We start from the raw sequence: 57,671 nt of genomic DNA on the forward strand, positions 1-57,671 counted from the left end.
CCCCCCCCCGGGGCGCCCCCCCCCCCCCGCCGGGGGCCCCCCCCCCCCCGCCCCCCCCGGGGGGGGGGGGCCGCCCGGCCCCCCCCCCCCCGCCGCTCATGCGTACGCACCCGTCGTGGGACGAAGGGGAAGACCATGGCAAGCACCACTCCGCTGCACCAGCTCCGCGACGCCGGCGTGGCCGTCTGGCTCGACGACCTCTCGCGCGAGCTGACCCGCTCGGGCGACCTCCAGAGGCTGGTCGAGCGCGGCGTCGTCGGCGTGACCACCAACCCGACCATCTTCGCGAGCGCGCTGGCGAAGGGGAACGCCTACGACGAGCAGCTCGCCGAGCTCGCCGGCGCGGGCGCCTCCGTCGAGGAGGCCGTCGCGCGCATCACCACGGACGACGTGCGCGAGGCGTGCGACGTCCTGCGCCCCGTGTACGACGCGACCGACGGCGTCGACGGGCGCGTGTCGATCGAGGTCGACCCGCGCCTCGCGCGGGACACCGAGGGCACCCTCGCGTCCGCCCGGACCCTGTGGTCGACGGTCGACCGTCCCAACCTCTTCATCAAGATCCCCGCGACGGTCGAGGGCCTGCCCGCCATCGCGGCAGCGATCGCCGAGGGCATCAGCGTCAACGTCACGCTGATCTTCTCGCTCCAGCGCTACCGGGCGGTGCTCGACGCGTTCGTCGACGGCCTCGAGCGCGCGCACGCGGCCGGCATCGACCTCGCGCCGATCGGCTCGGTCGCGTCGTTCTTCGTGTCCCGCGTGGACGCGGCGATCGACCCCCGGCTCGACGAGATCGGCACCGCGGAGGCCGACGAGCTGCGCGGCAAGGCGGCCATCGCCAACGCCCGCCTCGCGTTCGGGGTCTACGAGGAGGTCGTCGCGGGCGAGCGCTGGCAGGCCCTCGCCGCCGCCGGCGCGAAGCCGCAGCGGCCGCTGTGGGCGTCGACCGGCGTGAAGGACCCGCGCTACCCGGACACGCTGTACGTCGAGGACCTCGTCGTGGCGGGGACGGTCAACACGATGCCCGGCAAGACGCTCGACGCCGTCGAGGACCACGGCGTGCTCCGCGGCGACACGGTGACGGGCCTGCAGGACGCGTCGGCAGGGCTGCTCGACCGCCTCGAGGCGCTCGGCATCTCGGTCGACGAGGTCACCGAGCAGCTCGAGGCCGAGGGCCTGCAGAAGTTCGAGGCGTCCTGGGGCGAGCTGCTCGAGACCGTCGAGAACGGCCTGCGCGACGCGCCCACCGCGGGTGCGCAGCGGTGAGGCCCGCCCCCGTGGCGGAGGGCCGGAACCCGCTGCGCGACCCGCGCGACCGCCGGCTGCCCCGCATCGCCGGGCCCAGCGGTCTCGTCATCTTCGGCGTCACCGGTGACCTGGCGCGCAAGAAGCTCATGCCCGCCGTCTACGACCTCACCAACCGCGGCCTGCTCCCGCCCGGCTTCGCGCTCACCGGCTTCGCCCGGCGCGACTGGGCGACGCAGGACTTCGAGGAGGTCGTGCACGACGCCGTGAAGCAGCACGCCCGCACGCCGTTCCGCGAGGCCACGTGGCGCCAGCTCGCGGAGGGCATCCGCTTCGTGCAGGGCACGTTCGACGACGACGACGCGTTCGACCGGCTCCGCGAGACCGTCGAGGACCTCGACGTCTCGCGCGGCACGGGCGGCAACCACGCGTTCTACCTGTCGGTCCCGCCGAGCTCGTTCCCGGTCGTCTGCAAGCAGCTCGCCCGCTCGGGGCTGTCGCAGCCGAAGGAGGGCACCTGGCGCCGCGTCGTCATCGAGAAGCCCTTCGGGCACGACCTCAAGTCGGCCCGGGAGCTCAACGACATCGTCTCCTCGGTGTTCCGGCCGGACGACATCTTCCGGATCGACCACTACCTCGGCAAGGAGACGGTCCAGAACCTGCTCGCGCTGCGGTTCGCGAACCAGCTGTTCGAGCCGATCTGGAACGGCAACTACGTCGACCACGTGCAGATCACGATGGCCGAGGACATCGGCATCGGCGGCCGTGCGGGGTACTACGACGGGATCGGCGCCGCGCGCGACGTCATCCAGAACCACCTGCTGCAGCTCCTCGCCCTCACGGCGATGGAGGAGCCGGTCTCGTTCGACGCGGCCGCCCTGCGCGCCGAGAAGACGAAGGTGCTCTCCGCGGTGCGCCTCCCCCGTGACCTCGGCCGGCACACGGCCCGCGGGCAGTACACCGCCGGGTGGCAGGGCGGCGAGAAGGTCATCGGCTACGCCGAGGAGGAGGGCTTCAACCCCGACTCCACGACCGAGACGTACGCCGCCGTGCGCGTCGACATCGACACGCGACGCTGGGCCGGCGTGCCGTTCTACCTGCGCACGGGCAAGCGCCTCGGGCGTCGCGTCACGGAGATCGCGGTCGTCTTCAAGCGGGCGCCGCACCTGCCGTTCGAGTCCACCGCGACCGAGGAGCTCGGCAAGAACGCGCTCGTCATCCGCGTCCAGCCCGACGAGGGCGTGACCCTGCGGTTCGGCGCCAAGGTGCCGGGCACGCAGATGGAGGTCCGCGACGTCACCATGGACTTCGGCTACGGCCACTCCTTCACGGAGTCGTCCCCGGAGGCGTACGAGCGCCTCATCCTCGACGTCCTGCTCGGCGACCCGCCGCTGTTCCCGCAGCATGAGGAGGTCGAGCTCTCCTGGAAGATCCTCGACCCGATCACCGAGTACTGGGCCTCGCACGGCAAGCCCGACGACTACCGCGCGGGCACCTGGGGGCCGGCGTCGGCCGACGAGATGATGGCCCGTGACGGGCGCGCCTGGAGGCTGCCGTGATCATCGACATGCCCGACACCACCACGCGGGACATCAACAAGCGCCTGCTCCAGGAGCGCGACGAGGGTGGCGCCGTCGCCCTCGGGCGCGTGCTGACGCTCATCATCGACGTCGGCGCGCACGACCCGGAGGAGTCCATCGCGGCCGCCAACGAGGCGAGCCGCGAGCACCCCTGCCGCATCGTCGTGCTCACCGAGCGCCCGGACGAGCGCTCCACCGTGCTGGACGCGCAGATCCGCCTCGGCGGCGACGCCGGGGCGAGCGAGGTCGTCATCCTGCGCGCCTCGGGCGACGTCCTCTCGCACCTCGACACGCTCGTCATGCCGCTGCTGCTGCCGGACGCGCCGATCGTCGCGTGGTGGCCGTACGACGTGCCGGAGAACCCGTCGGAGCATCCGTTCGGGCGGATGGCGCAGCGGCGGATCACGGACACGACGCAGTGCGGCGACCCCGGGGCGACCCTGCGCCGCCTCGCCGCGGTCTACGCGGACGGGGACACGGACCTCGCCTGGACGCGCGCGACGCTCTGGCGCGGCCTCATCGCCGCGACGCTCGACCAGCCGCCGTACGAGCCCGTGCAGCGGGCGGTGGTGGTCGGCGAGAGCACGCACCCGTCCGTGGACCTCATGGCCGCGTGGCTCGCCGAGGCCCTGCACTGCCCGGTGGAGGTCGAGCGCGTCCCCGGTGCCCCCGCGATCACGCAGGTCCGCCTGCACCGTGCGGCGGGCGACATCGTGCTCGACCGGCCGGACGGCAAGACGGCGGCGCTGCGCCAGCCGGACCAGCCCGAGCACCGCATCGCGCTGCCGATCCGGCAGCTGCGCGAGTGCCTCGTCGAGGAGCTGCGCCGCCTCGACGCCGACGAGGTGTACGGCGAGGTCCTCCAGGTGGGACTCGCCCGCATCGACGCCTGAGCGCGCGCCGCGGGGTCGTCCGCCGTCCGGCACGGCGACCCCGCGGCCCCGCCGCCCGCTCCCCCGCCGGAAGGATCCGCCGTGAGCCCGCACGCCAGCCCCGAGGTCGTCCTCCACCCCGACGCGGAGGTGCTCGCGGCGGCGACCGCGGCCCGCCTCCTCACGCGCCTGGTCGACCTCCAGTCCCACCGGGCACCGCTGCACGTGGTGCTCACCGGCGGCACCGTCGGCACCGCGACGCTCCGTGCCGTCGCCGCCAGCCCCGCCCGTGCCGCCGTCGACTGGTCCCAGGTGCACCTGTGGTGGGGCGACGAGCGGTTCCTGCCCGACGGCGACCCGGAGCGCAACGAGACGCAGGCGCGCGAGGCGCTGGTCGACGCGCTCGGCGACGCACTGCCGGCCGCCAACGTGCATGCCGTGCCCGCCCGCTCCGACGCCGTGCCCGACGCCGACGCGGCTGCGCGCGCCTACCGCGCCGAGCTCGCCGCGCACGCGCCGGAGGGCGCCCGGGCACCCGTCCCCGACGTCCTGCTCCTCGGGGTGGGCCCCGACGGTCACGTCGCGTCGCTGTTCCCCGGCAAGCAGACGCTGCACGAGCAGCGCGACCTCGTCGTCGCCGAGCACGACTCCCCCAAGCCCCCGCCCGAGCGGGTGTCCCTCACGTTCCCCGTCATCCGGTCCGCGCGCGAGGTGTGGCTCGTCGCCGCCGGCGCGGAGAAGGCCCCGGCGGTCGCACGGGGGCTCGCCGGCGACGACGTGACGACCACCCCGGCCGCGGGCGCCGTCGGCACGGAGCGGACGCTGTGGCTGCTCGACGTCGCTGCGGCGCAGGACCTGCCGGCCGCCCGCACCGACGGCGCGACGACAGGGACGCGCACGGGTGCGGACGACGACGCCTCGCACGCGTCCGCGGGCGGCGCGACCGCGGCCGCCGACGCGCTGTGGGCACGGGTCGACGACTACCTCGCCGCCGTCGTCGACGAGCCGGCCGACGCCGCGACGGTCGCCGCGGCGGCCGCCGGGTCCGGGCTGCCGGACATCGCCGTCGCCCCCAACCAGGGGCGGCTGCTCGAGATCCTGGCACGCGCGGTCGGCGCCCGCCGCGTGCTCGAGGTCGGCACGCTCGGCGGCTACAGCACGTGGTGGCTCGCGCAGGCGCTGCCGTCCGACGGCACCGTGGTCACCCTCGAGCTGAGCGAGGCGCACGCCGCCGTCGCGCGCGCGTCCCTCGACGCCGCCGGGGTCGGCGACCGCGTCGAGCTGCGGGTCGGCCCCGCCGCCGAGTCCCTCGACGCGCTGGTGGCCGAGCACGGCGAGCCGTTCGACCTCGTCTTCGTCGACGCCGACAAGGAGCGGCTCGCGACGTACGTCGACCGCGCGCTCGCCCTGTCGCGGCCCGGCACCCTCGTCGTCGTCGACAACGTGGTGCGCCGCGGCGCCGTGGTGCAGCCCGACCACCCCGACACGCGGGTCCAGGGCGTGCGCGCCTTCGTCGCGGCCGTCGCGCGCGACCCGCGCGTCGACGCCACCGTGCTGCAGACCGTCGGCGCCAAGGGGCACGACGGCTTCGCGCTGCTGCGCGTGCGCTGACCTCTCCGGCCGCCGCACGCCCCGTGCTGAGCGCGCGAGGTCGCGGGAGTGAGTCCGGGTCGCGGGCGTGGGCCCGCGACCTCGCCCCCACCCGCGACCTCGTGCCCGAGCCGCGGCCTCGGTGTGCGCGCGACGACGCCCCGGCCCCCTGCTCGGCGGAGCGGGGTGCCGGGGCGTCGACGGGAGGTGCTGGTGGCCGCCGTCAGCGGCCGCGGCGCGCGCGGAGCGCGGCGAGCGCCTCGTCGAGGATGGCCGCGCCGTCCTCGTCGCTGCGGCGCTCCTTCACGTACGCGAGGTGCGTCTTGTACGGCTCGTTCTTGCTGGGTGCCGGCGGGTTCGCCGGGTCCTGCCCCGCGGGGAACCCGCACCGCGGGCAGTCCCACGTCTCGGGGGCCTCGGCCGCCGCCTCCTCCGCGAAGCTCGGGCGGGTCTCGTGGCCGTTGGAGCACCAGTACGAGATCCACACCCGCGGAGCGGCGTCGCCGCGTTCCGCCTCACCCATCGGTCCCGCACCGACGCGGGACCCCCTGATCGCGCTGCCGCTCGCCATCGCCGATCTCCCTCAGTCCGAGAACTTCTCGATGAGCCCGAGCAGGACGATCATGACCGTCCAGACGAGGGCGACCGCCACCGTGATGCGGTTGAGGTTGCGCTCCGCGACACCGGACGAGCCCGCGCCGGCGGTGATGCCACCGCCGAACATGTCCGAGAGGCCGCCGCCCTTGCCCTTGTGCAGCAGCACGAGGGGGACCAGCAGGAGGCTGGTGATCACCAGGAGCACCTGGAGAGAGATTCGCAGGGCAGTCACGTCGGTGGGCTTCCTCAGCTCGGTGGTCGGGGTGCGGGCCGCGCCGTCGGGTGGCGATGACGCGATGACCGCGGTACAGGGTAGGCGACGCGGGGCGGTGCGAGCCAGCACCGCCCCGCGTCGTCGTGTCAGCCGACCTGGTGCGACTGGAACCGGACGATCTTCGCGAACTCCTCGGGGTCGAGGCTCGCACCGCCGACGAGGGCGCCGTCCACGTCCGGCTTCGCCATGATCGACGCGACGTTCGACGACTTCACCGAACCGCCGTAGAGCACGCGGACCGCGTCGGCCGTCGCCTGGTCGTACAGCTCGGCGACGCGCACGCGGATGGCGCCGCACAGCTCCTGCGCGTCCTCCGGCGTCGCCGTCTCGCCCGTGCCGATGGCCCACACGGGCTCGTAGGCCACGACGAGGCCGGCGACCTGCTCGGCCGTGAGGCCCTGCAGCGCGCCGTCCAGCTGCGCGAGCGTGTGCGGCACGTGCTCGCCGGCCTTGCGGACCTCGAGCGGCTCGCCGACGCACAGGATCGGCACGAGGCCGGCCGTGAGCGCCGACGTGACCTTGGCGTTGACCAGGGCGTCGTCCTCGTGGTGGTACTGGCGCCGCTCAGAGTGCCCGACGGCCACGTACGTGCAGCCGAGCTTCGTGAGGAACAGCGGCGAGATCTCGCCGGTGTACGCGCCGGACTCGTGGGCCGACACGTCCTGCGCGCCGTAGACGAGCTCCAGCTTGTCGGCGTCCACGAGCGTCTGCACGCTGCGCAGGTCCGTGTACGGCGGGAGCACCGCCACCTCGACCGACGCGTAGTCGTGCTTCGCGTCCTTGAGGGTCCACGCCAGCTTCTGCACGGTGTGCGTCGCCTGGTGGTGGTCGAGGTTCATCTTCCAGTTGCCCGCCATCAGCGGGGTACGGCTCGTGGCCACGGCTCAGTCCTCCAGAACTGCGATGCCCGGGAGGGTCTTGCCCTCGAGGAACTCCAGCGACGCGCCGCCGCCGGTCGAGATGTGGCCGAAGCCGGCCTCGTCGAAGCCGAGCGTGCGCACGGCCGCGGCGGAGTCGCCGCCCCCGACGATGGTGAAGCCGCCGGCGGCGCCCGCGTCGACGAGGGCCTGCGCGACGGCACGCGTGCCGGCGGCGAACGCCTCGAACTCGAACACGCCCGCGGGGCCGTTCCACACGACCGTCTTGGCGTCGGTGATCTTCGACGCGAAGAGCTCGGCGCTCTCCGGGCCGATGTCGAGACCCATCTGGTCGTCCGGGATCGCGTCGACCGCGACGGTGGTGGCCGGAGCGTCGGCGGCGAACCGCGGCGCGACGACGACGTCGACGGGCAGCACGATCTCGACGCCGCGCTCCGCGGCGGCCGCGAGGTAGCCCTTGACCGTCTCGACCTGGTCCTCCTCGAGCAGGCTCGTGCCCACCGAGCGACCCTGCGCCGCGAGGAACGTGAAGAGCATGCCGCCGCCGATGAGCAGGCGGTCGGCCTTGCCGATGAGGTTCTCGATGACGCCGAGCTTGTCGGAGACCTTCGAGCCGCCGAGCACGACGACGTACGGGCGCGCCGGGGCGTCGGTCGCCTTGCGCAGCGACTCGACCTCCTTGAGCACCAGCTGGCCGACGGCGTGCGGGAGCCGCTGCGCGACGTCGTAGACCGACGCCTGCTTGCGGTGCACGACGCCGAAGCCGTCGGACACGAACGCGTCCGCGAGGGACGCCAGCTCGTCGGCGAGCGCACCGCGCTCGGCGTCGTCCTTGGACGTCTCGCGCGCGTCGAAGCGGACGTTCTCCAGCAGCGCGAGCTGCCCGTCCTCGAGCGCCGCGACGGTGGCCCGCGCCGACTCGCCGACGAGGTCCTCGGCGAGCGCGACCGGCTGGCCGAGCAGCTCGCCGAGCCGCTCCGCGACGGGCGCGAGCGAGTACTTCGCCTCGGGCGTGCCCTTCGGGCGACCCAGGTGGGCGACGACGACGACGCGCGCGCCCGCGCCGAGCAGCGCCTGCAGCGTCGGCAGCGCGGCGCGGATGCGGCCGTCGTCCGTGATGGTGGTGCCGTCGAGCGGCACGTTGAAGTCCGAGCGGACGAGCACGCGCTTGCCGCGCAGGTCGCCCAGGTCGTCGATGGTCTTCATGGTCTCCTACCTCGCTGCCGCCGGGCGGAGCCGACGGCCGGTGCACGGCCCCGGCGGCGCCGGGGGCTCGGGGCGCACGGCCCCGGACACGGCAGCGTCCGCGTGCGCCGGGCCGGTGGCCTCGGCGCACGCGGACGCATGGACTGCCTACGGACGCGTCGTCAGGAGAGACGCTCGCCGACGTACTCCGTCAGCTTGACGAGGGAGTTCGAGTAGCCCCACTCGTTGTCGTACCAGGAGACGACCTTCACCAGGTCGCCCGACACCTTGGTGAGCTTCGAGTCGAAGATGCTCTGGTGCGGGTTCGTCACGATGTCCGACGACACGATCTCGTCGTCGACGTACTCGAGGACGCCCTTGAGCGGGCCCTCCGCGGCGGCCTTCACGGCGGCGTTGACCTCGTCGACCGTGACCTCGCGGCTCGCGGTGAACGTCAGGTCCGTGGCCGAGCCCGTGATGACCGGCACGCGGAGCGCGTAGCCGTCGAGCTTGCCCTTGAGCTCGGGAAGGACGAGCGACACGGCCTTGGCGGCACCCGTCGACGTCGGGACGATGTTCTGCGCGGCGGCGCGGGCCCGGCGGAGGTCCTTGTGGGGACCGTCCTGCAGGTTCTGGTCGCCCGTGTACGCGTGGATCGTCGTCATGAGGCCGCGCTCGATGCCGATGGCGTCGTTCAGGGCCTTGGCGAGCGGCGCGAGGCAGTTCGTCGTGCAGGACGCGTTGGAGATGATGTGCTGCGTCGCCGCGTCGTACTGCTCGTGGTTCACGCCGACGACGAACGTGCCGTCCTCGTTCTTGGCGGGCGCGGAGATGATGACCTTCTTCGCACCGGCCTCGATGTGCGCCTTGGCCTTCTCGGCGTCCGTGAAGAAGCCGGTGGACTCGATGACGATGTCCGCACCGAGCTCGCCCCAGGGCAGGTCGGCCGGGTTGCGCTCGGCGAGCGCACGGATCGCCTTGCCGTCGACGATGATGTTCTCGTCGTCGAAGTCCACGCTCAGCGGGAAGCGGCCCAGGACCGTGTCGTACTTGAGCAGGTGGGCCAGGGTCTTGTTGTCCGTCAGGTCGTTGACCCCGACGATCTCGATGTCGGCCCCCGAGGCCACGATGGCGCGGTAGAAGTTGCGCCCGATGCGGCCGAAGCCGTTGATGCCGACCTTGATGGTCACTTGCCCTCCTCGGCACGCGCCGAGCAGAGCCCGGCGCACACAGTTGGTGTCGGTCACGCACGCCGCTGTGCGTCCCGGTCGCCGGCCCGCCACGACGCGGGGACGTTGCCCAGCGTGTTGCGCGCGCGTTGCGATCGGATGACCCGAGCCTATACCCCGTGGCTCAGGTCACGCCCATGACGTTGGTCCGGCACCCCACCCGTTCGCATGCTGGACGATCGCCCGGCTGCGCGGCGGGGGGCGGCGCCGCGGTCACAGGTCGAGCAGCTCCGGGCTGAGCCCGGCCTCGGTGTCGGGGATGCCGAGCTCGACCGCCCGGCGGTCGGCGGTGGCGAGCAGCCGGCGGATGCGGCCGGCGACCGCGTCCTTCGTCAGGGGCGGGTCGGCGAGCTTGCCGAGCTCCTCGAGCGAGGCCTCCTTGTGCGCGAGCCGCAGCTCGCCGGCCTGGCGCAGGTGCTCGGGCAGGTCCTCGCCGAGGATCTCGAACGCCCGCTCGACGCGCGCACCGGCCGCGACCGCGGCCCGGGCCGACCGGCGCAGGTTCGCGTCGTCGAAGTTCGCGAGCCGGTTCGCGGTGCCGCGCACCTCGCGCCGCACCCGCCGCTCCTCCCAGACCAGCATCGTGTCGTGCGCGCCGAGCCGCGCGAGCATCGCGCCGATGGCGTCGCCGTCGCGGATGACGACCCGGTCGACGCCGCGGACGTCGCGCGCCTTCGCCGTCACGCCCAGCCGGCGCGCCGCGCCGACGAGCGCGAGCGCGGCCTCGGGCCCGGGGCAGGTGACCTCGAGCGCCGACGAGCGGCCGGGCTCGGTCAGCGACCCGTGCGCGAGGAACGCGCCGCGCCACGCCGCCTCCGCCTCGCCGATGCCGGCGGACACGACCTGCGGCGGCAGGCCCCGCACCGGGCGCCCGCGGTTGTCGAGCAGCCCGGTTTGGCGCGCCAGCGACTCGCCGTCCTTGACCACGCGCACGACGTACCTGCTGCCGCGCCGCAGCCCGCCCCCGGAGACGACGATGATGTCGCTCTCGTGGCCGTACACCTCGGCGATGGCCTGCCGCAGGCGGCGCGCGGCGATGCCCGTGTCCAGCTCGGCCTCGATGACGATGCGCCCGGAGATGATGTGGAGGCCGCCGGCGAAGCGGAGGGTCGCGGAGATCTCCGCCTTGCGGCACGAGATCTTGTCCACCTTGAGGCGGGCGAGCTCGTCCTTCACCTGTGCCGTCAACGCCATGCGGTCATCCTGCCATTGCCGGACACCTGTCCGTGGTCGCCTCCGCGGACGTCCCCGACGTCACGTGCGTCACCCCGGGGTGCGGGTCCCGACGTCCCCCAGGTACCCCTCCACGACGTCGCGCAGCGCCGCCGCGAGCCGCAGGGGGTCGTGCACGTCGCGCTCGTCGCCGCGGCTCACCTGCCGGACGAGCAGCCGCGCCCCGAGCGCGCCGCACCGGTCGGCGAGCACCGAGACGTCGTCCACGGACGCGGGGTCGGCGACGACCGCGTGCAGCGGCAGGTCCGGCGCGTGGGCACGCAGCACGTCGAGGTGGTCGCCCGGGCGCATGCCGGCGGTCTCCCCCTCCTCGGGCGTGAGGTTGAGGACCACGACGATGCGCGCCGTCGTCTCCAGGAGCGCCGCGCGCAGCTCCGGCACCAGCAGGTGGGGCAGGACGGACGTGTACCAGGATCCGGGGCCGAGGAGGACCCAGTCCGCCGCCCGCACCGCCTCGACGGCCTCCGCGCACGCCGGCGGCGCCGGCGGGTCGAGCCGCACGTGCTCGATCGCGTCGACCGTGCGCGCCACCTCGCTCTGCCCCACGACCACGTCGAGCGTCCCGTCCGGGCGCCGCACGTCCGCCTCGATCCGCAACGGCACCGACGCCATCGGCAGCACGCGGCCGCGCGCACCGAGCAGCCGGCCGACGAGGTCGAGTCCCCCGACGGTGTCGCCCAGGAGCTCCCACAGCGCGACGATCAGCAGGTTCCCCACCGCGTGCCGGTCGAGCGGGCCGTCCGTCGCGAAGCGGTGCTGGAGCAGGTCGCGCCACGTGCGGCCCCAGTCGGAGTCGTCGGTCAGGGCGGACAGCGCCATGCGCAGGTCACCGGGAGGCAGCACGCCCAGCTCCTCCCGCAGGCGGCCGGACGAGCCGCCGTCGTCCGCGACCGTGACGACCGCGGTGATCCGGTCCGTCATGAGCCGCAGCGCCGACAGCGACGCCGAGAGCCCGTGCCCGCCGCCCAGCGCCACGACGGCGGGCCGCCGCGGGTCCTGCGGCCGCGCCGACGCCGTCGCGCTCACTCCTTGCCCAGGTCGCGCGCCGTCACCTGGACCCGGTGCCCGCGCTCACGCAGCCGCGCCCCCATCGCCTCGCTGATCGCCACCGAGCGGTGCTTGCCGCCCGTGCAGCCCACGGCGATCGTGACGTAGCGCTTCTCCTCCTTGAGGTACCCGGCGAGCACCGGCTCGAGCGCGTCGACGTACCGCTCGACGAACGTCGTGGCGCCCGGCAGGCCGAGCACGTAGTCACGCACGGGCGCGTCCCGCCCCGACAGGTGCCGCAGCTCGGTGATCCAGTACGGGTTCGACAGGAAGCGCACGTCGACCACGTGGTCCGCGTCGAGGGGCAGGCCGTACTTGAAGCCGAACGAGACGACCGACACGCGCAGGACCTCCTCGCCGGGCCCGCTCACGGCGGCGCGGACCTCCCGCGCGAGGTCGTGCACGTTGAGCTCGGAGGTGTCGATGACGACGTCCGCCTGCTCACGCAGCTCCCCGAGGAGCGACCGCTCGAGGGCGATGCCGTCGAGGATCCGGCCCTCGCCCTGCAACGGGTGCGGGCGGCGCACCTGCTCGAACCGGCGGACCAGCACCTCGTCGGACGAGTCGAGGAACAGCAGCCGCACGTCGACGCCGCCGGTGCGCAGCTGCTCGAGGACGCCCGCCAGCGCGGCGAAGTACTCGCGGCCGCGCACGTCGATGACGGCGCCGAGCCGGCGCGCGCCCGACCCGACGGGGCCGCTCGTGAGCATGCCGACGAGGTGGGTGAGCATCTGCGCCGGCAGGTTGTCGACGACGTACCAGCCGAGGTCCTCGAGGACGGCGGCGGTGCGCGTGCGCCCGGCGCCGGACATGCCGGTGATGACCAGGACCTGCGCCTGGTCCAGGACGGGGGCCTCGGCCGCCGCCTCGAGCGCGGGGATGCCGGAGGGGACGGTGATGGGCGACGGCTCGCTCATGCGTTCAGGATGCCAGCCCGGTCGTCCCGCGCCTCCGGGGACCCGCCGGACGAGTTCGTCGGGTCGCCCGCCGGGTCCGGCGGCTCCTGCCTGTCCTCCGCCGCCGTGCCGTCCGCCGCCGCGCCGTCCGCCGCCGTGCCGTCCGCCGCCGGCCCGGCCGCCACGTGCGCGGGCGTGCCGCCACCGAGCGCCGCCACGACGGCCTCCGCCGTGCGCGCGCCCATGCCGGGCACGGTCGCGATCTCGTCCGCCGACGCCGCTCGCAGGCGCTTCACCGAGCCGAAGTGCCGCAGCAGTGCGGCCTTGCGTGCCGGCCCGAGACCCGGCACGTCGTCGAGCACCGAGGCGGTCATGCCCTTGCTGCGCCGCTTGCGGTGGGCGGAGATCGCGAACCGGTGCGCCTCGTCGCGGACGCGCTGGAGCAGGTACAGGCCCTCCGAGCTGCGCTGGAGGATGACCGGGTACTCCTCCCCCGGCACCCACACCTCCTCGAGCCGCTTCGCCAGGCCGCACAGGGCGACGTCGTCGACGCCGAGCTCCGCCAACGCGGCCGCGGCCGCGGCGACCTGCGGCGGCCCGCCGTCGACCACCACGAGGTTGGGCGGGTACGCGAACCGGGCCGGACGGCCGGTGGTGGCGTCGACCTCGCCGCTGCGCGGGCCGTCGTCCTCCTCGCCGTCGCCGAGGTCGGGGTCGCCGAGCTGCGAGCGCTCCGCGAGGTAGCGGCGGAACCGGCGCGTGATGACCTCGTGCATCGCGGCCGTGTCGTCGCGGGCGCCCTGCCCCTCGGGTCCGCGCACGCTGAACAGGCGGTACTCGCTCTTGCGCGCGAGGCCGTCCTCGAACACCACCATCGACGCCGACTGGTACGTGCCCTGGTTGTGCGAGACGTCATAGCACTCGATGCGCAGCGGCGCCGTCGGCAGGTCGAGCGCCTCCTGGATCTCGCGCAGCGCCTGGCTGCGCGTCGTGAGGTCGCCGGCGCGCCGCGTGCGGTGCAGCGCGAGCGCGTGCTCGGCGTTGCGCAGGACCGTGCGCGCCAGCTCCGCCTTGTCGCCGCGCTGCGCGACGCGCACCTGGACGCGGCTACCGCGCAGGCCCGTCAGCCAGGTCTGCACCTGCTCGAGGTTGGTCGGCAGCACCGGCACGAGGACCTCACGCGGGACGGCACCGGTCGCGGCGCCGTCGGCGGCGTCCTCGCCGCCGTAGACCTGCTGCAGCAGGTGCTCGACCAGCTCCGCGTCGTCCAGGTCCTCGACCTTCTCCACGACCCACCCGCGCTGGCCGCGGATGCGCCCGTCGCGCACGTGGAACACCTGGACGGCCGCCTCGAGCTCGTCCCCGGCCATCGCGAAGAGGTCCGCGTCCGTGCCGTCCGACAGCACGACGGCGTTGCGCTCCGTCGCCTTCTCCAGGGTGGCGACGTCGTCGCGGAGGCGCGCGGCCCGCTCGAAGTCGAGCTCGGCGGCCGCCTCCTTCATGCGCTGCGTCAGGCGCCGCGTGAAGCGGGCCGTGTCCCCCGCCATGAAGTCGCAGAAGTCCTGCGCGAGCTGGTGGTGGTCCTCGGTGGAGATCCGCCCCACGCAGGGCGCGGAGCACTTGTCGATGTACCCGAGCAGGCACGGCCGGCCCTGCTGCCGCGCCCGCTTGAACACGCCCGCCGAGCAGGTCCGCACCGGGAAGACGCGCAGCAGGAGGTCCACCGTCTCGCGGATCGCCCACGCGTGCGCGTACGGCCCGAAGTAGCGGGTGCCCGGCCGCTTGGCGCCACGCATGACCTGCACGCGCGGCACCTCGTCCGCCATCGTGACGGCCAGGTACGGGTACGACTTGTCGTCGCGGTACTTGACGTTGAACCGCGGGTCGAACTCCTTGATCCAGGAGTACTCGAGCGCGAGCGCCTCGACCTCGGTGCCGACCACGGTCCACTGCACCGACGCGGCGGTGGTGACCATCTGCTGGGTGCGCGGGTGCAGGTGCGCGATGTCCTGGAAGTAGCTGTTCAGCCGGTTGCGCAGGCTCTTGGCCTTGCCGACGTAGATCACGCGGCCGTGCTCGTCGCGGAACCGGTAGACCCCGGGTGCGTCGGGGATCTCCCCGGGCGCAGGACGGTACGTCGCGGGATCGGCCATGCGTTCGAGCCTAGTTCGCCGCACCGACACCCTCGGTCGTGAGGCGCCTCACTCGTAGGGTGGCCGCATGCCCCCGATGCACACGTACACGGTCGACCTGCGGTGGACGGGAGCGGGCGCGGCCGGCACCGCCTCGTACACCTCGTACGGGCGGGAGCACACGCTCTCGGCGCCGGGCAAGCCGCCGGTCCCGGGGTCCTCGGACCCCGCGTTCCGCGGGGACGCCGCCCTGTGGTCGCCCGAGGAGCTGCTCGTCGGGGCGCTGGCGCAGTGCCACATGCTGTGGTTCCTGCACCTGGCGGCACAGCGCGGCGTGGTCGTCGTCGGCTACGCCGACCACCCGACGGGCGCGATGCGGGTCGAGGCGGCGGGCCACGGCCAGTTCACGGAGGTCGTGCTCCGCCCGCAGGTGCGGGTGCTGGCCGGCACAGCGCTGCCCGACGGCGGACCCGTCACCGACGCGGTGCTGGCCGAGGTGCACCGCGCGGCGCACGAGCACTGCTTCATCGCCCGCTCCGTCAACTTCCCCGTGCGGCAGGAGCCGGCTCCGGTGACGCACGGCACCTCGGACGCCTGACCCGCGCAGGCAGCCTCCGATGCCGACGGGCGGACGCGACGCCCGACGCCGCCGGGCGCCCGGGCGACGCGGCCGCGTCCGACGCGGCCACTGCGCTCCCGGCGCGTCAGGCGTTCGCGGCGACCGGCTCCCGCTCCGCCTCGAGGACCTCGGCGAGGAACCGGCCGGTGTGGCTGGCCTCGACACCGGCGACGTGCTCGGGGGTGCCCTCGGCGACGACCATGCCGCCGCCGCTGCCGCCCTCGGGCCCCATGTCGATCACCCAGTCGGCGTTCTTGATCACGTCGAGGTTGTGCTCGATGACGATGACCGAGTTGCCCTTGTCGACGAGCGTCTGGAGCACGCCCAGCAGCTTGCGGATGTCCTCGAAGTGCAGGCCGGTGGTCGGCTCGTCGAGCACGTACACCGTCCGGCCCGTCGAGCGCCGCTGGAGCTCCGCCGCCAGCTTCACGCGCTGGGCCTCGCCGCCCGACAGCGTCGGCGCCGGCTGACCGAGGCGCACGTACCCCAGCCCGACGTCGACGAGCGTGCGCAGGTGACGCGCGATCGCCGGCACGGCGGCGAAGAACTCGGCCGCCTCGGCGATGGGCATGTCGAGGACGTCCGCGACCGTCTTGCCCTTGAAGTGGACCTCGAGCGTCTCGCGGTTGTACCGGGCGCCGTGGCACACCTCGCACGGCACGTAGACGTCCGGCAGGAAGTTCATCTCGATCTTCAGCGTGCCGTCGCCCGAGCAGGCCTCGCAGCGGCCGCCCTTGACGTTGAAGGAGAAGCGTCCGGGCGTGTAGCCGCGGACCTTCGCCTCGGACGTCTCCGCGAAGAGGCGGCGGACGTGGTCCCACACGCCGGTGTAGGTGGCGGGGTTCGACCGCGGCGTGCGCCCGATCGGTCCCTGGTCGACGTGCACGACCTTGTCGAGGTGCTCGAGGCCGGTCACGCGGCGGTGCCGGCCGGCGACCTGACGGGCGCCGTTCAGCTCGTTCGCCATGACCGTGTAGAGGATCGAGTTCACGAGCGTCGACTTGCCCGAGCCGGACACACCGGTCACGGCCGTGAGCGTGCCGAGCGGGAACGACACGTCGATCCCGCGGAGGTTGTGCTCACGGGCGCCGACGACGGTGACCTTCCGCGCCGGGTCGACGGGCCGCCGCGTCGCGGGCGTCCCGATCGAGCGCCGGCCCGACAGGTAGGCGCCCGTCATCGACTCGCGCGAGGCGAGGAGCCCCTTCAGGTCGCCGGAGTGCACGACGTGACCGCCGTGCTCGCCGGCGCCCGGGCCGATGTCGACGATCCAGTCGGCGGTGCGGATCGTGTCCTCGTCGTGCTCGACGACGATGAGCGTGTTGCCGAGGTCGCGCAGGCGCGTCAGCGTGTCGATCAGGCGCCGGTTGTCCCGCTGGTGCAGCCCGATGGAGGGCTCGTCGAGGACGTACAGCACGCCGACGAGGCCGGAGCCGATCTGCGTCGCGAGCCGGATACGCTGCGCCTCGCCGCCGGACAGCGTGCCGGCGGGGCGCATGAGCGACAGGTAGTCCAGGCCGACGTCGAGGAGGAACCCGAGCCGCGCCTGGATCTCCTTGAGCACCTGCGCCGCGATGGCGCGCTCGCGCTCGCCCAGCTCGAGCTGGTCGAGGAACACGCGCGCCTCGTTGATCGGCAGGTCGCACACCTCGGCGATCGAGCGGCCGCCGACCCTCACCGCGAGCACCTCGGGCTTGAGCCGCGCGCCCTTGCACACCGGGCACGGGACCTCGCGCATGTAGGCCTCGTACTTCTCCTTGCTCCACTCGGACTCGGTCTCGGAGTGGCGGCGCTCGAGGAACGTCAGGACGCCCTCGAAGCCGGTGGAGTACGTCCGCTCGCGGCCCCAGCGGTTGCGGTAGCGGACCTTCACCTCGTGGTTCTCGCCGTGCAGCACCGCGTCCTTTGCACGCTTGGGCAGGGCACGCCAGGGCGTGTCCATCGAGAAGCCCATGTCCTGCGCGAGCGCGGTGAGCACGCGCGTGAAGTACTCGGACGACACCTGCGACCACGGTGCCACCGCGCCCTGCGCGAGCGAGAGCTCGTCGTCCGGGATGACGAGGTCCGGGTCCACCTCGAGCCGCGAGCCGATGCCGGTGCACTCCGGGCACGCGCCGTAGGGCGCGTTGAAGGAGAACGTGCGCGGCTCGATCTCGTCGAGCGTCAGGACGTGGTCGTTGGGGCAGGCCCGGTGCTCGGAGAACCGGCGCTCGCGCTCGGGGTCGTCCGCGTCGGCGTCGACCAGCTCGACGACGAGCAGGCCGCCCGCGAGCAGCAGCGCGGTCTCGACCGAGTCGGTGAGCCGGCGCTGGACGCCGTCGCGCGACACGAGCCGGTCGACGACCACCTCGATGTCGTGCTTGAGCTTCTTCTCCAGCGTCGGCGGCGTCGCGAGCTGGACGACCTCGCCGTCGACCCGTGCGCGCGAGAACCCCTTGCCCTGCAGCTCGCGGAACAGCTCGGAGTACTCGCCCTTGCGCCCGCGGACCACCGGCGCGAGCACCTGGTAGCGGGTGCCCTCGGGGAGCTCGAGCAGCCGGTCGACGATCTGCTGCGGCGTCTGCGCCGTCACGCGCTCCCCGCAGACGGGGCAGTGCTGCGTGCTTGCGCGCGCGAAGAGCAGGCGCAGGTAGTCGTAGACCTCCGTGATGGTGCCGACGGTCGACCGCGGGTTCCGGTTGGTCGACTTCTGGTCGATCGACACCGCGGGCGAGAGACCCTCGATGAAGTCGACGTCGGGCTTGTCCATCTGGCCGAGGAACTGGCGTGCGTACGCGGACAACGACTCGACGTACCGGCGCTGCCCCTCGGCGAAGATCGTGTCGAAGGCGAGGGACGACTTGCCGGAGCCCGACAGGCCCGTGAACGCGATGAGGGCGTCACGGGGCAGGTCGAGGTCGACGTTCCGCAGGTTGTGCTCCCGCGCTCCGCGGACCACCAGGCGATCGTTCACAGCGGACCACTCTACGTGCGACCTCCGACAATCGCACACGTGTTCGACGTCACGCCGCCGCCGGGAACACGCGGTCCCGTCGCGCGGCGGAGACCAGAGGCCCACCCGCCCGCGGACGCGTCCGCTCGCCGGGCGGCACGGTGCCGTCACGGAGAGGATGGGCGGCACGACCCCGCCCGGCACCTGCCACCGGGCGACGAGCGCGGCCGGTCCGAGCCGGCCGGGAGGACGGAGATGACGTACACCGGTGACGTGCGGGCGGGTGGGCCCACCGACGTCCGCGTCCTCGACGACGCGGAGATCCGCAAGGCGGCCGTGGGCCCCGACGGCAACAACGCCTACCTCGTCACGTGCCGCCGCTCGGGCGCCCAGCTGCTCGTCGACGCCGCCGCCGACCCGGACCGGCTGCTCGCGCTCGTGCGCGAGGGGTCGGGCTCGGCCCGTCTCGACGTCGTGGTGACGACGCACCGGCACGCCGACCACCTCGGCGCCCTCGCGTCCGTCGAGGCGGTCACCGGCGCGACGCTCGCGGCGGGCGCGGACGACGCGGACGCGATCGCGGCCGCCCTCGACCGACCGGTCCCCCGGCGGCTCGTCCACGGCGACACGCTCACGGTCGGACACCTCGTGCTCGAGGTCGTCGCGCTGCGCGGGCACACGCCCGGCTCGGTCGCGCTGGCGCTGCGCGAGCCCGAACGGGCCGTGGCGCCGGACGCCGTGCCGCACCGGGTCCACCTCTTCACCGGCGACAGCCTGTTCCCGGGTGGCCTCGGCGCGACGGGCGGCGACGCCGAGCGCTTCGCGCGGTTGTACGCCGACGTCGTCGAGCGCGTCTTCGACCGCTTCGGCGACGACACCTGGGTGTACCCGGGGCACGGCGCCGACACCACGCTGGGCGCCGAGCGACCGCACCTCGCCGAGTGGCGGGCGCGGGGCTGGTGAGGCACGCGCGGCGCCCCGCGGCTCAGTCCTCCAGCGGCCCGAGGACCGACGCGGCCACCGTCGCGTGCGCCGACTCGTCGTCCGACGGGTGGTACATGCCGGCGAGCACGTCGCGGTAGAGCCGCGCCAGCTCGCTGCCTGTGAAGTACGCGCCGCCGCCCGACACCCGCAGCGCGAGGTCGACCACGTCGCGCGCGGTCTCGGTGGCGCGCACCTTGACGCCCACGAGCTGCGCGAACCAGCGGCTGCCGTGGTCGGCCCGCTCGTCCACGTCCCGCGCGAGGGCGAAGACCTGCAGCTCGGCGCCGTCCTGCGCGAGCGCCGCGTCGGCCACCTTCCACCGGATGTCGGGGTCCTGCGCGTAGCTGCGGCCGCCGTGCTTCATCGACGTCCGGCGCCGCGCGTGCGCGACGCCCAGCTCGAGCGCACGCCGGCCGATGCCGGTGTACACGGCCGCGAGCAGCACCTCGAACACCGCGAAGAGCGCGAACATGAACGGGTCGGCGCTCGGGCCCACCGGGAGCCGCCGGTACACGCGGTCCGCCGGCGCGTACGCACCCTCCAGCACGGTCGTCGCCGACTGCGTCGCCCGCATGCCGAGCGTGTCCCAGTCGTCCTTCGTGGTGACGCCGCCGTCGGCGCGGGACACGACACCGTGCACCAGCCGCGGGTCGTCGGGGTCGGAGTCGTCGAGGCCGAACGTGGCGAGCCGCGTCCACACCGGGGACAGCGACGTGAAGATCTTCGTGCCGGAGTAGCGGTAGCCGCCGTCCCCCGCCGGCTCCGCCCGCGTGCGTGAGCCGAACATCACGAGGTCGTTGCCGGCCTCGGAGTTGCCGAACGCGAACACCTCGCCCGCGGCGGCGTCCCGCAGGACGAACTCGACCGAGTCGTCGCCCCGCGCGACGAGGAGGGCCGCGAGACCGGTGACGACGAGGTGCATGTTGACCGCGAGGGCCGTCGCGGGCGCCGCAGCGGCGAGCCGGACCTGCTCGCGCGCGACCTCCTCCAGCGTGAGACCGGCGCCGCCGAGCCGCTCGGGCACGAAGGCGGTCAGGTAGCCCGCGGACACGAGGTCGGCGAGGTCCTCGTGCGGGAACGTGTTGTCCCGGTCGTGCGCCTCGGCGCGGGCGTGCACCCGTGCCAGGAGGTCGTCGGTCAGCAGGGTGCGCAGGGACCGGGTCATCGGCCGCCGCCCGTCGTGGAGGTCATGCACCCACTCTGCCACCGGGCCACGACGCACCCTGCTCGGACCGGCGGGCCGTGGCGCGCCTCACCTGCGGCAGGATGACGGCCATGACGACCTTCGCCGTCCGCTACACCTACGACGACCGCACCGACGTCCGGGACGTCGTGCGGCCCGAGCACCGCGCGTGGCTGGCCGGCCTCGCGGACGCCGGGACCCTGCTCGGGTCGGGCCCGTTCGCGGACGACGGGACGCCCGGTGCGCTGCTCGTCCTGCGCGCCGGTGACGAGGGTGCGCTGCGCGGCCTGCTGGCGCAGGACCCGTTCGCGCGCGAGGGGCTCGTCGCCGCGACCGAGGTCCGCGCGTGGCAGCTCGTGCTCGGGCCCTGGGCGGCCGACGCCTGACCACGGGCGACGGACCGACGGTGGGGCGCCCGCACGGGCGTCCCACCGGTCTCACACCTCGTCGGCCGGCTCCACGGCACGGGTACCGGTGCGACGCGACACGAGCAGGCTCGCCGCCGTGGCCGTCAGCAGGGCCGTCGCGATGACGACGAGCGAGAGCCACGTCGGCACCTCGGGTGCCCAGGTGACGGGCCGCCCGCCGTTGAGGAACGGCACCGAGTTGGTCGCCAGCGCCTCCAGCACGAGCTTGCCGCCGATGAACGCGAGGATCGCCGCCAGCCCGTACGGCAGGTAGACGAGCCGGTCGAGCAGCCCGCCGAGCAGGAAGTACAGCTGGCGCAGGCCCATGAGCGCGAACACGTTCGCCGTGAACACGATGAACGGGTCGTGCGTGAGACCGAAGATCGCGGGGATCGAGTCGAACGCGAAGAGCAGGTCCGTCGTGCCGATCGCCAGGAACACGACGAGCAGCGGCGTGAAGACGCGGCGCCCCTCGTGCTCGGTGCGCACGTTGCCGCCGTCGTACGCCGGCGACATGGGCAGCACGCGACGCGCACCCCGGACCAGCGCGTTCTCCTCGTACTCCTCGTCACCGCCGCCGCCCTCCCGCAGGAGCTTGACGGCCGTGTACACGAGGAACGCGCCGAACAGGTAGAAGACCCACGTGTTCCGCTCGATGATCGCCGCACCGGCGAGGATGAACGCGGCCCGCAGGACGAGCGCGACGACGATGCCGACCATGAGCACGCGCTGCTGCTGCTCCCGGGGCACGGCGAAGCTCGACATGATGAGCAGGAACACGAAGAGGTTGTCGACCGACAGGCTGTACTCGGTGAGCCAGCCCGCCACGAACTCCCCCGCCGGCGCGGAGCCGCCCACGACGGCGAGCAGGCCCGCGAACGCCAGCGCGAGGCCGACGTAGACCGCCACCCAGGTCACGCTCTCCCGCGTCGACGGCACGTGCGGCCGGCGCCGGACGATCGCGAGGTCGACCAGCAGGATGCCGACGACGGCGACGAGCGACGCGACCTCGAACACCACGGGGAGCTCGTGCGTCACGCGCGCGGCTCCTGCCGGTCGGCGGGCGCGTCGACGTGCGGGTCCGCGGGGCCGTCGACCGGCGCGTCGAGGTGGGCGCCGAGGCGCGCCTCCTGCGCCGACGCGTGCTCCAGCGCGCTCGCGGTGGCGTCGAGCCGCGTGCGGCGCAGTGAGAGGAGCGTCGTCACGAGCAGCGTGACGAGGATGAACCCGAGCGACACGGGCGTCGAGATCTCCGGGACGGCCGTGACGTGCTCGCCGCCGTTGATGAACGGCAGCTCGTTGGTGTGCAGCGCGTGGATCACCAGCTTGACGCCGATGAACCCGAGGATCGCACCGAGGCCGTACGACAGGTAGACGAGCTTGTCGAGCAGCCCGTCGATGAGGAAGAACAGCTGGCGCAGACCGAGCAGCGAGAACGCGTTCGCCGCGAAGACGAGGTACGTCTCCTGCGTCAGGCCGAAGATCGCGGGGATCGAGTCGACGGCGAAGATGATGTCGGCCGTGCCGATCGCGACCATGACGATGAGCATCGGCGTGATGAGCCGCTGCCCGTCGCGCCGGACGACCATCTTGTCCTCGACGTAGTCGTCGGTCGTGCGGAACACTCGCCGCGTCAGCCGCAGGACCGCGTTCTCCTTGTACTCGCCCTCGTCCTCCCTGCCGGAGCGGATCTGCGCCCACGCCGTGTACAGCAGGAACGCGCCGAAGAGGTAGAAGATCGCGCTGAACCGCTCGATGAAGGCGGCGCCGACGAAGATGAAGACCGTGCGCAGCACCAGCGCGATCGTGATGCCGATGAGCAGCACCTTCTGTTGGTACAGCCGCGGCACGCGGAAGCTCGCCATGATGAGCACGAACACGAAGAGGTTGTCGATCGACAGGCTCTTCTCCGTGATGTAGCCGGCGAAGTACTCGCCGCCGTACGTGCTGCCGGCGGCGGCCCACACGACGACGCCGAAGAGCAGGGCGATGCCGACGTAGCCGGCGGACCACCACGCCGACTCGCGGAGCGTCGGCTCGTGCGGGGACCGCACGTGGCCGACGTAGTCGACGGCGAGCATGAGCAGGATGGCGCCGACCGTGATGGCCCACACCCAGCCGGGAACGTCCACAGGACAGACCTCTCGATCGGGACGACGGATGACCGGAGGTCTCTTCCGCCGGCGCACGCGCGGGACCGATCGGGCCCGGGACGTGCGACGCAGCCGACGCACCGGGCCGGCAACGCTGGCGACCGTGATGACGATGACGTCGTGGGGAGTACTCCCCTCCGCCGACCATCATAGGCGCCGGTCGCCCGACACCGCCCGGAGCCGCCTCAGACGAGGCAGAACTCGTTGCCCTCCGGGTCGAGCATGACGACCCAGAATCCGGACCCCGGCTCGTCGAACTCCTGCACCACGCGGCCGCCCAGGTCCGCCAGCGCGCGGGCACGGGCGCGCACGGCCTCCCGGTCGGGCTCGGCACCGCGCGGGCCGCCGCCGGGCAGCCGGACGTCGAGGTGCACCCGGTTCTTCGCCGTCTTCCCCTCCGGCACGCGCTGCAGGAAGATGCGCGGTCCGTCGCCGGCGGGGTCCACGATCGCGTACCCGTCGTTCCAGCGCTCCTCCGGCATGCCCCAGGCGCGCAGCGCGGACTCCCAGTCGTCGACACCGGCGGGCGGCGGCTCCTCGACGTACCCGAGGACGTGCGCCCAGAAGGTCCCGAGCGCCCGCGGGTCGTGCGCGTCGAACGTGAGCTGGAGCCTGCGGTCCATCGGTCCTCCTCGTCGCGGTCAAGCGGTGGCGGCGTGCATCTGCCGGAGCTCCTTCTTCAGCCCCGAGATCTCGTCGCGCAGCCGCGCCGCGAGCTCGAACTGCAGCTCGCCGGCGGCCGCGTGCATCTGGTCGGTGAGCTGCTGGATGAGGTCGGCCAGCTCGCCGGCGGCGGCCCCGACGAGCCGCGTGCGCTCGTCGGTCGCGCCCTTCCGCGAGCCCAGGCCGGGCACGGGCGCCTTGCCGCGGCTCGTCTGGCGACCGGCGCCCCCGAGGAGCTCCGCGGTGTCCGCGTCCTCGCGGGCGAGCAGGTCGGTGATGTCGTTGATCCGCTTGCGCAGCGGCTGCGGGTCGATGCCGTGCTCGCGGTTGTACGCGACCTGTCGCTCGCGCCGGCGGTTCGTCTCGTCGATCGCGCTCGCCATGGCCGGCGTGATGCGGTCCGCGTACATGTGCACCTGCCCCGACACGTTGCGGGCGGCACGGCCGATGGTCTGGATCAGCGAGGTCCCCGAGCGCAGGAACCCCTCCTTGTCGGCGTCGAGGATCGCGACGAGCGACACCTCGGGCAGGTCGAGACCCTCGCGCAGCAGGTTGATGCCGACGAGCACGTCGTACTGACCCATCCGCAGCTCGCGCAGCAGCTCCACGCGCCGCAGCGTGTCGACCTCCGAGTGCAGGTACCGGACCCGGACGTCCTTCTCGAGCAGGTAGTCCGTGAGGTCCTCGGCCATCTTCTTCGTCAGCGTCGTCACGAGGACGCGCTCGTCGCGGTCGACCCGGTCGCGGATCTCCCCGAGCAGGTCGTCGATCTGCCCCTGCGTCGGCTTCACCACGACCTCGGGGTCGACGAGACCGGTCGGCCGGATGATCTGCTCGACGACGCCGTCGGACATGGACAGCTCGTAGCTGCCCGGCGTGGCCGACAGGTACACCGTCTGCCCGATCCGCTCGACGAACTCCTCCCAGCGCAGCGGGCGGTTGTCCGTCGCGCTCGGCAGGCGGAAGCCGTGGTCCACGAGCGCGCGCTTGCGCGACATGTCGCCCTCGAACATGGCCCCGATCTGCGGCACCGTCACGTGCGACTCGTCGATGACGAGCAGGAAGTCCTCGGGGAAGTAGTCGAGCAGCGTGTTCGGCGCCGAACCCGGCGCGCGCCCGTCGATGTGCCGCGAGTAGTTCTCGATGCCGGAGCACGAGCCGACCTGCCGCATCATCTCGATGTCGTATGTCGTCCTCATCTGCAGGCGCTGTGCCTCGAGCAGCTTGTTCTGCCGCTCGAGCTCCGCCAGGCGCTGCTCGAGCTCCGCCTCGATGCCGCCGATGGCGCGCTCCATGCGCTCGGGACCGGCCACGTAGTGCGTCGCCGGGAAGACGTGCACCTGCTGCTCGACGCGCACGACGTCGCCGGTCAGCGGGTGCAGCGTCGCGATCGCCTCGATCTCGTCGCCGAAGAACTCGATCCGGATGGCGAGCTCCTCGTACACCGGGATGATCTCGACGGTGTCGCCGCGCACCCGGAACGTGCCGCGCGTGAACGCCATGTCGTTGCGGGAGTACTGCATCGTGACGAACTGCCGCAGCAGCCGGTCACGGTCCACGACGTCGCCGACGTTGAGCGTGACCATCCGGTCGACGTACTCCTGCGGCGTGCCGAGCCCGTAGATGCAGGACACGGACGCGACCACGACCACGTCGCGCCGCGTGAGCAGGGAGCTCGTCGCGGAGTGCCGCAGGCGCTCGACCTCCTCGTTGATCGAGGAGTCCTTCTCGATGTACGTGTCCGTCTGCGCGATGTACGCCTCGGGCTGGTAGTAGTCGTAGTACGACACGAAGTACTCGACCGCGTTGTTGGGCAGCAGCTCGCGGAACTCGGTCGCGAGCTGTGCCGCCAGGGTCTTGTTGGGCGCCATCACGAGCGTCGGCCGCTGCAGCTTCTCGATGAGCCACGCGGTGGTCGCCGACTTGCCCGTGCCGGTCGCGCCGAGCAGGACGACGTCCTTCTCGCCGGCCTGCACGCGCTCGGCGAGCTGGGCGATGGCGGTGGGCTGGTCGCCGCTCGGGGTGTACTCCGACACCACCTCGAACGGCGCGACGGTCCGCTGCAGGTCGGTCACGGGGCGCATGGCGTCCACGGTACGACCGACCACCGACACGGGCGGCCCGTCCGCCCCGGCGTCCGCCGACGGCGTACGGGCCGTCCCGCGCCGCGCGCGTCAGTCGCCGCTGTACGACACGTGCGCGCGGGGGTCCGCGTCGCCGATCATCGCGGCGTACCGCTGCATGAAAGAGCGGTACGCCGTGAAGCCCGCGATCTTCCGCTTCGTCACCGGCACGAGCGCCGAGACGGCCGACTGCTTGAGCACGAAGCTCTGGATCACCGTGCGGGCGGTCACCCGCCCGACGGCGCGGTCCACCTCGACGTCGAAGTGCAGCACCGCCTCGTTGTCGTCCCGCGTCAGGTCGCGCACGACGAGCCGCAGCCTGTTGGCGTCGCGCTCGAGCGGGCGCACCCAGCCCTGCGCGTCCTCGACCGCCGCGGCGGCCTGCGTCGCGAGGTCCAGCACCTGCGTCGCCGTCAGCACGCCCGTCGCCAACGACACCGACGCCTTCGACTGCACCGGGCGCGCCTCCCACCCGTGCGTCCCGATCGCCTGGAGCGCCATGGTCCCTCCCGGGGATCTTCACCTCCTCGCGCACCGTCCACGTGCGCGCGGGGGGCGCTGCTCTGCGCCGTCACCCCCATCGACGCGTGGGAGCGTGTGCACGCGTGCGCCGGGTCACCCTTCACCCGGTCGGCCCACCGACGCATGCCGCGGCGTACCCGGGCGGGTGACGGGCGCCGGCCCCGGCCCGCACCGTCGGCCCCGCACGGCTCAGGGCCGCTCCCCCGCACGTTCGGCGTCGCGCTCCGCGACGAGTCGCACCCAGAGGTCGTCCACCTGACGCTCGAGGTCGCCGTCGCCGCCCGTCCCGTCGAGGACGACGTCGGCCACGGCCAGCCGCGCCTCGTCGCGGGCCTGCGCGGCGACCCGCGCCTCGGCGTCCGGCCGCGGCATCCCGCGCAGCCGCACGAGGCGCTCGACGCGGAGCACCGCCGGCGCGTGCACCACGACGACGAGGTGGAACCGGTCGGCCTGCCCGGTCTCCACCAGCAGCGGGATGTCGTGCACCACGACGGCGCCGGGGTCGGCCGTCGCGGCCGCCGCCTCGCGCTCGGCGGCGAGCCGGCGCACGACCGGGTGCACGACGGCGTCGAGGCGGGCGCGCGCCGCGGGGTCCGCGAACACCACCCGTGCGAGCGCCGGCCGGTCCAGGGCGCCGGCGGCGTCGAGCACGCCCGGCCCGAACGCGGCGACGACCGCCGCCAGCCCGGCGGACCTGGGAGCGACCGCCTCCCGGGCGAGCACGTCGTGGTCGACGACGACCGCGCCGCACGCGGCGAGCCGCCGCGACGCCACCGACTTGCCCGCCGCGATGCCACCCGTCAGACCGATGCGCTGCACGTCACCATCGTGGTGCCCCGCGCGCCCGCACGCGACCGCCGTCCGGACCCGCCGGCGCGCGTCGCGGCTCCCGCGTCCGGCGTCGGGCGGTGCCGGGGAACGCCGACGGCCGGCCACCCCGAGGGGTGACCGGCCGTCGTGCCGATGCCTGCGGGCGGGAGCCCGCGTGCGTCAGTTGCCCGTGAGCTTCTCGCGGAGCGCGGCGAGCGCCTCGTCCGACGCGAGGGTGCCGGTGGCCTCCTCGGTCGACGACGAGTACGTCGACGGCACCGGGCCGGCCGACGAGGACGACGAGGAGGACGCGCTGGTCGCACCCTCGGTCGTCGCCTCGGCGTCCGCACGGTTCGCCTCGGAGACCTGCTTGCGGTGGGCCTCCCAGCGCTCGTGCGCGGCCGCGTACTGGGCCTCCCACGCCTCGCGCTGCGCCTCGAAGCCCTCGAGCCACTCGTTCGTGGTCGGGTCGAAGCCCTCGGGGTACTTGTAGTTGCCCTGCTCGTCGTACTCGGCCGCCATGCCGTACAGCGCGGGGTCGAAGTCGTCCGACTCGGGGTCGAAGCCCTCGTTCGCCTGCTTCAGCGACAGCGAGATGCGGCGACGCTCGAGGTCGATGTCGATGACCTTGACGAAGACGTCGTCGCCGACCTGCACGACCTGCTCCGGGATCTCGACGTGACGCACGGCGAGCTCGGAGATGTGCACGAGGCCCTCGATGCCGTCCTCGACGCGCACGAACGCACCGAACGGGACGAGCTTGGTGACCTTGCCGGGCACGACCTGGCCGATGGCGTGCGTCCGGGCGAACGCCTGCCACGGGTCCTCCTGCGTCGCCTTCAGCGACAGGGAGACGCGCTCACGGTCGAAGTCGACCTCGAGCACCTCGACCGTGACCTCCTGGCCGACCTCGACGACCTCGGAGGGGTGGTCGATGTGCTTCCAGGACAGCTCGGAGACGTGCACGAGGCCGTCCACGCCGCCCAGGTCGACGAACGCACCGAAGTTGACGATCGACGAGACGACACCGGGGCGCACCTGGCCCTTCTGCAGCGTCTGCAGGAAGGTGGAGCGGACCTCGGACTGCGTCTGCTCGAGCCACGCACGGCGCGACAGCACGACGTTGTTGCGGTTCTTGTCGAGCTCGATGATCTTGGCCTCGATCTCCTTGCCGACGTACGGCTGGAGGTCGCGGACACGGCGCATCTCGACGAGCGAGGCGGGCAGGAAGCCACGCAGACCGATGTCGAGGATGAGGCCGCCCTTGACGACCTCGATGACGGTGCCGGTGACGACGCCGTCCTCCTCCTTGATCTTCTCGATCGTGCCCCACGCGCGCTCGTACTGCGCCCGCTTCTTGGACAGGATCAGCCGGCCCTCCTTGTCCTCCTTCTGGAGGACCAGGGCCTCGACCTGGTCGCCGACCTGGACGACCTCGCCCGGGTCGACGTCGTGCTTGATCGACAGCTCACGGGACGGGATGACGCCCTCGGTCTTGTAGCCGATGTCGAGGAGGACCTCGTCGCGGTCGACCTTGACGATCGTGCCCTCGACGATGTCACCGTCGTTGAAGTACTTGATGGTGGCGTCGATCGCAGCCAGGAAGTCCTCGGCCGAACCGATGTCGTTCACCGCGACCTGCGGCGTGGCGGGCTTCGCGGGGGTGGAGATGCTCATGTAGTGGTGGGCTCCGTTGCGGACAGGAAGTAGTACGGGCATGGGAGGGGTGGCACCGCGCGCGTGCGTGCGGTGTCGAGACGGTCAACCACGCCCCCTGCCCGCTGTTCCCGGGAACAGCTCCCCGGGACCTGGGCGAAGGCGCGCGGCACCGCCGTCCACCCTATCGGTGGACGTGGGTGCAGGCAAAGACGCCGGTCGCCGTCAGGCGAGCGCGCGGGCGACCTGCAGCAGGTCCTGTGGCACGCGCTTGACCCGGCCGGCGATCTCGGCGATCGGGACCAGCTCGACGCGCTCGCCGCGCACCGCCGTCATCACGTCCGTCGTGCCGGAGTCGATCGCGTCGATGGCCGCGACGCCGAACCGTGACGCGAGGATCCGGTCGGCGGCCGTCGGTGTGCCGCCGCGCTGCGTGTGACCGAGCACGGTGACGCGCGTGTCGAACCCCGTGCGCTGCTCCAGCTCGCCCTTGAGGCGCTCGCCGATGGCGCCGGCCACGATCTCGCCGAACTGCCCGACCTGCGTCTCGTAGTGCATCGACGTGCCCTCGGCGGGCACCGCGCCCTCCGCGACGACGAGGATCGAGAAGCTCGCGTGCGCGCGGTGGCGGTGCTTGAGGAACCGCTCGACGCGGTCGATGTCGAACGGCTCCTCGGGCGCCAGCACGAGCTCGGCGCCGCCGGCGATGCCCGAGGTCACGGCGATCCAGCCCGCGTGCCGACCCATGACCTCGACGATCATCACGCGGTTGTGCGACTCCGCCGTCGTGTGCACGCGGTCGATCGCCTCGGTGGCGATGCTCACGGCGGTGTCGAACCCGATGGACGCGTCGGTCCCCCACACGTCGTTGTCGATCGTCTTCGGGATGCCGACGATCTTCACGCCCGCCTCGGCGATCTTGCTGGCCGCGTGCAGCGTGCCGTCGCCGCCGATGCAGATGAGCGCCTCGATGCGCTCGGCCTCGAGGGTCGCGAGCGCCGCGTCCAGGCCGCCGTCGGCGGCGTGCGGGTGGTAGCGCGCCGTGCCGAGCAGCGTGCCGCCGACGGGCAGGACGTTGCGGATGTGCTGACGCGTCAACGGCATGACGTCGCCGTCGACGACGCCCTTCCAGCCGTTGCGGAACCCGATGATCGAGTGCCCGTGCTCGCCCTCCCCACGCTTCACGACGGCACGGATGGCGGCGTTGAGACCGGGGACGTCTCCGCCGCCGGTGAGCAGACCGACTCGCACGCTGATGAGCTCCTCGTCAGGGGGTGGGGGCGGCGCGCCACGTCGCCGCGCCGCGGTCAGACTAGCGAGCGCGCGACGCCGCGACGTGCGCCTTCGGTCCCGGTCGCGCCGTGCGACGCCGTCCGGCACGGGACGGGCGCGGCGCGACCGGGACGGCTCAGGCGGTCCGGCCGAGGTCGAGGTCACGCCCCGGGATCGCGTCGAGGAGCGTGCGCGTGTACCCGGTCCGCGGCGCCTCGAAGACCTCCTCGACGGTGCCCTGCTCCACGAGCCGGCCGGACTGCATGACGCACACCTCGTCCGCGACCTGCCGCACCACAGCGAGGTCGTGGCTGATGAACAGGTACGACAGCCCGAGCCGCTCCTGCAGCTCGACGAGGAGCCGCAGGATCTGCGACTGCACGATGACGTCGAGCGCCGACACGGCCTCGTCGCACACCACGAGCTCGGGCTCCAGCGCGAGCGCCCGCGCGATCGCGACGCGCTGCCGCTGCCCGCCGGAGAGCTCCGCCGGGTAGCGGCGCAGCAGGTCGGCCGGCAGGGCGACCTGCTCCATCAGCTCGCGCACGCGGGCACGCCGCGACGCGCCGTCGCCGATGCCGTGCGCGCGCAGCGGCTCCTCGATCGTGCGGTAGATCGTGAACAGCGGGTCGAGCGACGCGTACGGGTCCTGGAAGATCGGCTGCACCCGCCGGCGGAACGCGACCTCGGCGGCGCGGTCCTTGCCGGTCACGTCGGCGCCGTCGAACCGGATCGCGCCCGACGTGGGCGGCAGCAGGCCCAGCATCATCTTCGCCACCGTGGACTTGCCGGAGCCCGACTCCCCCACCACCGCGACCGTGCGGCCGCGCGGGATGACGAAGCTGACGTCGTCGACCGCGGTGAAGTCGGTCGAGCGGCCGAGCAGGCCCTTGCCGCGCAGCCGGAACACCTTCGTGACGTGCTCGACCTCGACGATCGGGCGCACGTCGGCCGGCGCGTCGCCGTGGCCGGCGGGCGTCGCGAGCAGGTCGTCCGCCTCGCTCACCGCGACCTCGGTGCCGGCGCGCGCGAGCTCCGCCCGGCGTGACGCGAGCGAGGGCGCCGCCGCGATGAGCCGGCGCGTGTACTCGTGCTGCGGGTCGGTGAGCAGCTGCCGCGCCGGCCCCTCCTCGACGACCTCGCCGCGGTACATGACGACGATCCGGTCGGCGCGCTCGGCGGCGAGCCCGAGGTCGTGCGTGATGAGCAGCACCGCGACGCCGAGCCGGTCGGTCAGGTCGGTGAGCCCGTCGAGGATCGTGCGCTGCACCGTGACGTCGAGCGCCGACGTCGGCTCGTCCGCGATGAGCAGCTGCGGGCGCGCCGCCAGGCCCATCGCGATCAGCGCTCTCTGCCGCATGCCGCCGGAGAACTCGTGCGGGTACTGCTGGGCGCGCCGCTGCGCGTCCGGCAGCCCGGCCTCCTCGAGCAGCTCGACCGTGCGCGTGCGCGCCGCGCGGCCCGGGACGACCCCGTTGTCGAGGAGCGTCTCGTCGATCTGGTGTCCCACGCGCCGCACGGGGTTGAGGTTCGACATCGGGTCCTGCGGGACCATGCCGATGCGCGACCCGCGCAGCCGGTGCATCGCGTCCGCGTCGAGCGTGGCCAGGTCCTCGCCGTCGAACAGGATCTGCCCGCCGGTCACCGCGCCGTTGCCGGCGAGCAGGCCGATGACGGCCGCGGCCGTCGTCGACTTGCCGGACCCGGACTCGCCGACGACCGCGACGGTCTGCCCGGCGTGCACGTCGAACGACGCGCCGCGCACGGCGACGGCGCTGCCGGCCTCGGTGCGGAACGTGACCTCGAGGTCGCGGATGCTCAGCAGGGGTGCGCCCGCGGGGGCGCCGGGGGTCGTGCTCGTGCTCGTCACGTCAGCGCCTCCTCGAACGCGGGTCGAGGGCCTCGCGCAGCGCCTCGCCGAACAGGGTGAAGCCCAGGGCCGTCACCGAGATGCAGATGCCCGGCAGGAGCGCGAGCCGCGGGGCGATCTCGAGCTCGTTCTGCGCGGCGACCAGCATGCGCCCCCACTCGGCGGTGGTCGGCGAGCCGCCGCCGAGGCCGAGGAAGGACAGGGCGGCGGCCTCGATGACCGCGGTCGCGAGCAGCAGCGTCGCCTGGACGATGACGGGCGACACGCTGTTGGGCAGCACGTGGCTCATCGTCACCGTGCGCCGGGACAGCCCGAGCGAGCGGGCCGCGAGCACGTAGTCGGACCCGCGCTGCGCCAGCATCGACCCGCGCAGCAGGCGCGCGAACACGGGCACCTGCACGACGCCGATCGCGATGACGACGGACGACGGGGTCTGACCCGCGACGGCCGCGATCGACACCGCGAGCAGCAGGCTCGGCACGGCCAGCATCAGGTCGACGAACCGCATCGCGACCGAGTCGACCCACCCGCCGAACGCGCCCGCCACGAGGCCGACGAGCATGCCGCCGGCCAGGCCCAGCAGCGTCGACAGGACGCCGATCAGCAGGGACGCGCGCGCGCCCCAGACGAGCTGGGACAGCACGTCCGCGCCGTACCGGTCGAGCCCGAGCGGGTGGTCCGCCGACGGGCCGGGGATGAACGTCGGGCGCACGTCCGCGCGCCCGGGCAGCTCACCCGCGCCGTACGGCGCGAGCAGCGGCGCGAGCAGCGCCACCAGCACGAACGCGACGACGATGACGGCGCCCACGATCGCGCCGGGGTTGCGCACGAGCCTGCGTGCCGCGACGCGCCAGAGCGCCTCGCCGGCGCGGCGGTCCTCCGCGAGCCCGTCGCCGGCGTCGACCGCCGGCTGCGGGACCTCGTACACCTCGGGTGCGCTCATCGTGCCCTCATCCTCGGGTCGATCAGTCCGTACGAGACGTCCACCGCGAGGTTCACCAGCGCGTAGACCACGGCGATGAGCAGGATGAAGCCCTGCAGCACGGCGTAGTCGAGGGCGAAGATCGCGTCGGACAGGAACTTGCCGATGCCGGGGAAGGCGAACACCGTCTCGGTGAGCACCGCCCCCGACAGCAGCAGACCGACCTGCAGGCCGATCGTGGTGGACACCGGCAGCATCGCGTTGTGCAGGATCACGCGGCGGCGCAGGTGCCCCGGCGCGAGCCCCTTGGCGCGCGCGGTGCGCACGTAGTCGGCGTGCTGCACGTCGATGACCGAGGCGCGCGTGATGCGCGCGATGATCGCGAGCGGGATCGACCCGAGCGCGACCGCCGGCAGCAGCAGGTGCAGGAACGCGTCCCAGCTGGCGTCGAACTCGCGCGTCAGCACGCCGTCGAGGACGTAGAAGCCCGTCGGGTGGGTGGCGATCATCGCGGGGTCCTGCCGCCCGGAGGACGGGAACCAGCCGAGCTGGACCGCGAACAGCCACTTGAGCAGGAACGCCAGGAAGAAGACGGGGATCGTCACGCCCAGGAGCGAGACGACCACCGCCGCGTGGTCGACGGCCCGGCCCTGGTGGCGCGCCGCCAGGTACCCGAGCGGGATGCCGACGCCGACCGCGACGAGCAGCGCCACGAGGGACAGCTCGATGGTCGCCGGGAAGCGCGCGAGGAACTCCTCGAGCACGGGGCGGTTGGTCCGGGTGGAGACCCCGAAGTTGCCCTGCAGCAGCTGGCCGAGCCAGGTGACGTACTGCTCGGGCAGGGGTCGGTCGAAGCCGTAGAGCTCGTTGATCCGCTCCACCGCCTCCGGGGTGGCGCGCTCCCCCAGGAGAGCCGTCGCCGGCCCTCCCGGGAGAGCGCGCACCCACAGGAACAGCAGGATCGACAACCCGACGAGCGTCGGGACGAGCAGGGCGAGCCGTCGGAGGACGAGTCGGGTCATCGGTACGTGGTGCTCCTCAGTCGCCGAGGGTGACGACGTTGTAGACCTCGTCCTGGACGGGCGAGGCGGGGTAGTCGTGGACGTCGGCCTTGAACGCCAGCGACGGGACGGGGTGGGCCAGCGGGACGCCGGGGAGGAACTCCATGATCGCGGCGTTGGCCTCCTCGTACGCCGTCCGCTGCTCGTCGACGTCCGCCACGTAGCGCGCGTCGCCGATCGCCTGGAACAGCTCCGGGTTGTCGAAGCCCCACTCGTTGGACTTGCCGCCGAAGAACACGCCGATGAAGTTGTACGTGTCGTTGTAGTCGCCGGTCCAGCCGAGCAGGTGCAGGCCGTGCTCGGACCCGCCCTGGATCGTGTCGAGGTAGTCCGGGCTCCACGGGGCCGGCACCGGGTTGACCGTGATTCCGACGGCCTCGAGGTCCGCCTCGATCGCCGTGAACACCTGCTCCGGGGTCGGCATGTACGGACGCGACACGTTGGTCGGGTAGTTGAAGTCGATCGTGAGGTCCGACTGTCCCGCCTCGGCCAGGAGCGCCTTCGCGCGGTCCGGGTCGTAGTCGTACGTCTCGACGTCCTCGTTCCAGCCCGACACGGCCGGCGGCACGAAGTTCGTCGCGACCTCGGTGCCCTCGGGCAGCGTCTGCGCGACGAGCGCCTCCTTGTTGATCGCGTGGGCGATCGCCTGACGCACGCGCACGTCGGCCAGCTCGGGGTTGGCCTGGTTCATGCCGAGGTACAGCACGTTGAACGGGTCGCGGTTGACGATCTGGAAGCCGGCCTCCTCGAGCGCGACGACGTCCGCCGGGCCCACGAGGTCGTAGCCGTCGATGTCGCCGGCCTGCAGCGCCTGGCGGCGCGCCGTGGCGTCCGAGATCACCGGGAACACGATGCGGCGCACCTGGCCCTGCTCGCCCCAGTAGTCCTCGTTCGCCGTGAGCACGACCTCCTCGCCCGGGCTCCACGACTCGAACCGGTAGGGGCCGGTGCCGGTCGGGTGCGCGGTCGCGTACTCGGGCAGCGTGGGCGTGTCGCCCTCACCGGTCACGTTGTCGGCGTCGTACTCCGCCAGCGCCGTGGGCGACTGCATCGAGAACGACGGCAGCGACAGCGCGGCCACGAGCTCGGGCAGCGGGCTCCTCAGCGTGACGACCGCGGTCGTCGCGTCCGGGGCCTCGCACGACTCGTACTTGCCCGTGCCGTTCAGCTCCGGCACGTCGCTCGTCGCGAAGCCGCCGTTGACCTTCTGCCAGTAGTACGTGAGCGACTCGGACTGCGCGACGCCGGTGAAGTTGTTCCACCGCTCGAAGTTGAAGCAGACCGCCTCGCCGTCGAACGGCGTGCCGTCGTGGAAGGTCACGCCCTCCTTGAGGTCGAACGTGTACGTCAGCCCGTCCTCGCTGCTCTCCCACGACTCCGCCAGCAGCGGGGCGGGGTCGGCCGTGCCGGGCTCGGTGCCGACGAGGCCCTCGAAGATCTGCCGTGCGACGCGGAACGACTCGCCGTCGTTCGCGAAGGCGGGGTCCAGCGATGCGGGGTCGGACGACGCCGCGAAGATGAACGTGCTGCGGCCCTCGCCGGTCGCGCCGTCCGTGGCGCCGCCGCCGGAGTCGCGGTCGCTCGCGGCGCAGGCGGTGAGGGCGAGCCCCACCACGACGCCACCGGCGACCATCTGCCACCTGGTCTTCACTGATTGCCACCTCTCTGACGGGCGCGACGGTCGTCGCGCCTCGCGGGACCCGGCGAACCCTAGGGCCGCGGTGTCACGTCGTTGTTACGCACGGGTACGGGTTCCGCATCGGACAGACTGGACGGATGATCGACGATCCGGGCGACGACACGCTGGCGGAAGCCGGTTTCCGACACGTTCCCGACGCCGAGGGCGGTCGCGCGGCGCGTCGGTGGTGGGACGCCAACGCGGACGAGTACCTGGCCGAGCACGGCGACTTCCTCGGCGAGGCGGACCTGCTGTGGTGCCCGGAGGGGCTGCGCGAGTCCCGGGCGCGCCTGCTCGGCGACGTCGCGGGAGCCCACGTGCTGGAGGTCGGCGCGGGCGCGGCCCAGGGCACCCGGTGGCTGACCGCCGCGGGCGCACGGGCCGTCGCCACCGACGTCTCCCACGGGATGCTGGCCGCGGGGGCCGGCGCCGCCGCGGCGGGTGGCCGGGTGCCGCTCGTGCAGGCCGACGCGCGCGCCCTGCCCTTCGCCGACGGCACGTTCGACGTCGCGTTCACGGCGTTCGGGGCGCTGCCGTTCGTGCCGGACGCGCACCGCGTGCACGCGGAGGTCGCGCGCGTGCTGCGGCCGGGCGGTCGCTGGGTGTTCTCCGTGACGCACCCGGTGCGGTGGGCGTTCCCGGACGACCCCGGCCCCGCCGGGCTCACCGCCACGCGCTCCTACTTCGACCGGAGGCCCTACGTCGAGCAGGCCGCCGACGGCCGCGTCCTCTACGCCGAGTACCACCGCACGCTCGGCGACCACGTCGCCGACGTCGTCGGTGCGGGCTTCGTGCTGGACCGCCTCGTCGAGCCGGAGTGGCCGGACGGGCACGACCGCGTGTGGGGCGGGTGGGGGCCGGTGCGCGGTGCCCTGCTGCCGGGCACCGCGATCCTCGTCACGCACCTGCCGGGTCGCTGAGGTCGTCCGCGCGACGCGCGGGCCGGGCCGACGCAGGTCCGCCCGCCCCGCAGCACGGGACGGGCGGACCTGCGGTCACGGTCGCGTCAGTGCGACGTCGCCTTCTCGGCGCCCGCACCGGTCAGCGAGCGCACCTCCATCTCGGCGAACTTCTCCGGGTGCGGCTGCTCCTTGCTCAGCAGCGTGCCGACGATGCCGAGCAGGAACGCCAGCGGGATCGACACGATGCCCGGGTTCTCGAGCGGGAAGAGCGCGAAGTCGACCGACGTGTCGCGGATCATCGACAGGCTCTCCCCCGTCGCGGGATCGACCTTCCCCGAGACGACCGGCGAGAAGGCGATGAGCACGAGGCACGAGACGAGCCCGCCGTACATGCTCCACAGCGCGCCCGCGGTGTTGAACCGCTTCCAGAACAGCGAGTAGATGATCGTCGGCAGGTTCGCCGACGCCGCGACGGCGAACGCCAGGGCCACGAGGAACGCCACGTTCTGGCCGTTGGCGAAGATGCCGCCGAGGATCGCGAGCGCACCGATCACCACGACCGTGATGCGGGCGACGCGCACCTCCTTGTCGGGCTCCACCTCGCCGCGCTTGATGACCGACGCGTAGATGTCGTGCGCGAACGACGCCGCGGCCGTGATCGTCAGCCCGGCGACCACCGCGAGGATCGTCGCGAACGCGACGGCCGAGATGATGCCGAGGAGCAGGACCCCGCCGAGCTCGTACGCGAGCAGCGGCGCCGCGGAGTTCGCTCGTCCCGGGGCGGACGCGATGCGTTCCGGGCCGACCAGCGCGCCGGCGCCGTACCCGAGCACGAGCGTGAACAGGTAGAAGATGCCGATGAGCCAGATCGCCCAGACGACCGAGCGGCGCGCCTCCTTGGCCGAGGGCACCGTGTAGAACCGCATGAGGACGTGCGGCAGACCGGCGGTGCCGAGGACGAGCGCCAGCGCGAGCGACAGGAAGTTGAGCTGCGTCAGCGCCGAGGCCCCGTACTGGCGTCCCGGCTCGATGAGCGTCTCGCCGCCCTCGCCCGCCACGTCGATCGCGCCCTGCAGCAGGTCGGACAGGTCGAAGCCGAACCGGGCGAGCACCCACACGGTCATGACCCCGGCGCCGGCGATGAGCAGGATCGCCTTGATGATCTGCACCCACGTGGTGCCCTTCATGCCGCCCACGAGGACGTACAGGATCATCAGCGCGCCGACGACCGCGATGACGACGCTCTGGGCCGCGACGGTGTCGAGCCCCAGCAGCAGCGCGACGAGCCCGCCGGCGCCGGCCATCTGCGCCAGCAGGTAGAAGAAGACGACGGCCAGCGTCGAGATCGCCGCGGCCATGCGCACGGGGCGCTGCTTGAGGCGGAACGACAGGACGTCGGCCATCGTGAACCGACCGGTGTTGCGCAGCAGCTCGGCCACGAGCAGGAGCGCCACGAGCCACGCGACCAGGAACCCGATCGAGTAGAGGAAGCCGTCGTACCCGTAGATCGCGATGGCGCCGCAGATGCCGAGGAACGAGGCGGCCGACAGGTAGTCGCCCGCGATGGCGGTGCCGTTCTGCGGCCCGGTGAAGGACCGGCCGGCCGCGTAGTAGTCCGCCGCGCTGCGGTTGTTGCGCGACGCCCGGAAGACGATGACGAGCGTCACGAGGACGAACGCCCCGAAGATGGCGATGTTGACGACCGGCTCGCCGATCTGCTCCGCCGGTGCCGTCGCCGCGGGCAGGACGCCCGCCAGGACCATGCCGCTCATGCCCGGCTCCCCTCGGGGCCGCGGGCCGCGGCCGCGCCGCCGACCGTGCCCAGCTCGATCTCGTCACGCAGCTGTGCCGCGACGGCGTCCTGCCGGTTGTTGGCCCAGCGCGCGTAGATCATCGTGATGGCGAACGTGGAGACGAACTGGCCCAGCCCGAACAGCAGACCGACGGTGATGTTGCCGGACACGCGCTGGCTCATGAAGTCGTGCGCGTAGTTGGCGAGCAGGACGTACACGAAGTACCAGACGAGGAACAGCGCCGTCATGGGGAACACGAACCGCCGAAACCTTCGGCGTAGGTCCTGGAACTCCGGCGAGCGCTGGACGCGCTGGTAGTCGGTCTCCTGGCGGGTCTCGGACACAGCCACCTCCGCAGGTCGTGGTGGCCACGTCGCCACCGCAGGGCGCAACTGTGGCGCACATCAGACCGACATTCCAGACACCACGCGCCGCGAGGTCGTCGAAAGTCGACCGAAACCACGACCGCTGTCACCCGGGACGGTGACAGCGGTCGCGGGAACGGCAGGGCGCCCGACGGCGCAGGGCTCAGTGGCCGGCCTCGTGCCAGCTGGCGCCCACGCCGACGGACACGTCGAGCGGCACGTCGAGCGGACCGTCCGGGACGGCGTCGCCCGCCCGCCCCATCTGCTCGCGCACCAGCGCCTCGACCTCGTCGCGCTCCCCCGCGGCGACCTCGAGCACGAGCTCGTCGTGCACCTGCAGCAGCATCCGCGAGGTCAGGCCACGGCGGCGCAGCTCGCCGTCCACGCCGAGCATCGCGACCTTGATGAGGTCGGCGGCGCTGCCCTGGATGGGGGCGTTGAGCGCCATCCGCTCCGCCATGTCGCGACGCTGCCGGTTGTCGCTCGTCAGGTCGGGCAGGTAGCGCCGGCGCCCGAGGATCGTCGCGGTGTACCCGGTCGCGCGGGCCTGGTCCACGACGCCGCCCAGGTAGTCGCGCACGCCGCCGAACCGCGAGAAGTAGTCGGCCATCAGCGCCGACGCCTCCGAGACCTCGATCGACAGCTGCTGGGAGAGCCCGTACGACGACAGGCCGTACGCGAGCCCGTAGCTCATCGCCTTGATCTTCGAGCGCATCGCGGAGGTGACCTCGTCGGTCGGCACGTCGAACACGCGCGAGCCGACGTAGCTGTGCAGGTCCTCGCCCGAGCGGAACGCCTCGATCAGCCCCTCGTCGCCGGACAGGTGCGCCATGATGCGCATCTCGATCTGCGAGTAGTCCGCGGTCAGCAGCGTCTCGTACCCCGGCCCCACGACGAACGCGCGCCGGATCTGCCGTCCGGCCTCGGTGCGGATGGGGATGTTCTGGAGGTTCGGGTCCGCCGACGACAGCCGGCCCGTGGCGGCGATCGTCTGCTGGAACGTCGTGCGGATGCGGTCGTCCGTGCCGACGGAGCGCAGCAGCCCCTCGACGGTCTGCCGCAGGCGGATCGCGTCACGGTGCGCGAGCAGGTGCTCGAGGAACGGGTGCTGCGTGCGCGCGAACAGGTCGGTGAGCGCGGCCGCGTCCGTCGTGTAGCCGGTCTTGTTCTTCTTGGTCTTCGGCATGCCCAGCTGGTCGAAGAGGACCTCCTGCAGCTGCTTCGGCGAGCCGAGGTTCACCTCGCGCCCGATCACCGCGTACGCGTCGGCGGCCGCGGCCTGCACCTGCGCGTCGAACTCCCGCTCGAGGGACGTCAGGTACGCGTGGTCGACCGCGATGCCGGTGTGCTCCATGCGGGCGAGCACGTCCTGCAGCGGCAGCTCGAGGTCCCTGAGCAGGCCGGTCGCGCCACGGTCGGCCACCTCGGACGCGAGGACGTCGACGAGGTCGTGCACGGCGGCGGCGCGCACCGCCGCACGGCGGCCCTCGTCGGCACCGTCGACCTCGAGGTCGAGCGCGCCCTGACCGGCGGACGCCGCGTCGTCCGCCGTGAGCTCGCGGCGCAGGTAGCCGATCGCGAGGTCGGGCAGGTCGTAGGCACGCCGGTCCGGCTGGCAGAGGTAGGCCGCGAGCTCGGTGTCGAAGGCGACGCCGGTGAGCGGCAGCCCCCGTCCCCCGAGCGCGTGCCGCGCCTCCTTGGCGGCGTGCAGCGCCTTCGGGCGCGCCGGGTCGGCCAGCCAGGCGGCCAGCGCCTGCTCGTCCTCGGGGCCGATCTCGGTGAGGTCGTACGCGACCGCCTGGCCCTGCGCGTCGGCGACGGCGACGCCCCACGCGTCGCCGCGGCCGGGGCTGCCGGTGCCGCGCACGTCGAGCCCGAGCAGCGCGTCGCCGCGCTCCTCGAGCCACGCCGCCAGCCCGCCGGCCCCCACCTCGACGAGGTCCAGCGCGGCGGCGGTCGCCACCCGCTCCTCGCGCGCCTCGTCGCCGGGGAGCATCGCGAACAGGCGGTCGCGCAGCGTCCGGAACTCCAGCTCGTCGAGGATCGTGTGCAGCTCCTGGCGGTCCCACGGGCGCACCGCGAGGTCCTCGGGACCGACCGGCAGCTCGAGGTCGTCGAGCAGGCGGTTGAGCTCCCGGTTGAGCTGCACCTGCGCGAGGTGCGCCCGCAACGACTCCCCCGCCTTGCCGCCGATCGCCTCGGCGTGCGCGACGACCCCGTCGAGGCCGTCGTACTGCGTGACCCACTTCGCCGCCGTCTTGGGGCCGACGCCGGGCACGCCCGGCAGGTTGTCGCTCGTCTCGCCGACGAGCGCGGCGATGTCCGGGTAGCGCTCGGGCGGGACGCCGTACTTGGCCTCGACCGCCTCGGGCGTCATGCGTGCCAGCTCGGACACGCCCTTCACCGGGTACAGCACCGTGACGTCGGGCCGGACCAGCTGGAACGCGTCGCGGTCACCCGAGCAGATGGCGACGTGCATGCCGGCCGCGGTGGCGCGGCCCGCGAGCGTGGCCAGGATGTCGTCCGCCTCGAAGCCCGGCTTGTCGAGGACCTGCACGTGCATCGTGGCGAGCAGCCGCCGGATGATGTCGACCTGCCCGCGGAACGGCTCGGGCGTCGCGTCGCGGTTGCCCTTGTAGGCCTCGTACCGCTCGGTGCGGAACGTCGTGCGGCCGGCGTCGAAGGCGACCGCCACGTGCGTCGGCTCCTCGTCGCGGAGCAGGTTCGCGAGCATCGAGGTGAACCCGAAGACGGCGTTCGTGGGCTGCCCCGTCGACGTCGCGAACTTGTCGACGGGGAGCGCGAAGAACGCCCGGTACGCCATCGAGTGGCCGTCGATGAGGAGGAGGCGGGGAGCGGTCGCTGGCTGTGCGGCGGTCACGGTGCCAACCTAGCGGCCATGTCCGACACCGCCGTCCCCGCCCCCTCCTCCGCCTCCTCCACCTCCGGCTTCGCGATGCCGTCCGTGACGGGCACCCTGCTCGAGCGCATGGGGATCGACGTCACGCACGTCGACGCCGACGGCGCCACCGGCACGATGCCCGTGGCCGGCAACACCCAGCCGTACGGCCTCCTGCACGGGGGCGCCACGGCGGCGCTCGCCGAGACGCTCGGCTCGCTGGCGGCGCAGGCCCACGCGGGGCCCGGGCGCGCGGCCGTGGGGATCGAGCTCAACGCGACCCACCACCGGTCCGCGCGTGCCGGCACGGTGACGGGCCGCGCGACCGCGCTGCACCGCGGCCGGTCGCTCGCGACCTACGAGGTCGTCGTCGAGGACCCCGAGGGGCGGCGGGTCTGCACCGCCCGCCTGACGTGCATGCTCATCGACCGCACCTGACGCACCTCGCCCGCGGGCTCGGCACCGGCCCGCTCCCGGGCGCGGCGCCGGCGCTCGATGAGGTCCTCCAGGCCGCGGGCGGCGGCGCCCCGGGCACCAGCGAGGGCGCCGGCGTCCTGGGTCAGCCGACGCTGCAGCGCCGCGGTGGAGACGTGCCGGTGCGCCGCGGCGGGCGCGAACCCGAGCCGTGCGAAGAACCGCTGCATGCCGCGGGCGCCCGGGAGCGGTGCGGCGAACACCTCGGTCGCACCGGCCTCGTCGGCGAGCGCGGTCGCGGCCTGCAGCAGGGCGTGCCCGATGCCGCGCCGGCGCAGGTCGTGCCGGACGAAGACGGCCTCGAGGCCCAGCACCGTCGCGTCCGTGAAGAGGCCCGGGCCCATGAGCCGGCAGAGCAGGAGGCCCGCCGGCGCGCCGTCGCACGTCGCGACCAGCACCCGGCCGCCCTCCACCGAGCCCAGCACCGCGAGCTGCTCGCGCAGCCGACCCCGGTCGTCGCTGCAGAGCTGGACCCCGACACCGGCCTCCGCGCGGGCCTCGAGGCAGAGGTCGACGAGCGCCTCGAGGTCCGGCGCCTGCGCCGGACGGACCTGGATGCCTGGCCGCACGGTGGGCCTCCCGGGGACGGTGGAACGGTACGGACGACGGTGCCGGTTCCCCCGGGCCCGGCACCGCACCGATCATGGCCCACCCGGGCGACGCGTGCCTAGCCCCGGGCGGGCGACCGGGCCCGCGGACCTGGACGACCGCCCACGTCGGGTCCGCCACGAGGGCGACGCGCCGCACCGATAACGTCGAGACGCTCGCGTCCACGTAATGAACAGGACACAATCCCTGCCTATCGTCCTGCCACCCGGCCGGGCGCCGGACCCTGACCCACGAGCACTCGTGCCCCCTCACCCCCAAGGACGGAGGTCCCCCGTGCGAGCACTCGCATGCCCGGACCGGACCGTCGCCGTGCGACGCGGAGCGGCGTTCCTGCTGCTCCTGCTGCTGATGACGCTGACGACCACCGTCGTCGCGGCACCGGCGCGCGCGGCGGCCACAGCGTGCAGCCCCGACGACGCCACCGCGTGCATCAACGTCACCGTCACCTCTCCCGACACCGGACCGGTCGCCGGGGTGCGGCTCACGGTCGAGGGCGCGAGCACCGAGGCCGAGGCCACCACGGACGCCGCGGGCCGCGCCTCGGTGCCGATCACGGAGGCGGGCGACTACACGGTCACCGTCGACGAGTCGACGCTGCCCGGGGGCACCGTGCTCCGCGACCCGGCGGCGAACGCGGCGACCGTCGCGGTCGTCCTCGGCCGCTCCGCCGGCCGCATCTTCCAGGTCGTCCCGCCGGGCGCGGAGGGCGGCGACAGCGGCCCCGCGCCGGCGCCGACGGACGGCGCGACGAGCGAGGGGCCCGCGGACGGCGACGGCGCGACCCCCGCGGCCGACGACGAGACGGGCGAGGGCGCCGAGACGACGGCCGGCGGGGCGGGCACCAACCGCTACGCCCAGCTGCTCCTCGCCGGGCTCGTGTTCGGCATCCTCCTCGCGCTCGCCTCGCTCGGCGCCAACCTGATCTACGGCACGACGGGACTGTCCAACTTCGCCCACGGCGAGCTCGTCACGCTCGGCGGGATGACGGCGTTCATGGCCGTCCAGTGGTGGGACCTGCCGCTCTGGCTCGCCGTGGTCGTCGCGACCGCCGCCGGCGCCCTCGCCGGCTGGCTGCTCAACCGGTTCATCTTCGCGCCGCTGCGCCGCCGCGGTGTCGGGATCACGCAGCAGATGATCGTCACGATCGGGCTCGCGCTCGCCGGCCTCTCGCTGTTCCTGTTCGTGTACGGCGCGCAGCCCGCGCCGATCGTGTCCGGCATCTCCCAGCGCATCCAGCTGGGGCCGGTGCAGATCTCCGGGCAGTCGCTGCTGTCCGTGGCGATCGCCGTCGTGGTGCTCGCGGCCGTCGCCGTGACGCTGTCGCGCACCCGGGTCGGGCGCGCGGCGCGGGCGGTCTCGGACAACCCCGCCCTCGCCGCCGCGACCGGCATCAAGGTCGAGTCGATCATCAGCGGCGTGTGGGTCGTCTCCGCGGCGCTCGCGTCGCTCGGCGGCGTCCTGCTCGCGCTGTACCTGAACTCCACGCGGTTCAACTTCGGGTCGACGCTGCTGCTGCTCATGTTCGCCGCGATCACCCTCGGAGGCCTCGGCTCGCCGCTCGGAGCGGTCGTCGGCGCCCTCGTCATCGGGCTGGTCGTCGAGCTGTCGACGATCGTGCTGCCCAGCGACATGCGTTACGCGAGCGCGCTCGTGATCCTCATCCTCGTCCTGCTCATCCGGCCGCAGGGCATCCTCGGTCGCGCCGAGCGCATCGGCTAGCGGGAGGTCGACACCATGGACTTCGGGCAGCTGCTCACCAACGTCCTCAACGAGATGACAGGACCGACGGCGATCGCGTACGCGCTCGCCGCGATCGGCCTCAACATCCACTTCGGTCTCACGGGCCTGATCAACATGGGCCAGGCCGGCTTCATGCTGCTCGGCGCGTACGGCTTCGCCGTCTCGACGATCGCCGGGGTGCCCCTGTGGGGCGCGTTCCTCGTCGCCATCGGCGCGGCGGTCGTCTTCGCGCTGCTGCTGGGCCTGCCGACCCTCAAGCTGCGCGGCGACTACCTCGCGATCGTCACGATCGCCGCGGCCGAGATCATCCGGATCATCGGCCGGTCGACCGCGCTCACCGACGTCACCGGCGGCTCCGAGGGCCTCACCGGCAACAGCTTCAAGAGCACGTTCCAGGACGCGTCGCCGTTCCCCGACGAGCGCTGGGCGCTCGGACCGATCACGCTCGCCACCAACGCCTCCAACAGCTGGTGGCTGCGCATCGTCGGCTGGTCCCTCGTCCTGCTGGCGTGCCTGTTCGTGTGGCGCCTCGTGCGCAGCCCGTGGGGCCGCGTGCTGCGCGGGATCCGCGAGGACGAGGACGCCGTGCGCTCGCTCGGCAAGAACGTCTACTCGTACAAGCTGCAGGCCCTCGTGCTCGGCGGCGTGTTCGGCGCCCTCGGCGGCGTCGTCTTCGTGCTGGCGAGCTCGGTGCAGGCCGACTCCCTCGGGCGGCCCGTCACGTTCAACACGTGGACGATCCTGCTGCTCGGCGGCGCCGCGACGGTGCTCGGGCCCGTGCTCGGCTCGCTGCTCTTCTGGGGTTCGCTCGTGTTCGTCCGCGGGTTCCTGCGCGGCGTCGTGCCCGCCGACGTGATGTCGGTGCAGCAGGTCGAGCAGATCGGCTGGGTGCTCGTCGGGATCACCCTGATCCTGCTCATCGTGTTCCGACCCCAGGGCATCCTGGGCGACAAGAAGGAGCTGGCGATCAATGCCCGCTGAGGATGTCGTCGACCGGGCCCGCCAGGGCCTCCGGGACGTCGCCCGGACGCCCGGCGTCGCGAAGCCGGACGCGCTGCTCGTCGCCGACGGGGTGCGGCGCAGCTTCGGCGGCGTCAACGCCGTCGACGTCGCCCACCTGGAGGTGCAGCGCCACGTCATCACCGCGCTGATCGGCCCCAACGGCGCCGGCAAGACCACGTTCTTCAACCTCATGACCGGTTTCGACAAGCCCGACGCCGGGTCGTGGGTGTTCGACGGGACGTCGCTCGGCGGCGTGCCCGCCTCGCGGGTCGCCAAGTCGGGCATGGTGCGCACGTTCCAGCTCACCAAGGCCCTCGCGCGCATGACGGTGCTGGAGAACATGCGGCTCGGTGCGCGCGAGCAACCCGGCGAGAACCTGTTCGCGGCGCTCGTCAAGCCGCTGTGGGCGCCGCGCGAGCGCGAGATCACCGACAAGGCGATGGCGCTGCTCGAGCGGTTCAAGCTCGACGCGAAGAAGGACGACTTCGCCGGCTCGCTGTCCGGCGGCCAGCGCAAGCTCCTCGAGATGGCGCGCGCGCTCATGTCCGACCCCGCGCTCGTCATGCTCGACGAGCCCATGGCCGGCGTGAACCCCGCGCTCACGCAGTCGCTGCTCGGGCACATCACGGACCTGCGGGACTCGGGCACGACGGTGCTCTTCGTCGAGCACGACATGCACATGGTCCGGCACATCTCGGACTGGGTGGTCGTCATGGCGCAGGGCCAGGTCGTCGCCGAGGGTCCCCCGGGAGAGGTCATGGCCGACCAGGCCGTCATCGACGCCTACCTGGGGGCGCACCACGACACCGACCTCGGTGACGACGCGCTGCTCGAGGACGGCGGCACCATCGACGCGGAGGCGGAGGCCGAGGCCGACGCCGAGATCGCCGCGGAGGAGAGGAAGTCGTGACCGAGACCACCGCACCCGTCGTGCACCGGGGGGCGCCCGCGGGCGAGCCCCTGCTGCACGCCGACGACCTCGTCGCCGGCTACCTGCCCGGCGTCAACATCCTCAACGGCTGCTCCCTCGTGCTGCACCCGGGTGAGCTCGTCGGGATCATCGGCCCGAACGGCGCCGGCAAGTCGACGCTGCTCAAGGCGCTGTTCGGCCTCGTCGGCATCCGCGAGGGCCGGCTGACCCTGCAGGGCGAGGACATCACGAACCTGCGCGCGGACGCGCTCGTGCAGCGCGGCGTCGGCTTCGTGCCGCAGACGAACAACGTCTTCCCGAGCCTGACCATCGAGGAGAACCTGCAGATGGGCGTCTACCAGGCGCCCGGGAAGTTCGCCGAGCGGGTCGACTTCGTCCTGTCGCTCTTCCCCGAGCTCACCAAGCGGCGCAAGCAGCGTGCCGGTGCCCTGTCCGGCGGTGAGCGGCAGATGGTGGCGATGGCCCGTGCGCTCATGCCCGAGCCGTCGGTGCTGCTGCTCGACGAGCCGTCCGCGGGCCTGTCGCCGGTGCGGCAGGACGAGGCGTTCCTGCGCACGCGGCGGATCAACAAGGCGGGCGTGTCCGTCGTGATCGTCGAGCAGAACGCCCGCCGGGCACTGCAGATCTGCGACCGCGCGTACGTCCTCGACCAGGGCCGCAACGCGTACTCGGGCCCGGGGCGCGAGCTCATGAACGACCCGAAGGTGATCGAGCTCTACCTCGGCACGCTCGCCACCGACGTCGACGCGGCACGCGCCGCGGAGACCGCACCGCGTCCGCCCGCCGGGGGTGGGACGCCCGGCGACGCCTGACGGGCCGGACGCGCCACCACGGAGCAGCCCCGGTGCCCGTCAGGGCACCGGGGCTGTCGCACGTCCGGGCACGTGCACGGGACGCGAGAGGGCCCCCGGAGCTCGCGCTCCGGGGGCCCTCGACGTCACGCGCGGCTCAGTCCTGCGGGACCTCGCCCTCCTCCGAGCGGGAGAACGTGTACGTGTTGTCGCCACCGAACTGGTAGATGCCGATGAACGCCGACGACGGGTCGTTGGCGTCGTTGAACGGGCCCACGCCGGAGACCGCCTGGTAGGCGATGTCCTCGCCGTCCTCGACCAGCTGCGCGCACTCCTCCCAGCCGGTGCACTCCTCGCCGCCGTCGACGCCCGAGACCGCAGCCAGGTTGGCCTGGATGGTCTCGCCGTCCGACGCCCCGCCCTTCAGCGCAGCGAGCGCCGCGAGGATCGTGGCGTCGTAGGACTCGGGGCCGTAGGAGTACTCGGTGAGGTCGGGGTCGACCTCGAGCATGCGCTCCTGGAACTCCTCGGACGGGAACGCGCCGGGCAGCGTGCCCTGGGCGCCCTCGAGCGTGCCGGCCGGGAAGCCGGTCTCACCCTCCGTGCCGAAGTTCTGCAGGTTGCCGTCGACGAAGTACGTCTTGCTCATGTCCCAGCCCTGCGCCACGAGCTCGCGCACGATGAGCGGGGTCTGGTCCGTGAACGCGAGGATCGCGATCGCGTCGGGCGCGGACGCGATGGCGTCGCCGACGATCGTCGAGAAGTTCTGCTCGGCCGGGTCGAACTCCTGGCCCTCGGCGCCGTAGACGATCGTGCCGCCCGCGTCGGTGACGACACCCGAGACGACGTCGCGCAGCGACGTGCCGTAGGAGTCGTTGAAGACGAGGATGCCGACGTTGCTCGCACCGTCGGAGACGATGAGGTTGCCGAGGACGTCGCCCTGCACGGAGTCCGGCGGCGCGGTGCGGAAGTAGAAGTCGGAGTAGCCCGACAGGTTGGTGGCCGTGTTGGCGGGCGAGATCTGGACGACGCCCGCGCCCGTGATGTCGTCGATGACGTTGAGCGTCACCGAGGACGACGCGGCACCGACGACGACCGAGACGCCCGCGGAGATGAGCTCCTGCGCCGAGGCCGTGGACACGGAGGCGTTGTTCGCGTCCGACGAGTCCGTGTGCGTGACCTCGACGTCGGCGCCGAACAGGCCGCCGGCCTCGTTGATCTCGGCGACGGCCAGGTCGACGCCGGCGATCTCGGGCGGGCCGAGCTGGGCGAGCGACCCGGTGACGGGCAGCAGCGTCCCGATGTGCAACGGCTCGCCGCTGCCGCCGCCGGAACCGGTCGTCTCCTCGCCGCCGCCGTCGGAACCGCCCGAGCAGGCCGTGAGCGCGAGGACGAGCGCGCCGGCGACTGCCACGGCACGTCCTGCGTGTGTCGAACGAATCATGCGTGGTACCCCTCTGTGAGCACTGCACCCACCGGACCCGGACGCGGGCCACGGCGATGTGGCGCGAAGGTACTCATGGTTTGTGTCCGCGATGTGAATGGCAACGTCTCGCCGCCATGTCGTTGTGGACTTGTGACCATGTACGCGAGAGCCCGGCCGGCACCACGTGCCGACCGGGCTCTCGCGCGTGACCCGGGAGGGGACGTCAGGAGGACGCGCCGCCGACCTGCTCGATGACCGCGTCGGCCACCTCGCGCATCGTCAGGCGCCGGTCCATCGACGTCTTCTGGATCCAGCGGAACGACTCGGGCTCGGTCAGGCCCATCTTCGTCATGAGCAGGCCCTTGGCGCGGTCCACGCGCTTGCGGGTCTCGAACCGCTCGGCGAGGTCGGCGACCTCGGACTCGAGCGCCGTGATCTGCGCGTAGCGGGAGATCGCGATCTCCACCGCCGGCAGCAGGTCCGCCGGGCTGAACGGCTTGACGACGTACGCCATCGCGCCGGCGTCACGCGCGCGCTCCACGAGCTCGGTCTGCGAGAAGGCGGTGAGCAGCACCACCGGGGCGAGGTGCGCCTTGGCGATCCGCTCCGCCGCGGAGATGCCGTCGAGCACCGGCATCTTGACGTCCATCACGACGACGTCCGGCTTCAGCTCGGTCGCGAGCTCGACCGCACGCTCGCCGTCGCCGGCCTCGCCGACGACCTCGAAGCCCGCCTCGGTGAGCGTCTCGACGACGTCCATCCGGATGAGCGCCTCGTCCTCGGCGACCACCGCGCGGCGGGGCGGGCGGCCCGCGGCCGGGGCGGGCGCAGCGGGTGCGGGCTCGGCCGTCGGCAGGTCGAGCCCGGCAGGGGCGTCCTCGGTGGGCTCGGGGGTGGCGTCCGTGGTCACGAGCACAGCGTAGTGCCCCGCCCCGCGCCGTCGCGGGAGCGTCGGGGTGGTCGTCGTCACGCACCGGGACGGCGGCGGCCGGTGCGTCCCTCGACCGGGTCGCACCGGCCGGCGCGCGCGTGCCCCCGGAGGGACTCGAACCCTCACGCCTCGCGGCGCTCGATTTTGAGTCGAGTGCGTCTGCCGGTTCCGCCACGGGGGCCCTGCACGCACGAGCCTAGTGGGCGGGACCACCGCCCTCGGTGCCCGCGGCGGCCCACGCCGCGCACGGACGCGCCGAGGGGTGGCGGGACGACCCGCCACCCCTCGGCACCGCACCCGGTGCGCTCTCCCCCGCGCTCGCGCGCCCGGTCGACGGGTGCGCCGGCCGGCGCCGCGGTGCGCGCCGTCCGGTCGCGGGCGGACCGACCCGCCCGCGGGTCTCAGCCGCCGAGCACGAGGTCCGCCTCGGCGAACCACTCGTCCACCGCGTCCTCGACGGACAGGTTCCCGTAGCCGAGCTCCTGGCCGATGGTCGTGAACGCCGCCTCGAGGGTGCCGAAGCCCGCGACCGGCGGGGGCGGGGAGCTCGTCAGGCGCGGCTCGAGCGCGCGCTCGTACTCGAGGATCTGCGCGTCGAGCCCGGTCGGCTCGACGCCGTCCAGGGCGGTCGTCGACGCGGGCACGCCGCGGGACATCCCGAAGATCTCGCCGACGCGCGGGTCGTTCGTGAGGAAGTCGATCAGCGCGGCCGCCTCCTCGGGATGGGCGCTGCTCGCGCCGACGGACAGCATCAGCGACGGCTTGAGGAACAGGCCCGACTCCTCGGGGTCGTCCGCGGGCGGAGGGAGCAGGACCAGCTGCGGGGACGCGCTCCCCTCGCTGTAGCGCACGAGGAAGTTGTCCCAGCTGATGTCGGCGGCCGCCTCGCCGATGCCGAGCGCGTCGACTCCCTCGAGCTGGGCGAGCCGCTCGGGCGGCAGGAACGCGTCGGACGCGTGCAGCGCCGGCGAGCGCCCCCACCACGCCGCGAGGTCCCCCCGCGTGAAGCCGAGCCCGCCGTCCTCGAACATCGCCTTGCCCTGCTGGCCGAGCCACACCTGGAAGAGCCAGAAGATCTGCGTGTAGTCGACCGACCCGTGCACCGTCGGCTCGCGCCCGGCGCCCGCGGCCGCCACGGACGCCAGCAGCGCGTCGTACCCGTCCCACGTGAGGTCGCCCTCGGGCGCCGGCACGCCCAGCTCGTCGAGCAGCGCGGTGTTCACCTGCAGCGCGAGCGTGTTCGTGCTGGTGGGGATCGCGAACGTCTCCCCCTCGACCTGGGCCGCGGGCAGCAGCTGCTCGGGCAGCGTGCCGACGTCGATCGTCTCCCCGAGGTGCTCGTCGAGCGGCGCGATGCGCCCGGTCGACGCGTACTCCGTGAGGTACGCGAGGTCCATCTGCAGCACGTCGGGCAGGCCGCCGGCGGCGGCCTCGGTGCTGCGCGCGGTCCAGTAGTCGCCCCAGGACGCGAAGCCGGTGCGGACGTCGACGCCGGGGTTCTCCTTTTCGAACAGCGCCACGGCCTCCTCGTACCGGTCGGCCCGGCTCGTGTCGCCCCACCAGGTGAAGCGCAGGACGGTCGTGCCGTCGTCGGACGCCTCGGTGCTGCCGCCGGTGCAGGCGGCCGTGAGCGCCAGGACGGCGGCCGCCGCCGTCAGCCCGAGGCGTCGACCGCCCCGTCGTCCCCGCCCGTCGTGCCGGGGCGTCGCCCCGCGCGCCTGCGCTGCCATGTGAGCCTCCTCGCTCGCCGTGCGCCCGTCCGGCTCCGTCGCCGGACGGCTCCACCCTGCGACGGCGGTCGGCCCCGTCGTGCGCGGACGGACAAAAACGATCAGGCGCCGGCGCCGCACGACGCCCGGACGGTGAGGTGCGGCAGCAGCTGGACGTGCCGCGGCGGGCGCGTGGCGCGGGCGTCCCCGCCGATGCGGTCGACGACCATCCGCAGCGCCTCCTCGCCGAGCTCGCGGCGCGGCGACGTCACGGCGGTCAGCGGCACGGCCGCGAGCTCGGCGTTCTCGTCGTCGTACGCGACGACCGCGAGATCGGCCGGGACGCGCAGCCCGCGGTCGAGCGCGGTCTCCACGAGGCGCGCGGCGTGGTCGTCGGTGTGCACGAGCGCGGCGCGGGTCCGGCTCGCGCGGCAGGCGTCGAGGAACGCGTCGAGCGCCGCGTCGAGCGCCTCGGGGTCGTCCTCGCCCTTGGGCAGGGACACCACGGGCGCCGGCCGCAGGGCGAGGTCGGCCACCGCCTGCGCGTACCCGTCGCGGACCGAGGGCGCCGTCGGCGTGCGGTCGAACGAGGCGAGCGCCACCGCGTCGTGGCCGAGGCGCGCCAGGTGCTCGACCGCGAGGACCGCCCCGTGCGTGTGGTCCGTGCGGGCGCTGTCGACCGCGGCGAGCGCCGCCGTGCGCCCGGTGCTGCGCTCGAGCAGCACGGTCGGCACCGGCAGCCCCGCGAGCCAGGCGGCCACCTCCGCGTCCGGGCGGTCACGCGTCGTCGGCGCCACCACGAGGCCCTGCGCGCCCAGCGACAGCAGCCGCTCGACCTGCTTGCGCTCGGCGTCGGGCCGGTAGTGCGACACCCCGAGCACCAGCCGCGCGCGCAGCGACGGCGCCACGGCCTCCATGCCGCGCACCACGAGCGGGAAGTGGGCGCTGGCGCTCGGGACGACGACCCCGACCAGCGCCCGTGCGGCCCGGGGCTCGCGGGCACCCTCCACCGCGATGGCCCCGCCGTGCACGCGGGCCAGGCGACCGGCGCGGTCGAGCTCGACGATGTCGCGCCGCACCGTGACCTCGGAGACGCCCAGCTCGGCGGCGGCCCGCCCGGCACGCACGCTCCCGCGCAGCGCGACCTCGCGCAGCAGGTACTCGTGGCGTGCACGGGGCAGCAGGGACCTCGTGGGTCGCGTCATCGCGGGCTCCTCGGACGGTCGCGGACGGGGGTGATCGAGCACGTGGATGATCGAAACTGTCCGATCCCGCCCGGTGCCGGCCGACCCTAGCGCAGGCTCGGCGCATGGCCGCGCTCGACGACGAGACCCCCGCCCGCACCGCACCCGACGGCGGACGGCAGCGCTGGCTGTCCGTCGCGGACCACCTGCTGCGCGCCGTGCGGCCCTACGCGTCGCCCGGGCACGCGCTGCTCGCGCTGCCCGGTCCGGTCAGCGCGTCCGGCACGTGGAGCGACGGCCTCGAGGGGTACGCGCGGACGTTCCTGCTCGCCGCGTTCCGCGTCGGCGGGGAGCGCGGCGCGGACCCCGACGGGCTGCTCGAGCGGTACGCGTCCGGGCTGGCCGCCGGCACCGACCCGGCGAGCCCCGAGCGCTGGCCCCGCATGACGGAGCGCCGGCAGGCCGTCGTGGAGGCGGCGTCGGTGGCCGTGGCGCTGGCCGAGACGCGCCCCTGGCTGTGGGACCGGCTGGACGAGCGCGTCCGGCAGCGCGTCGTCGACTGGTTCGCCGACATCGTCGGGACGAGCGGCTACCGCAACAACTGGTTGTGGTTCCAGGACGTCGTGGAGGGCTTCCTGGCCGAGGTGGGCGGGCCGTGGAGCCAGGACGACCTCGACCGCAACGACGCCCTGCGCGAGGACCTGTACGTCGGCGACGGCTGGTACTCCGACGGACGCGGCCGTGACGGCGAGCGCCAGAGCTTCGACCACTACGCGGGCTGGGCGTGGCACCTCTACCCGCTGCTCCACGCCCGGCTCCGCGGGCGGCGGCTCGGCGCCGTGCACGCGCAGCGCCTGCACGCGTTCCTCGACCAGGCGCGCCATCTCGTCGGCACGTCCGGCGCACCGCTGCTGCAGGGCCGGTCGGCCACCTACCGCGCGGCCGTGCTGGCGCCCGTGTGGGCCGGCGCGCTCGCCGACGCGACGCCGCTCGACCCCGGCGAGACGCGCGCCCTCGCGTCCGGGGTGCTCGAGCACTTCCTCGCCGCGGGCGCGGTGGACGCGCGCGGGCTCCTGCCGGTCGGCTGGCACGGGCCGTTCCCGGCCCTGCGGCAGCTGTACTCCGGCGGTGCGTCGCCGTACTGGGCCAGCAAGGCGTTCCTCGGGCTGCTGCTGCCCGCGGACCACGCGGTGTGGACCGCGCCCGCGCCGGCGGTCCGGACGGGCCCGCCGGAGGTCGTCGCGATGCCCGCGCCGGGGTGGCTGGTCGTGCGGACACCGCGCGACGGCGTCGTCCGCGTGCTCAACCACGGCTCCGACCGGGTGCTCGAGCCGACCACGGCGCCCCGTGCCGACGACCCCTTCTACCGCCGGCTCGGGTACTCGACGACGACCTCGCCGCAGCTCACGCGCGACGCGGTCGCGGCCCCGCTCGAGTCGCACACCGCGCTGCTCGACGCGGCGGGCGCGCCCTCCCACCGCGACGCGGTCCGCCGCGTGCACCTGGGCGCGACCTCCGCCGTGTCGCGCTCCGACGTGCACTGGCTCGACCTCCCCGGCTCCCCGGCGGCCGCCGACCACGCCGCGTGGGCGGGCGTCCGGCGCGGGCCCGCCCTCACCACCGCCTCGGTCGTGCACGGCGTGCACGAGCTGCGGCTCGCGTGGTGGCGGCCCGCGGCGCACGACCCGGTCGGACGCCCCGACGCGAGCGCGGCCTGGCCCGCCGACCCCGGCCCGTGGCGTGCCCACCTCGGCGGCTGGCCGCTCGCCGTCGCCGAGCGCGGCGACGTGCACGTCGAGCGGACGGTGGACCGCGTCGTGCTGCACCGCGCCGACGGCACGCTGAGCGCCGTGCGGGCCGTCCTCGGGCTGGACGAGTCGGGGGTCACGTGGCGCGACGGCGCCGACCCGCTCGCGCGGTGGTCCGCGACGCCGTGGCTGCGCGGCAGCGCGCCCGTCGCCGCCGGCCAGGTCGTGGCCGCGCTCGTGGTGCTCGCGGGGACGCCCGCGGACGTCGACCTCGACCTCGTCTCCGCGGTCGAGGCGCGCGGCGCGGACGTCGTCGTGCGCTGGCGCGACGGACGGACGGACGTCGTGCCCGCCGGGACGGAGGTCGCGGCATGAGCCGGCCCGTCGCCGCCGTCGTGCTCGGGGAGGCCACGCTCCTGCCCCGCCTGCTGGACGCGCGCGCGCTCGACGCGCTCCGCGCGCACGTCGACCTGCGCGACGGCGTCGTCGCGCCCGCCGCCGTGGCGCACGCCGGGCTGGCCGACGTCGACGTGCTCGTCACGGGCTGGGGCGCACCGCCCCTCGACGCCGCCGCGCTCGACGCGATGCCGCGCCTGCGGCTCGTCGTGCACACGGCCGGCACGGTGAAGTCCCTCGTCACGCCGGCGGTGTGGGAGCGCGGGGTGCGCGTGTCGAGCGGTGCCGCGACGAACGCCCTGCCCGTCGCGGAGTACGCGCTGGCCATGGTGCTGCTGGCCGGCAAGCGCGTCGGCGAGGCGGCCGAGCACTACGCGACCGGCCGCCGGCCCGACGCCTGGCGCCCGGCGGGCGAGGTCGGCAACAACGGTGCGACGGTCGGTGTCGTCGGGGCGTCGCGCACCGGGCGCCGCCTGCTCGACCTGCTGCGCCCGTTCGACCTGCGTCCGCTCCTGCACGACCCGTCCGTGACTCCCGCGCAGGCCACGGCGCTCGGTGCCGAGCTGCTGCCGCTCGACGAGCTCCTGGCGGCCTCGGACGTGGTCACGCTGCACGCGCCCGCGCTCCCCGCGACCCACCGCATGATCGGCGCCGCCCAGCTCGCCCGGATGCGCGACGGGACGACGCTGCTCAACACGGCCCGCGGCAGCCTCGTCGACACCGACGCACTCACGGCCGAGGTGCTGCGCGGGCGGCTGCGCGCGGTGCTCGACGTGACCGACCCCGAGCCGCTGCCGCCCGACCACCCGCTGTTCGACGCCCCGGGGGTCGTGCTCACGCCGCACGTGGCCGGCTCCCTCGGCAACGAGCTGCGCCGGCTCGGGGACGAGGCGGTCGCCGAGGTCGGCCGGTGGGTGCGCACCGGCACGCTGCGCTCCGAGGTCCGCGCGGACGACCTCGCGCGCATCGCCTGACACGCACCGCCGTCCGGACGCGCGGGCACCGGGGACCCCACCTACCGTGGCCCGCAGGAGGTGCACCATGCTGACGACCGACGTCGCGCCCGGGGTCCACCGGCTCGCGCACGCGTACGTGAACTGCTACCTGGTCGAGGGCGACGACGGTCGCCTGACGATCGTCGACACCGGACTGCCCGACACCTGGTCGCTCCTGGGCCACGCGGTGCGCGCGCTGGGCCGCCGCCCCGACGACGTCGCCGCGGTGGTGCTCACGCACGCGCACTTCGACCACACGGGCTCGGCCGCCGCGGCGCAGCGCCGGCTGGGCGTGCCGATCTGGGTGCACCCCGAGGACGCCACGCTGGCGGCGCACCCGTACCAGTACCTGCACGAGCGCCCGCGCGCCGCGTACCCCGTGCGGCACCCGCTCGGGCTCGTGCCGCTCACCGCGATGCTGGCCGCCGGCGCCTGGCGCGTCCCCGGGGTCACCGGCACGACGCCGATCCCGACGGGAGGGACCCTGCCGGTACCCGGCTCCCCCGTCGTCGTCCTCTCCCCCGGCCACACGCTCGGCCACGTCGCGCTGCACCTGCCGGACCGGGACGCGCTCCTGTCCGGCGACGCCCTCGTGACCCTCGACCCGTACACCTACGGGCGCGGACCGCAGATCGTGGCCGGCGCGGCCACCGCCGACAGCGCGCAGGCGCTCGCGTCGCTCGACGCGCTGGCGGCCACGGGTGCGTCCGTCGTCCTGCCCGGCCACGGCGACCCGTGGACCGACGGGATCGGCTCCGCGGTCGAGCACGCACGCCACGTCGGGCCGCACTGACCCGCGGCCGCCCCGGGCGGGCGTCGGTGGCCGGTGCCAGGCTGGACGCGTGAGCACCGACAGCCCCGACGACGTGGCGGCGGGACGCCGCGCGGTCCGCGACACGTACCGCAGCCTGCGGCTCGGCCTCGTCGCGCTCGTCGTGCTGCTCGGCGCGGCCGTGACGCTCGAGGCCGTCGCGCAGGGGTGCTGGCAGACGTCCGTCAGCGCCTACTACTGGACCGGTGCCCACGACGCCGTGGTCGGCGCGCTCGTCGCCGTCGGCGTCGTCCTGCTCGTCTACCGCGACGTCTCCGACCTCACGAACACGGCGCTCGACCTCGCCGGCGCGCTGGCACTCGTCGTCGCGCTGACGCCCACGAGCCAGGAGCCGACGTGCGGCGGCGCCGTGGTCGCGTCCTGGGCGGCACGGGCGGCGGCCGGGGACCCGGCCGTGGCCGACGTCCTCCCCGGCGTCCGGACCGGGGTCGGTGCGCTGCTCGTCGCCGGTGCGCTGGCGACCGTCGTGCGGCTCGCGGTGCGCCGGCGGGTCGCCCTCACCGCCGTCGAGCGGGCCGCACGCCTCGGCGCCGGCCTGGTCCTGGCGGGTCTCGGGGCGCTCTTCCTCCTCGACGCGGCCCGGTTCGCGACGACGGCGCACGACCTCGCCGCCGTCGGGCTCTTCCTCGCCACGGCCGCGGTCGTGCTGCTGCGCGCGTTCGCCGCCCGGGCGGTCTCGGCACGCTGGGGCACCGCGTACACGGCGGTCGCGGTCGCGCTGCTGGTCGCGCTGGCGACCGTCGTGGTCCTGCGCAGCACCGTGCCCGCGTGGCGCCACGCCGTGCTCGTCACGGAGGCGGCCCTCGTCGCCCTGTTCGGCGTGTTCTGGGTGCTGCAGACCGTCGAGCTCTGGGGCACGGACGTCCGCGGCCGCGGCGCCGCCGGACGCACGACGGCCGCCGCCCGGGAGGGGCGGCGGCCGTCGTGACGGGACCGGGGCCGGCGCGGGGCGCCGGTCGCGGCCGTCAGGCGATGCGGGTGCGGGTCTGCTCCTCGTCACCGATCTTGTGCACGACGACCGTGTTGGTCGAGCCGACCACGCCCACGGGCGTGCCGGCGACGACCACCACGTAGTCGCCCACCTCGGCGAGGCCGTTCGCGCGGAGCGTCTGGTCCACCTGGCTGACCATGACGTCCGTGCTCTCGACCTCGGGCACCTGGTACGTCTGCACGCCCCACGAGAGGGACAGCAGGTTGCGCACCGACTCCTCGGGCGTGAAGGCGAGCAGCGGGATCGACGAGCGCAGGCGCGACATGCGACGCGCCGAGTCGCCGGACTGCGTGAAGGTCACGAGGTACTTCACGCCGATGACCTCGCCGATCTCCGCCGCGGC

At 73.8% G+C, this 57,671-nt stretch carries 49 protein-coding genes and 1 tRNA gene (1 of these 50 running past the window's edge); 17 read left to right on the forward strand and 33 right to left on the reverse strand.

Going from position 1 to position 57,671, the window contains the following annotated elements:
* Positions 1–135 precede the first annotated feature (135 nt).
* From tal to pgl, 4 genes are all read left to right on the forward strand, one after another.
* Entirely contained in the window at positions 136–1,263 is a 1,128-nt protein-coding gene (tal, locus tag AB6N23_RS00580; RefSeq protein WP_412863761.1) for a transaldolase, read from the forward strand.
* Positions 1,260–2,801: a glucose-6-phosphate dehydrogenase gene (gene zwf, locus AB6N23_RS00585; RefSeq protein ID WP_412863763.1), complete on the forward strand. Its 1,542-nt coding sequence runs from the start codon at positions 1,260–1,262 to the stop codon at positions 2,799–2,801. Before tal ends, zwf begins: the two co-directional genes overlap by 4 nt.
* A complete protein-coding gene (gene opcA, locus AB6N23_RS00590) occupies positions 2,798–3,715 on the forward strand; it encodes a glucose-6-phosphate dehydrogenase assembly protein OpcA (protein ID WP_412863765.1) in 918 nt (305 codons plus the stop codon). Before zwf ends, opcA begins: the two co-directional genes overlap by 4 nt.
* 81 nt (positions 3,716–3,796) lie before the next feature.
* Entirely contained in the window at positions 3,797–5,305 is a 1,509-nt protein-coding gene (gene pgl, locus AB6N23_RS00595) for a 6-phosphogluconolactonase (protein WP_412863767.1), read from the forward strand.
* A gap of 202 nt (positions 5,306–5,507) precedes the next feature.
* Here the strand turns inward: pgl and AB6N23_RS00600 are convergent, their stop codons facing one another.
* The 9 genes from AB6N23_RS00600 to uvrC form a co-directional block, all read right to left on the reverse strand.
* Complete coding sequence (locus tag AB6N23_RS00600) at positions 5,508–5,855, reverse strand: RNA polymerase-binding protein RbpA (RefSeq protein WP_378208888.1); 348 nt, start codon at positions 5,853–5,855, stop codon at positions 5,508–5,510.
* 12 nt (positions 5,856–5,867) lie between these two features.
* Complete coding sequence (gene secG, locus AB6N23_RS00605; RefSeq protein ID WP_378208885.1) at positions 5,868–6,113, reverse strand: preprotein translocase subunit SecG; 246 nt, start codon at positions 6,111–6,113, stop codon at positions 5,868–5,870.
* Between the two features lie 128 nt (positions 6,114–6,241).
* Complete coding sequence (tpiA, locus tag AB6N23_RS00610; protein WP_412863769.1) at positions 6,242–7,036, reverse strand: triose-phosphate isomerase; 795 nt, start codon at positions 7,034–7,036, stop codon at positions 6,242–6,244.
* A gap of 3 nt (positions 7,037–7,039) precedes the next feature.
* The gene (locus AB6N23_RS00615) at positions 7,040–8,239 is read right to left on the reverse strand and encodes a phosphoglycerate kinase (protein ID WP_412863771.1); all 1,200 of its coding nucleotides are present in this window, start codon (positions 8,237–8,239) and stop codon (positions 7,040–7,042) included.
* A 161-nt stretch (positions 8,240–8,400) separates the two neighbouring features.
* Entirely contained in the window at positions 8,401–9,408 is a 1,008-nt protein-coding gene (gene gap / locus AB6N23_RS00620; RefSeq protein WP_412863773.1) for a type I glyceraldehyde-3-phosphate dehydrogenase, read from the reverse strand.
* Between the two features lie 252 nt (positions 9,409–9,660).
* A complete protein-coding gene (gene whiA, locus AB6N23_RS00625; protein WP_378204328.1) occupies positions 9,661–10,641 on the reverse strand; it encodes a DNA-binding protein WhiA in 981 nt (326 codons plus the stop codon).
* Positions 10,642–10,710: 69 nt separating this feature from the next.
* Positions 10,711–11,706 (reverse strand): gluconeogenesis factor YvcK family protein, encoded by a 996-nt coding sequence (locus AB6N23_RS00630; protein ID WP_412863776.1) that lies wholly within the window; start codon positions 11,704–11,706, stop codon positions 10,711–10,713.
* Positions 11,703–12,644 carry an RNase adapter RapZ gene (rapZ, locus tag AB6N23_RS00635; RefSeq protein ID WP_412863778.1) on the reverse strand — a complete coding sequence of 314 codons (942 nt, stop codon included), beginning with the start codon at positions 12,642–12,644 and terminating at the stop codon, positions 11,703–11,705. The genes AB6N23_RS00630 and rapZ overlap by 4 nt, the downstream gene beginning before the upstream one ends.
* Positions 12,641–14,776, reverse strand: coding sequence for an excinuclease ABC subunit UvrC (gene uvrC, locus AB6N23_RS00640; protein ID WP_412863780.1), 2,136 nt, complete (start codon positions 14,774–14,776; stop codon positions 12,641–12,643). Before uvrC ends, rapZ begins: the two co-directional genes overlap by 4 nt.
* Positions 14,777–14,843: 67 nt before the next feature.
* On the opposite strand from uvrC, the gene AB6N23_RS00645 reads away from it, so the two are divergent.
* Positions 14,844–15,353, forward strand: a complete 510-nt coding sequence (locus tag AB6N23_RS00645; protein WP_412863782.1) for an OsmC family protein — start codon at positions 14,844–14,846, stop codon at positions 15,351–15,353.
* Positions 15,354–15,459: 106 nt separating this feature from the next.
* On the opposite strand, the gene uvrA is transcribed toward AB6N23_RS00645, so the two are convergent.
* Positions 15,460–18,327 carry an excinuclease ABC subunit UvrA gene (gene uvrA / locus AB6N23_RS00650; RefSeq protein ID WP_412863784.1) on the reverse strand — a complete coding sequence of 956 codons (2,868 nt, stop codon included), beginning with the start codon at positions 18,325–18,327 and terminating at the stop codon, positions 15,460–15,462.
* Between the two features lie 234 nt (positions 18,328–18,561).
* Between uvrA and AB6N23_RS00655 the strand changes: the two genes are divergently transcribed.
* Positions 18,562–19,269 (forward strand): MBL fold metallo-hydrolase, encoded by a 708-nt coding sequence (locus tag AB6N23_RS00655; protein ID WP_412863786.1) that lies wholly within the window; start codon positions 18,562–18,564, stop codon positions 19,267–19,269.
* Positions 19,270–19,291: 22 nt separating this feature from the next.
* On the opposite strand, the gene AB6N23_RS00660 is transcribed toward AB6N23_RS00655, so the two are convergent.
* Entirely contained in the window at positions 19,292–20,455 is a 1,164-nt protein-coding gene (locus tag AB6N23_RS00660; protein WP_412863788.1) for an acyl-CoA dehydrogenase family protein, read from the reverse strand.
* A 110-nt stretch (positions 20,456–20,565) separates the two neighbouring features.
* On the opposite strand from AB6N23_RS00660, the gene AB6N23_RS00665 reads away from it, so the two are divergent.
* A complete protein-coding gene (locus AB6N23_RS00665; RefSeq protein ID WP_412863790.1) occupies positions 20,566–20,859 on the forward strand; it encodes a YciI family protein in 294 nt (97 codons plus the stop codon).
* Between the two features lie 51 nt (positions 20,860–20,910).
* Here AB6N23_RS00665 and AB6N23_RS00670 read toward each other — a convergent pair whose 3' ends face one another.
* The 12 genes from AB6N23_RS00670 to AB6N23_RS00725 all read right to left on the reverse strand — a co-directional run bounded on the left by AB6N23_RS00670 (position 20,911) and on the right by AB6N23_RS00725 (position 35,565).
* On the reverse strand, positions 20,911–21,918 hold the full coding sequence (locus AB6N23_RS00670; protein ID WP_412863792.1) for a TerC/Alx family metal homeostasis membrane protein: 1,008 nt from the start codon (positions 21,916–21,918) through the stop codon (positions 20,911–20,913).
* On the reverse strand, positions 21,915–23,012 hold the full coding sequence (locus tag AB6N23_RS00675; protein WP_412863793.1) for a TerC family protein: 1,098 nt from the start codon (positions 23,010–23,012) through the stop codon (positions 21,915–21,917). Before AB6N23_RS00675 ends, AB6N23_RS00670 begins: the two co-directional genes overlap by 4 nt.
* Before the next feature lie 206 nt (positions 23,013–23,218).
* Complete coding sequence (locus tag AB6N23_RS00680) at positions 23,219–23,656, reverse strand: VOC family protein (RefSeq protein WP_412863795.1); 438 nt, start codon at positions 23,654–23,656, stop codon at positions 23,219–23,221.
* Between the two features lie 18 nt (positions 23,657–23,674).
* Positions 23,675–25,780, reverse strand: a complete 2,106-nt coding sequence (uvrB, locus tag AB6N23_RS00685) for an excinuclease ABC subunit UvrB (RefSeq protein ID WP_412863797.1) — start codon at positions 25,778–25,780, stop codon at positions 23,675–23,677.
* A 90-nt stretch (positions 25,781–25,870) separates the two neighbouring features.
* A complete protein-coding gene (locus tag AB6N23_RS00690; protein ID WP_412863799.1) occupies positions 25,871–26,320 on the reverse strand; it encodes a hypothetical protein in 450 nt (149 codons plus the stop codon).
* A 210-nt stretch (positions 26,321–26,530) separates the two neighbouring features.
* Positions 26,531–27,160, reverse strand: coding sequence for a dephospho-CoA kinase (gene coaE / locus AB6N23_RS00695; RefSeq protein ID WP_412863801.1), 630 nt, complete (start codon positions 27,158–27,160; stop codon positions 26,531–26,533).
* A gap of 171 nt (positions 27,161–27,331) precedes the next feature.
* Complete coding sequence (rpsA, locus tag AB6N23_RS00700) at positions 27,332–28,828, reverse strand: 30S ribosomal protein S1 (RefSeq protein ID WP_378204286.1); 1,497 nt, start codon at positions 28,826–28,828, stop codon at positions 27,332–27,334.
* Between the two features lie 204 nt (positions 28,829–29,032).
* Complete coding sequence (locus tag AB6N23_RS00705) at positions 29,033–30,058, reverse strand: 6-phosphofructokinase (RefSeq protein ID WP_412863803.1); 1,026 nt, start codon at positions 30,056–30,058, stop codon at positions 29,033–29,035.
* Positions 30,059–30,215: 157 nt separating this feature from the next.
* Positions 30,216–31,949 carry an ABC transporter ATP-binding protein gene (locus AB6N23_RS00710; protein ID WP_412863805.1) on the reverse strand — a complete coding sequence of 578 codons (1,734 nt, stop codon included), beginning with the start codon at positions 31,947–31,949 and terminating at the stop codon, positions 30,216–30,218.
* Between the two features lies 1 nt (position 31,950).
* Complete coding sequence (locus AB6N23_RS00715; RefSeq protein ID WP_412863807.1) at positions 31,951–32,892, reverse strand: ABC transporter permease; 942 nt, start codon at positions 32,890–32,892, stop codon at positions 31,951–31,953.
* Positions 32,889–33,893: an ABC transporter permease gene (locus tag AB6N23_RS00720; protein ID WP_412863809.1), complete on the reverse strand. Its 1,005-nt coding sequence runs from the start codon at positions 33,891–33,893 to the stop codon at positions 32,889–32,891. The genes AB6N23_RS00715 and AB6N23_RS00720 overlap by 4 nt, the downstream gene beginning before the upstream one ends.
* Before the next feature lie 16 nt (positions 33,894–33,909).
* The gene (locus tag AB6N23_RS00725) at positions 33,910–35,565 is read right to left on the reverse strand and encodes an ABC transporter substrate-binding protein (RefSeq protein ID WP_412863867.1); all 1,656 of its coding nucleotides are present in this window, start codon (positions 35,563–35,565) and stop codon (positions 33,910–33,912) included.
* 143 nt (positions 35,566–35,708) lie between these two features.
* Here AB6N23_RS00725 and AB6N23_RS00730 point away from each other — a divergent pair, with 143 nt between their 5' ends.
* Positions 35,709–36,530, forward strand: a complete 822-nt coding sequence (locus AB6N23_RS00730; protein WP_412863811.1) for a class I SAM-dependent methyltransferase — start codon at positions 35,709–35,711, stop codon at positions 36,528–36,530.
* An 86-nt stretch (positions 36,531–36,616) separates the two neighbouring features.
* Here the strand turns inward: AB6N23_RS00730 and AB6N23_RS00735 are convergent, their stop codons facing one another.
* From AB6N23_RS00735 to polA, 3 genes are all read right to left on the reverse strand, one after another.
* Positions 36,617–38,275 carry a solute symporter family protein gene (locus AB6N23_RS00735; protein WP_412863869.1) on the reverse strand — a complete coding sequence of 553 codons (1,659 nt, stop codon included), beginning with the start codon at positions 38,273–38,275 and terminating at the stop codon, positions 36,617–36,619.
* Positions 38,276–38,280: 5 nt separating this feature from the next.
* On the reverse strand, positions 38,281–38,649 hold the full coding sequence (locus AB6N23_RS00740) for a DUF485 domain-containing protein (protein WP_412863813.1): 369 nt from the start codon (positions 38,647–38,649) through the stop codon (positions 38,281–38,283).
* 184 nt (positions 38,650–38,833) lie between these two features.
* On the reverse strand, positions 38,834–41,551 hold the full coding sequence (gene polA, locus AB6N23_RS00745) for a DNA polymerase I (protein WP_412863815.1): 2,718 nt from the start codon (positions 41,549–41,551) through the stop codon (positions 38,834–38,836).
* Between the two features lie 18 nt (positions 41,552–41,569).
* Here polA and AB6N23_RS00750 point away from each other — a divergent pair, with 18 nt between their 5' ends.
* Positions 41,570–42,007 carry a PaaI family thioesterase gene (locus AB6N23_RS00750; RefSeq protein ID WP_412863817.1) on the forward strand — a complete coding sequence of 146 codons (438 nt, stop codon included), beginning with the start codon at positions 41,570–41,572 and terminating at the stop codon, positions 42,005–42,007.
* Here AB6N23_RS00750 and AB6N23_RS00755 read toward each other — a convergent pair.
* Entirely contained in the window at positions 41,926–42,612 is a 687-nt protein-coding gene (locus AB6N23_RS00755; RefSeq protein ID WP_412863819.1) for a GNAT family N-acetyltransferase, read from the reverse strand. The genes AB6N23_RS00750 and AB6N23_RS00755 overlap by 82 nt on opposite strands.
* 313 nt (positions 42,613–42,925) lie before the next feature.
* Between AB6N23_RS00755 and AB6N23_RS00760 the strand changes: the two genes are divergently transcribed.
* From AB6N23_RS00760 to AB6N23_RS00775, 4 genes are read left to right on the forward strand one after another with little or no spacing between them, the layout of a single operon-like run.
* A complete protein-coding gene (locus AB6N23_RS00760; RefSeq protein ID WP_412863821.1) occupies positions 42,926–44,371 on the forward strand; it encodes a branched-chain amino acid ABC transporter permease in 1,446 nt (481 codons plus the stop codon).
* Positions 44,372–44,386: 15 nt separating this feature from the next.
* Positions 44,387–45,373, forward strand: a complete 987-nt coding sequence (locus tag AB6N23_RS00765) for a branched-chain amino acid ABC transporter permease (RefSeq protein WP_412863823.1) — start codon at positions 44,387–44,389, stop codon at positions 45,371–45,373.
* Entirely contained in the window at positions 45,363–46,304 is a 942-nt protein-coding gene (locus AB6N23_RS00770) for an ABC transporter ATP-binding protein (RefSeq protein WP_412863825.1), read from the forward strand. Before AB6N23_RS00765 ends, AB6N23_RS00770 begins: the two co-directional genes overlap by 11 nt.
* The gene (locus AB6N23_RS00775; protein WP_412863827.1) at positions 46,301–47,137 is read left to right on the forward strand and encodes an ABC transporter ATP-binding protein; all 837 of its coding nucleotides are present in this window, start codon (positions 46,301–46,303) and stop codon (positions 47,135–47,137) included. Before AB6N23_RS00770 ends, AB6N23_RS00775 begins: the two co-directional genes overlap by 4 nt.
* Before the next feature lie 136 nt (positions 47,138–47,273).
* On the opposite strand, the gene AB6N23_RS00780 is transcribed toward AB6N23_RS00775, so the two are convergent.
* The 5 genes from AB6N23_RS00780 to AB6N23_RS00800 all read right to left on the reverse strand — a co-directional run bounded on the left by AB6N23_RS00780 (position 47,274) and on the right by AB6N23_RS00800 (position 52,387).
* The gene (locus AB6N23_RS00780; RefSeq protein WP_412863829.1) at positions 47,274–48,560 is read right to left on the reverse strand and encodes an ABC transporter substrate-binding protein; all 1,287 of its coding nucleotides are present in this window, start codon (positions 48,558–48,560) and stop codon (positions 47,274–47,276) included.
* A gap of 205 nt (positions 48,561–48,765) precedes the next feature.
* Positions 48,766–49,452 (reverse strand): ANTAR domain-containing response regulator, encoded by a 687-nt coding sequence (locus AB6N23_RS00785; RefSeq protein ID WP_378203112.1) that lies wholly within the window; start codon positions 49,450–49,452, stop codon positions 48,766–48,768.
* Between the two features lie 120 nt (positions 49,453–49,572).
* Positions 49,573–49,654, reverse strand: a tRNA-Leu gene (locus tag AB6N23_RS00790).
* Positions 49,655–49,874: 220 nt separating this feature from the next.
* Positions 49,875–51,203: an ABC transporter substrate-binding protein gene (locus tag AB6N23_RS00795; protein WP_412863832.1), complete on the reverse strand. Its 1,329-nt coding sequence runs from the start codon at positions 51,201–51,203 to the stop codon at positions 49,875–49,877.
* A gap of 101 nt (positions 51,204–51,304) precedes the next feature.
* Complete coding sequence (locus AB6N23_RS00800; protein ID WP_412863834.1) at positions 51,305–52,387, reverse strand: substrate-binding domain-containing protein; 1,083 nt, start codon at positions 52,385–52,387, stop codon at positions 51,305–51,307.
* Between the two features lie 104 nt (positions 52,388–52,491).
* On the opposite strand from AB6N23_RS00800, the gene AB6N23_RS00805 reads away from it, so the two are divergent.
* The 4 genes from AB6N23_RS00805 to AB6N23_RS00820 all read left to right on the forward strand — a co-directional run bounded on the left by AB6N23_RS00805 (position 52,492) and on the right by AB6N23_RS00820 (position 57,265).
* Positions 52,492–54,489: a DUF2264 domain-containing protein gene (locus AB6N23_RS00805; RefSeq protein WP_412863836.1), complete on the forward strand. Its 1,998-nt coding sequence runs from the start codon at positions 52,492–52,494 to the stop codon at positions 54,487–54,489.
* A complete protein-coding gene (locus tag AB6N23_RS00810) occupies positions 54,486–55,484 on the forward strand; it encodes a hydroxyacid dehydrogenase (RefSeq protein ID WP_412863837.1) in 999 nt (332 codons plus the stop codon). The genes AB6N23_RS00805 and AB6N23_RS00810 overlap by 4 nt, the downstream gene beginning before the upstream one ends.
* Positions 55,485–55,551: 67 nt before the next feature.
* The gene (locus AB6N23_RS00815; protein ID WP_412863839.1) at positions 55,552–56,298 is read left to right on the forward strand and encodes an MBL fold metallo-hydrolase; all 747 of its coding nucleotides are present in this window, start codon (positions 55,552–55,554) and stop codon (positions 56,296–56,298) included.
* A 49-nt stretch (positions 56,299–56,347) separates the two neighbouring features.
* Complete coding sequence (locus AB6N23_RS00820) at positions 56,348–57,265, forward strand: hypothetical protein (RefSeq protein ID WP_412863841.1); 918 nt, start codon at positions 56,348–56,350, stop codon at positions 57,263–57,265.
* Between the two features lie 37 nt (positions 57,266–57,302).
* Here the strand turns inward: AB6N23_RS00820 and pyk are convergent, their stop codons facing one another.
* Positions 57,303–57,671, reverse strand: the final stretch of a protein-coding gene (pyk, locus tag AB6N23_RS00825) for a pyruvate kinase (protein WP_412863843.1). It continues 1,068 nt past the right edge of the window; only the last 369 of its 1,437 coding nucleotides appear in the window; the start codon falls outside the window, past its right edge; its stop codon occupies positions 57,303–57,305.

This window comes from Cellulomonas pasadenensis, assembly GCF_047229365.1.
Lineage (GTDB): Bacteria > Actinomycetota > Actinomycetes > Actinomycetales > Cellulomonadaceae > Cellulomonas.

Bases quoted from the DNA above. Each gene is read 5' to 3' on its own strand.
- rpsA (WP_378204286.1), bottom strand. From the start codon at position 28,828: ATGAGCATCTCCACCCCCGCGAAGCCCGCCACGCCGCAGGTCGCGGTG.
- AB6N23_RS00665 (WP_412863790.1), top strand. From the start codon at position 20,566: ATGACGACCTTCGCCGTCCGCTACACCTACGACGACCGCACCGACGTC.
- AB6N23_RS00645 (WP_412863782.1), top strand. From the start codon at position 14,844: ATGCCCCCGATGCACACGTACACGGTCGACCTGCGGTGGACGGGAGCG.
- AB6N23_RS00680 (WP_412863795.1), bottom strand. From the start codon at position 23,656: ATGGACCGCAGGCTCCAGCTCACGTTCGACGCGCACGACCCGCGGGCG.
- AB6N23_RS00795 (WP_412863832.1), bottom strand. From the start codon at position 51,203: ATGGCAGCGCAGGCGCGCGGGGCGACGCCCCGGCACGACGGGCGGGGA.
- whiA (WP_378204328.1), bottom strand. From the start codon at position 10,641: ATGGCGTTGACGGCACAGGTGAAGGACGAGCTCGCCCGCCTCAAGGTG.
- AB6N23_RS00730 (WP_412863811.1), top strand. From the start codon at position 35,709: ATGATCGACGATCCGGGCGACGACACGCTGGCGGAAGCCGGTTTCCGA.
- tal (WP_412863761.1), top strand. From the start codon at position 136: ATGGCAAGCACCACTCCGCTGCACCAGCTCCGCGACGCCGGCGTGGCC.
- AB6N23_RS00655 (WP_412863786.1), top strand. From the start codon at position 18,562: ATGACGTACACCGGTGACGTGCGGGCGGGTGGGCCCACCGACGTCCGC.
- AB6N23_RS00750 (WP_412863817.1), top strand. From the start codon at position 41,570: ATGTCCGACACCGCCGTCCCCGCCCCCTCCTCCGCCTCCTCCACCTCC.
- AB6N23_RS00615 (WP_412863771.1), bottom strand. From the start codon at position 8,239: ATGAAGACCATCGACGACCTGGGCGACCTGCGCGGCAAGCGCGTGCTC.
- AB6N23_RS00720 (WP_412863809.1), bottom strand. From the start codon at position 33,893: ATGACCCGACTCGTCCTCCGACGGCTCGCCCTGCTCGTCCCGACGCTC.
- AB6N23_RS00725 (WP_412863867.1), bottom strand. From the start codon at position 35,565: ATGGTCGCCGGTGGCGTCGTGGTGGGGCTCGCCCTCACCGCCTGCGCC.
- AB6N23_RS00810 (WP_412863837.1), top strand. From the start codon at position 54,486: ATGAGCCGGCCCGTCGCCGCCGTCGTGCTCGGGGAGGCCACGCTCCTG.
- uvrB (WP_412863797.1), bottom strand. From the start codon at position 25,780: ATGCGCCCCGTGACCGACCTGCAGCGGACCGTCGCGCCGTTCGAGGTG.
- AB6N23_RS00735 (WP_412863869.1), bottom strand. From the start codon at position 38,275: ATGGTCCTGGCGGGCGTCCTGCCCGCGGCGACGGCACCGGCGGAGCAG.
- AB6N23_RS00765 (WP_412863823.1), top strand. From the start codon at position 44,387: ATGGACTTCGGGCAGCTGCTCACCAACGTCCTCAACGAGATGACAGGA.
- AB6N23_RS00770 (WP_412863825.1), top strand. From the start codon at position 45,363: ATGCCCGCTGAGGATGTCGTCGACCGGGCCCGCCAGGGCCTCCGGGAC.
- AB6N23_RS00805 (WP_412863836.1), top strand. From the start codon at position 52,492: ATGGCCGCGCTCGACGACGAGACCCCCGCCCGCACCGCACCCGACGGC.
- AB6N23_RS00600 (WP_378208888.1), bottom strand. From the start codon at position 5,855: ATGGCGAGCGGCAGCGCGATCAGGGGGTCCCGCGTCGGTGCGGGACCG.
- AB6N23_RS00800 (WP_412863834.1), bottom strand. From the start codon at position 52,387: ATGACGCGACCCACGAGGTCCCTGCTGCCCCGTGCACGCCACGAGTAC.
- AB6N23_RS00660 (WP_412863788.1), bottom strand. From the start codon at position 20,455: ATGACCCGGTCCCTGCGCACCCTGCTGACCGACGACCTCCTGGCACGG.
- rapZ (WP_412863778.1), bottom strand. From the start codon at position 12,644: ATGAGCGAGCCGTCGCCCATCACCGTCCCCTCCGGCATCCCCGCGCTC.
- AB6N23_RS00780 (WP_412863829.1), bottom strand. From the start codon at position 48,560: ATGATTCGTTCGACACACGCAGGACGTGCCGTGGCAGTCGCCGGCGCG.
- uvrC (WP_412863780.1), bottom strand. From the start codon at position 14,776: ATGGCCGATCCCGCGACGTACCGTCCTGCGCCCGGGGAGATCCCCGAC.
- AB6N23_RS00815 (WP_412863839.1), top strand. From the start codon at position 55,552: ATGCTGACGACCGACGTCGCGCCCGGGGTCCACCGGCTCGCGCACGCG.
- AB6N23_RS00690 (WP_412863799.1), bottom strand. From the start codon at position 26,320: ATGGCGCTCCAGGCGATCGGGACGCACGGGTGGGAGGCGCGCCCGGTG.
- AB6N23_RS00715 (WP_412863807.1), bottom strand. From the start codon at position 32,892: ATGAGCGCACCCGAGGTGTACGAGGTCCCGCAGCCGGCGGTCGACGCC.